The sequence below is a fragment of the Streptomyces sp. NPDC059696 genome, from assembly GCF_042733745.1.
GTDB lineage: Bacteria > Actinomycetota > Actinomycetes > Streptomycetales > Streptomycetaceae > Streptomyces.
Genome location: NZ_JBHWFG010000010.1, coordinates 112,893 through 169,745 on the forward strand (window position 1 = coordinate 112,893; position 56,853 = coordinate 169,745).

General features: G+C 70.5%; 51 protein-coding genes and 2 pseudogenes (2 of these 53 running past the window's edge). 27 read left to right on the plus strand and 26 right to left on the minus strand.

All coding sequences use genetic code 11. The features are described from left to right. From ACFV20_RS13705 to ACFV20_RS13750, 10 genes and pseudogenes are all read left to right on the plus strand, one after another. On the plus strand, positions 1–389 hold the final stretch of the coding sequence (locus tag ACFV20_RS13705) for a glycine betaine/L-proline ABC transporter ATP-binding protein (protein WP_385655893.1). The gene continues 700 nt to the left of window position 1, outside the view; the window shows 389 of its 1,089 coding nt (coding positions 701–1,089); its start codon lies beyond the left edge, outside the window; the stop codon is at positions 387–389. Further along, complete coding sequence (locus ACFV20_RS13710) at positions 389–2,398, plus strand: ABC transporter permease (protein ID WP_385655894.1); 2,010 nt, start codon at positions 389–391, stop codon at positions 2,396–2,398. Before ACFV20_RS13705 ends, ACFV20_RS13710 begins: the two co-directional genes overlap by 1 nt. A 13-nt stretch (positions 2,399–2,411) precedes the next feature. Further along, on the plus strand, positions 2,412–3,374 hold the full coding sequence (locus ACFV20_RS13715) for an ABC transporter substrate-binding protein (RefSeq protein ID WP_385655896.1): 963 nt from the start codon (positions 2,412–2,414) through the stop codon (positions 3,372–3,374). 227 nt (positions 3,375–3,601) lie between these two features. Then, positions 3,602–6,040 carry an FAD-dependent oxidoreductase gene (locus ACFV20_RS13720; RefSeq protein ID WP_385655898.1) on the plus strand — a complete coding sequence of 813 codons (2,439 nt, stop codon included), beginning with the start codon at positions 3,602–3,604 and terminating at the stop codon, positions 6,038–6,040. Between the two features lie 95 nt (positions 6,041–6,135). Next, a pseudogene (locus ACFV20_RS13725) lies at positions 6,136–6,318 on the plus strand (tetrahydrofolate dehydrogenase/cyclohydrolase catalytic domain-containing protein); the annotation flags it as partial. Positions 6,319–6,333: 15 nt separating this feature from the next. Then, a pseudogene (locus ACFV20_RS13730) lies at positions 6,334–6,444 on the plus strand (bifunctional methylenetetrahydrofolate dehydrogenase/methenyltetrahydrofolate cyclohydrolase); the annotation flags it as partial. Continuing rightward, complete coding sequence (gene glyA, locus ACFV20_RS13735) at positions 6,441–7,724, plus strand: serine hydroxymethyltransferase (protein WP_385655900.1); 1,284 nt, start codon at positions 6,441–6,443, stop codon at positions 7,722–7,724. The pseudogene ACFV20_RS13730 and the gene glyA, both read left to right, overlap by 4 nt. Continuing rightward, entirely contained in the window at positions 7,721–8,953 is a 1,233-nt protein-coding gene (locus ACFV20_RS13740) for a sarcosine oxidase subunit beta family protein (RefSeq protein WP_385655902.1), read from the plus strand. Before glyA ends, ACFV20_RS13740 begins: the two co-directional genes overlap by 4 nt. Positions 8,954–8,981: 28 nt before the next feature. Further along, positions 8,982–12,269, plus strand: a complete 3,288-nt coding sequence (locus tag ACFV20_RS13745) for a sarcosine oxidase subunit alpha family protein (protein WP_385655904.1) — start codon at positions 8,982–8,984, stop codon at positions 12,267–12,269. Continuing rightward, positions 12,262–12,867 carry a sarcosine oxidase subunit gamma gene (locus ACFV20_RS13750; RefSeq protein ID WP_385655906.1) on the plus strand — a complete coding sequence of 202 codons (606 nt, stop codon included), beginning with the start codon at positions 12,262–12,264 and terminating at the stop codon, positions 12,865–12,867. Before ACFV20_RS13745 ends, ACFV20_RS13750 begins: the two co-directional genes overlap by 8 nt. A gap of 103 nt (positions 12,868–12,970) precedes the next feature. On the opposite strand, the gene ACFV20_RS13755 is transcribed toward ACFV20_RS13750, so the two are convergent. Both ACFV20_RS13755 and purU read right to left on the minus strand, forming a co-directional pair. Further along, complete coding sequence (locus ACFV20_RS13755; RefSeq protein ID WP_385655908.1) at positions 12,971–13,762, minus strand: IclR family transcriptional regulator; 792 nt, start codon at positions 13,760–13,762, stop codon at positions 12,971–12,973. 69 nt (positions 13,763–13,831) lie between these two features. Beyond that, positions 13,832–14,701, minus strand: a complete 870-nt coding sequence (gene purU / locus ACFV20_RS13760; RefSeq protein WP_385655910.1) for a formyltetrahydrofolate deformylase — start codon at positions 14,699–14,701, stop codon at positions 13,832–13,834. 194 nt (positions 14,702–14,895) lie between these two features. On the opposite strand from purU, the gene ACFV20_RS13765 reads away from it, so the two are divergent. After that, positions 14,896–16,038 (plus strand): aromatic ring-hydroxylating dioxygenase subunit alpha, encoded by a 1,143-nt coding sequence (locus ACFV20_RS13765; protein WP_385655911.1) that lies wholly within the window; start codon positions 14,896–14,898, stop codon positions 16,036–16,038. 87 nt (positions 16,039–16,125) lie between these two features. On the opposite strand, the gene ACFV20_RS13770 is transcribed toward ACFV20_RS13765, so the two are convergent. Genes ACFV20_RS13770 through ACFV20_RS13780 form a run of 3 tightly spaced genes read right to left on the minus strand, consistent with a single transcriptional unit; the run spans position 16,126 to position 18,966 of the window. After that, positions 16,126–16,743 (minus strand): hypothetical protein, encoded by a 618-nt coding sequence (locus tag ACFV20_RS13770; RefSeq protein WP_385655913.1) that lies wholly within the window; start codon positions 16,741–16,743, stop codon positions 16,126–16,128. 46 nt (positions 16,744–16,789) lie between these two features. After that, a complete protein-coding gene (locus ACFV20_RS13775) occupies positions 16,790–18,544 on the minus strand; it encodes an ankyrin repeat domain-containing protein (protein WP_385655914.1) in 1,755 nt (584 codons plus the stop codon). A gap of 50 nt (positions 18,545–18,594) precedes the next feature. Further along, entirely contained in the window at positions 18,595–18,966 is a 372-nt protein-coding gene (locus ACFV20_RS13780; protein WP_385655916.1) for a hypothetical protein, read from the minus strand. 215 nt (positions 18,967–19,181) lie between these two features. Between ACFV20_RS13780 and ACFV20_RS13785 the strand changes: the two genes are divergently transcribed. Further along, entirely contained in the window at positions 19,182–20,180 is a 999-nt protein-coding gene (locus ACFV20_RS13785) for a YdcF family protein (protein ID WP_385655918.1), read from the plus strand. A gap of 68 nt (positions 20,181–20,248) precedes the next feature. Here ACFV20_RS13785 and ACFV20_RS13790 read toward each other — a convergent pair whose 3' ends face one another. Beyond that, positions 20,249–21,046, minus strand: a complete 798-nt coding sequence (locus tag ACFV20_RS13790) for a DUF427 domain-containing protein (protein WP_385655920.1) — start codon at positions 21,044–21,046, stop codon at positions 20,249–20,251. A 363-nt stretch (positions 21,047–21,409) separates the two neighbouring features. Here ACFV20_RS13790 and ACFV20_RS13795 point away from each other — a divergent pair, with 363 nt between their 5' ends. After that, complete coding sequence (locus ACFV20_RS13795) at positions 21,410–22,399, plus strand: aldo/keto reductase (protein WP_385655922.1); 990 nt, start codon at positions 21,410–21,412, stop codon at positions 22,397–22,399. Positions 22,400–22,429: 30 nt separating this feature from the next. Here the strand turns inward: ACFV20_RS13795 and ACFV20_RS13800 are convergent, their stop codons facing one another. Both ACFV20_RS13800 and ACFV20_RS13805 read right to left on the minus strand, forming a co-directional pair. Then, positions 22,430–23,695, minus strand: a complete 1,266-nt coding sequence (locus tag ACFV20_RS13800; protein ID WP_385656104.1) for an MFS transporter — start codon at positions 23,693–23,695, stop codon at positions 22,430–22,432. Between the two features lie 17 nt (positions 23,696–23,712). Continuing rightward, a complete protein-coding gene (locus tag ACFV20_RS13805; RefSeq protein ID WP_385655923.1) occupies positions 23,713–24,252 on the minus strand; it encodes an ArsR/SmtB family transcription factor in 540 nt (179 codons plus the stop codon). A 254-nt stretch (positions 24,253–24,506) separates the two neighbouring features. Here ACFV20_RS13805 and ACFV20_RS13810 point away from each other — a divergent pair, with 254 nt between their 5' ends. Next, the gene (locus ACFV20_RS13810; RefSeq protein WP_385655925.1) at positions 24,507–24,905 is read left to right on the plus strand and encodes a hypothetical protein; all 399 of its coding nucleotides are present in this window, start codon (positions 24,507–24,509) and stop codon (positions 24,903–24,905) included. Between the two features lie 179 nt (positions 24,906–25,084). After that, the gene (locus tag ACFV20_RS13815; RefSeq protein ID WP_385655927.1) at positions 25,085–25,486 is read left to right on the plus strand and encodes a DUF6193 family natural product biosynthesis protein; all 402 of its coding nucleotides are present in this window, start codon (positions 25,085–25,087) and stop codon (positions 25,484–25,486) included. Here ACFV20_RS13815 and ACFV20_RS13820 read toward each other — a convergent pair. Continuing rightward, positions 25,475–26,296: an IS5 family transposase gene (locus ACFV20_RS13820; protein WP_385656106.1), complete on the minus strand. Its 822-nt coding sequence runs from the start codon at positions 26,294–26,296 to the stop codon at positions 25,475–25,477. The genes ACFV20_RS13815 and ACFV20_RS13820 overlap by 12 nt on opposite strands. A 266-nt stretch (positions 26,297–26,562) precedes the next feature. Between ACFV20_RS13820 and ACFV20_RS13825 the strand changes: the two genes are divergently transcribed. Next, positions 26,563–27,441 carry a hypothetical protein gene (locus ACFV20_RS13825; protein WP_385655929.1) on the plus strand — a complete coding sequence of 293 codons (879 nt, stop codon included), beginning with the start codon at positions 26,563–26,565 and terminating at the stop codon, positions 27,439–27,441. 85 nt (positions 27,442–27,526) lie between these two features. Here ACFV20_RS13825 and ACFV20_RS13830 read toward each other — a convergent pair whose 3' ends face one another. From ACFV20_RS13830 to ACFV20_RS13840, 3 genes are all read right to left on the minus strand, one after another. After that, positions 27,527–27,724: a hypothetical protein gene (locus ACFV20_RS13830; RefSeq protein WP_385655930.1), complete on the minus strand. Its 198-nt coding sequence runs from the start codon at positions 27,722–27,724 to the stop codon at positions 27,527–27,529. A 417-nt stretch (positions 27,725–28,141) separates the two neighbouring features. Next, positions 28,142–29,197: a terpene cyclase gene (locus ACFV20_RS13835; protein WP_385655932.1), complete on the minus strand. Its 1,056-nt coding sequence runs from the start codon at positions 29,195–29,197 to the stop codon at positions 28,142–28,144. 36 nt (positions 29,198–29,233) lie between these two features. Further along, on the minus strand, positions 29,234–30,226 hold the full coding sequence (locus ACFV20_RS13840) for an SDR family NAD(P)-dependent oxidoreductase (protein WP_385655933.1): 993 nt from the start codon (positions 30,224–30,226) through the stop codon (positions 29,234–29,236). 558 nt (positions 30,227–30,784) lie between these two features. Here ACFV20_RS13840 and ACFV20_RS13845 point away from each other — a divergent pair. The 3 genes from ACFV20_RS13845 to ACFV20_RS13855 all read left to right on the plus strand — a co-directional run bounded on the left by ACFV20_RS13845 (position 30,785) and on the right by ACFV20_RS13855 (position 35,006). Beyond that, the gene (locus ACFV20_RS13845; RefSeq protein WP_385655935.1) at positions 30,785–31,444 is read left to right on the plus strand and encodes a hypothetical protein; all 660 of its coding nucleotides are present in this window, start codon (positions 30,785–30,787) and stop codon (positions 31,442–31,444) included. Between the two features lie 790 nt (positions 31,445–32,234). Beyond that, entirely contained in the window at positions 32,235–32,957 is a 723-nt protein-coding gene (locus tag ACFV20_RS13850; protein WP_385655937.1) for an N-acetylmuramoyl-L-alanine amidase, read from the plus strand. Between the two features lie 387 nt (positions 32,958–33,344). Further along, positions 33,345–35,006 (plus strand): serine/threonine-protein kinase, encoded by a 1,662-nt coding sequence (locus tag ACFV20_RS13855; protein WP_385655939.1) that lies wholly within the window; start codon positions 33,345–33,347, stop codon positions 35,004–35,006. A 184-nt stretch (positions 35,007–35,190) separates the two neighbouring features. Here ACFV20_RS13855 and ACFV20_RS13860 read toward each other — a convergent pair whose 3' ends face one another. The 3 genes from ACFV20_RS13860 to ACFV20_RS13870 all read right to left on the minus strand — a co-directional run bounded on the left by ACFV20_RS13860 (position 35,191) and on the right by ACFV20_RS13870 (position 37,490). After that, positions 35,191–35,754, minus strand: coding sequence for a TetR/AcrR family transcriptional regulator (locus ACFV20_RS13860; RefSeq protein WP_385655940.1), 564 nt, complete (start codon positions 35,752–35,754; stop codon positions 35,191–35,193). Between the two features lie 148 nt (positions 35,755–35,902). Continuing rightward, the gene (locus ACFV20_RS13865; RefSeq protein ID WP_385655942.1) at positions 35,903–37,294 is read right to left on the minus strand and encodes an amidase; all 1,392 of its coding nucleotides are present in this window, start codon (positions 37,292–37,294) and stop codon (positions 35,903–35,905) included. Then, positions 37,281–37,490, minus strand: coding sequence for a hypothetical protein (locus ACFV20_RS13870; RefSeq protein ID WP_385655944.1), 210 nt, complete (start codon positions 37,488–37,490; stop codon positions 37,281–37,283). The genes ACFV20_RS13865 and ACFV20_RS13870 overlap by 14 nt, the downstream gene beginning before the upstream one ends. A gap of 402 nt (positions 37,491–37,892) precedes the next feature. On the opposite strand from ACFV20_RS13870, the gene ACFV20_RS13875 reads away from it, so the two are divergent. The 4 genes from ACFV20_RS13875 (at position 37,893) to ACFV20_RS13890 (ending at position 42,598) form a co-directional block, all read left to right on the plus strand. Next, positions 37,893–38,807 (plus strand): MBL fold metallo-hydrolase, encoded by a 915-nt coding sequence (locus ACFV20_RS13875; RefSeq protein ID WP_385655946.1) that lies wholly within the window; start codon positions 37,893–37,895, stop codon positions 38,805–38,807. Positions 38,808–39,094: 287 nt separating this feature from the next. After that, the gene (locus tag ACFV20_RS13880; RefSeq protein WP_385655948.1) at positions 39,095–41,539 is read left to right on the plus strand and encodes a SpoIIE family protein phosphatase; all 2,445 of its coding nucleotides are present in this window, start codon (positions 39,095–39,097) and stop codon (positions 41,537–41,539) included. Positions 41,540–41,838: 299 nt separating this feature from the next. Further along, positions 41,839–42,018, plus strand: a complete 180-nt coding sequence (locus ACFV20_RS13885; RefSeq protein ID WP_385655950.1) for a DUF6480 family protein — start codon at positions 41,839–41,841, stop codon at positions 42,016–42,018. A 70-nt stretch (positions 42,019–42,088) separates the two neighbouring features. Then, positions 42,089–42,598: a TspO/MBR family protein gene (locus tag ACFV20_RS13890; RefSeq protein WP_385655952.1), complete on the plus strand. Its 510-nt coding sequence runs from the start codon at positions 42,089–42,091 to the stop codon at positions 42,596–42,598. Between the two features lie 235 nt (positions 42,599–42,833). On the opposite strand, the gene ACFV20_RS13895 is transcribed toward ACFV20_RS13890, so the two are convergent. The 4 genes from ACFV20_RS13895 to ACFV20_RS13910 form a co-directional block, all read right to left on the minus strand. Further along, on the minus strand, positions 42,834–44,702 hold the full coding sequence (locus ACFV20_RS13895; protein WP_385655954.1) for a GMC family oxidoreductase N-terminal domain-containing protein: 1,869 nt from the start codon (positions 44,700–44,702) through the stop codon (positions 42,834–42,836). Next, the gene (locus ACFV20_RS13900) at positions 44,699–46,156 is read right to left on the minus strand and encodes a hypothetical protein (protein WP_385655956.1); all 1,458 of its coding nucleotides are present in this window, start codon (positions 46,154–46,156) and stop codon (positions 44,699–44,701) included. The genes ACFV20_RS13895 and ACFV20_RS13900 overlap by 4 nt, the downstream gene beginning before the upstream one ends. 206 nt (positions 46,157–46,362) lie before the next feature. After that, positions 46,363–47,073, minus strand: a complete 711-nt coding sequence (locus ACFV20_RS13905; RefSeq protein WP_385655958.1) for a FadR/GntR family transcriptional regulator — start codon at positions 47,071–47,073, stop codon at positions 46,363–46,365. 209 nt (positions 47,074–47,282) lie between these two features. Further along, on the minus strand, positions 47,283–47,771 hold the full coding sequence (locus tag ACFV20_RS13910) for a PaaI family thioesterase (protein WP_385655960.1): 489 nt from the start codon (positions 47,769–47,771) through the stop codon (positions 47,283–47,285). 70 nt (positions 47,772–47,841) lie between these two features. Between ACFV20_RS13910 and ACFV20_RS13915 the strand changes: the two genes are divergently transcribed. Next, a complete protein-coding gene (locus ACFV20_RS13915) occupies positions 47,842–48,489 on the plus strand; it encodes a winged helix-turn-helix transcriptional regulator (RefSeq protein WP_385655961.1) in 648 nt (215 codons plus the stop codon). Between the two features lie 104 nt (positions 48,490–48,593). Here the strand turns inward: ACFV20_RS13915 and ACFV20_RS13920 are convergent, their stop codons facing one another. Both ACFV20_RS13920 and ACFV20_RS13925 read right to left on the minus strand, forming a co-directional pair. Next, on the minus strand, positions 48,594–48,980 hold the full coding sequence (locus ACFV20_RS13920) for a hypothetical protein (RefSeq protein ID WP_234847187.1): 387 nt from the start codon (positions 48,978–48,980) through the stop codon (positions 48,594–48,596). Positions 48,981–49,275: 295 nt separating this feature from the next. Then, positions 49,276–49,605: a hypothetical protein gene (locus ACFV20_RS13925; protein ID WP_385655964.1), complete on the minus strand. Its 330-nt coding sequence runs from the start codon at positions 49,603–49,605 to the stop codon at positions 49,276–49,278. 326 nt (positions 49,606–49,931) lie between these two features. On the opposite strand from ACFV20_RS13925, the gene ACFV20_RS13930 reads away from it, so the two are divergent. Next, a complete protein-coding gene (locus tag ACFV20_RS13930; RefSeq protein WP_385655966.1) occupies positions 49,932–50,975 on the plus strand; it encodes a hypothetical protein in 1,044 nt (347 codons plus the stop codon). Positions 50,976–51,169: 194 nt separating this feature from the next. Here ACFV20_RS13930 and ACFV20_RS13935 read toward each other — a convergent pair whose 3' ends face one another. The 5 genes from ACFV20_RS13935 to ACFV20_RS13955 form a co-directional block, all read right to left on the minus strand. Continuing rightward, entirely contained in the window at positions 51,170–51,388 is a 219-nt protein-coding gene (locus ACFV20_RS13935; protein WP_385655967.1) for a hypothetical protein, read from the minus strand. A 155-nt stretch (positions 51,389–51,543) separates the two neighbouring features. Further along, positions 51,544–52,506 (minus strand): zinc-binding alcohol dehydrogenase family protein, encoded by a 963-nt coding sequence (locus ACFV20_RS13940; RefSeq protein WP_385655969.1) that lies wholly within the window; start codon positions 52,504–52,506, stop codon positions 51,544–51,546. Positions 52,507–52,731: 225 nt separating this feature from the next. Continuing rightward, the gene (locus tag ACFV20_RS13945) at positions 52,732–53,025 is read right to left on the minus strand and encodes a DUF1330 domain-containing protein (RefSeq protein ID WP_385655971.1); all 294 of its coding nucleotides are present in this window, start codon (positions 53,023–53,025) and stop codon (positions 52,732–52,734) included. Between the two features lie 33 nt (positions 53,026–53,058). Beyond that, positions 53,059–54,492, minus strand: a complete 1,434-nt coding sequence (locus ACFV20_RS13950) for an MFS transporter (RefSeq protein WP_385655973.1) — start codon at positions 54,490–54,492, stop codon at positions 53,059–53,061. Continuing rightward, the gene (locus tag ACFV20_RS13955; RefSeq protein ID WP_381433536.1) at positions 54,489–54,851 is read right to left on the minus strand and encodes a MarR family winged helix-turn-helix transcriptional regulator; all 363 of its coding nucleotides are present in this window, start codon (positions 54,849–54,851) and stop codon (positions 54,489–54,491) included. Before ACFV20_RS13955 ends, ACFV20_RS13950 begins: the two co-directional genes overlap by 4 nt. Before the next feature lie 143 nt (positions 54,852–54,994). On the opposite strand from ACFV20_RS13955, the gene ACFV20_RS13960 reads away from it, so the two are divergent. After that, positions 54,995–55,450 (plus strand): transposase, encoded by a 456-nt coding sequence (locus ACFV20_RS13960; protein WP_385656108.1) that lies wholly within the window; start codon positions 54,995–54,997, stop codon positions 55,448–55,450. Positions 55,451–55,715: 265 nt separating this feature from the next. Then, a protein-coding gene (locus tag ACFV20_RS13965) for an RICIN domain-containing protein (protein WP_385655975.1) crosses the window boundary here: on the plus strand, positions 55,716–56,853 show its 5' portion. The gene runs 386 nt beyond the window's last position; only the first 1,138 of its 1,524 coding nucleotides appear in the window; its start codon is at positions 55,716–55,718; the stop codon falls past the right edge of the window.

Sequence of the window (56,853 nt, forward strand, 5' to 3'; positions counted from 1 at the left end):
TCGGCAAGACGATGGTGTTCATCACCCACGACCTGTCCGAGGCGCTGCGCCTGGGCGACCGCATCCTCATCATGCGCGACGGCAAGACGGTCCAGTGCGGCACCGGCGACGAACTCGTCGGCGCCCCCGCGGACGACTACGTACGCGACTTCGTCAGGGACGTGCCCCGCGGCGACGTGCTGACCCTGCGGTGGATCATGCGCCCCGCGGAGCCGGACGACCCCCTGGACGGCCCCGAACTGGGCCCGGACGTCGTCGTGAAGGAGGCCACCCGGGCGGTGCTCGCGGCCGACAAACCGGTCAAGGTCGTCGCGGACGGCAAGCTGCTCGGCATCGTCGGCGACGACGAGATCCTCGCCGTGGTCGCCGGGCAGGAAGGCGACGCGTGATGACCGTCGCCGTACAGCAGACGCAGCGACCACAGAGAACGGGGAACGAGGAGCCCCCCGCTCCCGCCCGGCGCGCGCCCGCGGTCGGCCGCTCGACGGTCATCGCCGCGATCCTGGTCGTCTGGCTCGTCCTCTTCGCCGTGCTGCGCGGCAGGCAGACCCTCTCCCTCGCCGCGGCCGATCTGACCGACCTGCACCGGTGGTTCAACGACGTCAACGACTCCATCGGCGCGAACCGCAACTCCAACCCGCTCTTCCTCTACTTCTTCAACGAGATCCGCCTGGTCATCGACACCCTGGTGACCTTCGTCCAGGAGCTGATATCGCAGCCCACCGCGGGCCGTCCGGTTCCGCAGATCGGCTGGCTGGGCGTCGTGGGCATCGCCGGCTACGTCTCCTGGGCCGTGGGCAACTGGCGGGTCGCGCTGCTGGCCGTCACCGGTTTCACCTTCCTGGGCATGCAAGGGCTCTGGCAGGAGAGCATGGACACGCTGGCCCTGACCCTCTCGGCGGTGTGCGTGGCGTTGCTGTTCGCCCTTCCCCTGGGGGTGTGGGCCGGACTGTCCGACCGGGTCAACCGGATCGTGACGCCGTTCCTGGACTTCATGCAGACCATGCCCACCTTCGTCTATCTGGCGCCCCTGACCCTGTTCTTCCTGATCGGCCCGGCCTCCGCCACCATCGCGACGGCCATCTACGCGGCACCACCCGCGATCCGCATCACCGCCCACGCCATCCGCTCGGTTCCCGAGACCACCGTCGAGGCGGCGGACTCGATGGGCGCGACACGGCGCCAGGCACTGCTGAAGGTGCTGCTGCCGATGTCCCGACGGACCGTGGTGATGGGCGTCAACCAGACCATCATGGCCGCCCTGGCCATGGTGACCATCGCGGCCCTGATCAACGCGCCCGGCCTCGGAGCGACCGTCGTCCAGGCCCTGCAGTCACTGGACGTCGGCACGGCCTTCAACGCCGGACTCGCCATCGTCGTCATGGCCATCGTGCTGGACCGGGTCACCACCGCCGCCGGCGGACGGGCGGACACGGTACGGAAGTCGGACAGTCCCTTCCTGAAGTGGCGCAGGCACCTGCTGGTGGCCGGGGGAGTGACGGCCCTCGCCCTGGTGTACCTGTCGCACACGTATCTGTGGGCGGCCGAGTTCCCCGGCGAGGGCAGCACCGGAAGCACCATCGCCAGGGCGGCGACCGATGTGACCACCTGGGCACAGGACCACCTGTCGGGCCTGACCAACGCCTTCCGGGACGCCCTCACCAACGGCCTGCTCAACCCCTTCCAGGCCCTGCTGACCGACTCCCCGTGGTGGCTCGTGGGTGCCGCCCTGGTCGCGCTCGGCACGGTGCTCGGCGGATGGCGCGCCGGGGTCACCACCGCGGTGTGCGCGGGCCTGCTGATCGGCACCGGTGTGTGGTCGGACGCCATGACGACCCTGGCGTCCACCGCGGTGGCGACCGTGCTCGTGATGCTGCTCGGCGTCGTCCTCGGGGTGTGGATGGGCCGTAGCGCGCTCGTCGACCGGCTGCTCAGGCCCTCCCTGGACGCGGCCCAGGTCATGCCGCCGTTCGTCTATCTCGTGCCGTTCCTCGCGCTGTTCGGCGCGACACGGTTCACGGCCATCGTCGCCGCGATCGTCTACGCGGCACCCGTCGCCATCAAGATCATCGCCGACGGCGTGCGGGCCGTGCCCGCGACCACCGTCGAAGCGGCCACGTCCACCGGATGCAACACCTGGCAGATCATCACCAAGGTCCAGCTGCCGCTGTCACGCCGAGCCCTGACCCTCGCCACCAACCAGGGCCTCATCTACGTGCTGTCGATGGTCGTGGTGGGCGGCCTGGTGGGAGCGGGCGCCCTCGGCTACGACGTCGTGGCCGGGTTCTCGCAGGGCCAGCTGTACGGCAAGGGACTGGCGGCCGGACTCGCCATCGTCCTGCTCGGAGTCATGTTCGACCGGATCACTCAGGCAGCGGCTCGCCGCGCCGGGGCATAAGGAGCACCTCACCATGGCACGACACTTCAGAGCCGGCGCGGCCGGACTGGCCGTCCTCGGCCTCACCCTCACGGCCTGCGGCGGCGCGAAGGTCGGCGACGACAGCGCGGCCGGCTCGGGCAGTTCGGGCACGTGCGGCACCTTCAACCTCGCGATCAACCCGTGGGTGGGCTACGAGGCGAACGCGGCGGTCCTCGCCTACGTCGCCGAACACGACCTGGGCTGCAAGGTCGAGCAGAAAGACCTCAAGGAGGAGATCGCCTGGCAGGGCTTCGGGACGGGCGAGGTCGACGCCGTCGTGGAGAACTGGGGCCACGACGATCTGAAGAAGAAGTACATCACCGACCAGAAGACCGCCGTCGAGGCCGGGCCGACCGGCAACAAGGGCCTCATCGGCTGGTACGTGCCGCCGTGGCTGGCGAAGGCGCACCCCGAGATCACCGACTGGAAGAACCTCGACAAGTACGCGTCGAAGTTCAAGACCTCGGAGTCGGGCGGCAAGGGCCAACTCCTCGACGGCGACCCCTCGTACGTCACCAACGACGAGGCGCTGGTGAAGAACCTCGAGCTGGACTTCAAGGTGGTGTACGCGGGCAGCGAGACCGCGCTCATCCAGGCGTACCGCAACGCCGAGAAGAACAAGCAATGGGTGATCGGCTACTTCTACGAGCCGCAGTGGTTCCTGTCCGAGGTGCCGCTGAAGAAGGTCAGCCTCCCCGCGTACAAGGAGGGCTGTGACGCCGACGCGGAGAAGGTCGCCTGTGACTACCCCGTGTACGAACTCGACAAGATCGTCAGCGCGAAGTTCGCCAAGTCGGGCAGTCCCGCCTATGACCTGGTGAAGAACTTCACCTGGACCAACGACGACCAGAACACCGTCGCCAAGTACATCGCGGTGGACAAGATGGCGCCCGAGGCCGCGGCGAAGAAGTGGGTCGAGGCCCATCGCGACAAGGTCGACGCCTGGATCAAGTAGGGCGTGGGAACGCCCGTGTGAGTCCGGCCGCAGAGGCCCGGCAGGCTGTGTCGTCAGCCTGCCGGGCCTCGTCGTTTTGTGCTGATACCTCCCCGTAGTCCCCAGGCGGGTTTCCGGCGTCGCGGACCCCTTGACACGCCGATGCACGACGGGCACATTGAGTTGCGCAACCTGAACCTTGTTGCGTAGACAGCAACTGGATCGCTTTCAGCGTCGGAGGTGCGGCGATGGCGGGACCCCGGGTGGTCATCATCGGAGCGGGCGTCGTGGGGGCAGCGCTCGCCGACGAGATCTCCGCGCGCGGCTGGACCGAAGTGACCGTGGTCGACCAGGGCCCGCTGCCCGCCACCGGGGGCTCGTCGTCGCACGCCCCCGGCCTGGTCTTCCAGACCAACTCCTCCAAGACCATGACCGAGATGGCCCGTTACACCGTCGAGAAGCTCTGCTCACTCGACGTCGACGGACAGCCCTGCTTCCTCCAGGTCGGCGGCCTGGAGGTGGCCACCAGCCCGGAGCGCGTCACCGAACTCCAGCGACGCCACGGCTGGCTGGCCTCCTGGGGCATCGAGTCCCGGCTGCTGACCACCGAGGAGTGCGTCGCACAGCACCCGCTCGTCAACCCGGACAAGGTCCTCGCCGGCCTCCACGTACCGACGGACGGCCTCGCCAAGGCGGTGCTCGCCGTCGAGGCGCAGATCCGCCGGGCCACCGAGCGCGGCGTCCGCTGCCTCGCCTGCCACGAAGTCCTCGACGTCCTGCAGGCCGAGGGCGAGGTGACCGGTGTCCGGACCGACCAGGGCGAGATCCCCGCGGACATCGTCGTGTGCTGCGCCGGCATCTGGGGCCCGAAGATCGCCCGTATGGCCGGCATGAACCTCCCGCTCACCCCGCTCGCCCACCAGCTCGCCTGGACGGGCCCGGTCCCCGCGCTGGCCGGCCAGACGCAGGAGGCGGTCCGCCCGATCCTGCGCCACCAGGACGCCGACCTCTACTACCGCGACCGCTTCGACGGCCTGGGCATCGGCTACTACGGCCACCGCCCCATGCCGATCTCCGCCGACGACATCCTCTCCGTGGACGAGTCCGACGAGATGCCCTCCGTCCTGAAGTTCACCGAGGAGGACTTCGAGGAGGCCTGGACCGAGACGCAGTCACTGCTCCCGGCGACGAAGGACGCCAAGGTCGAGGAAGGCATCAACGGCCTGTTCTCCTTCACCACCGACGGCCTGCCCCTGCTCGGCGAATCCCCTGACGTCAAGGGCTTCTGGGTCGCCGAGGCCGTCTGGGTCACCCACTCCGCGGGCGTCGGAAGGGCCATGGCCGAGTGGCTCGTCGACGGCTACTGCTCCTCCTTCGACCTGCACGAGTGCGACGTCAACCGCTTTGAACCGCACCAGCTCTCGCCCGAGTACGTGCTGGCCCGCGACTGCCGGAACTTCGTCGAGGTCTACGACATCCTGCACCCCCTCCAGCCGTCCGGGGACCCGCGCCCGATCCGCACCAGCCCGTTCCACACCCGACAGCAGGAGCTCGGCGCCTTCTTCCTGGAGGCGAACGGCTGGGAACGCCCACAGTGGTACGAGGCCAACGCGGGCCTGGTCGAGGGCCGTTCCGTCGTCACCCCCAACGACTGGGCCGCGCGGTACTGGTCGCCCATCGTCGCAGCCGAGGCCCAGACCACGCGGGAGACCGTCGCCCTGTACGACATGACGGCCCTCAAGCGACTGGAGGTCAGCGGGCGCGGTGCCGGCGCGTTCCTGGAGCGGCTGTGCACCGGCAAGGTCGCCAAGTCCGTCGGCTCGGTGACCTACACGCTGCTCCTCGACCACGACGGCGGTATCCGCAGCGACGTCACCGTCGCCCGGCTCGCCCCCGACCTCTTCCAGGTCGGCGCCAACGGCAACCTGGACCTCGACTGGTTCACCCGCCACCTTCCCGGCGACGGCACCGTCCAGGTCCGCGACATCACCCCAGGCACCTGCTGTGTCGGACTGTGGGGGCCGCTCGCCCGCGACGTCCTCCAGCCCCTCACCGACGACGACTTCTCCGCGACCGGCCTGAAGTACTTCCGCGCCAAACGTGCCCACATCGGCTCCGTGCCCGTCACCGCGATGCGCCTGTCCTACGTCGGCGAGCTCGGCTGGGAGCTCTACACCACCGCCGACCTGGGACAGAAGTTGTGGGACACGCTGTGGCGGGCGGCCGAGCCGCTGGGCGGCATCGCGGCCGGGCGCGGAGCCTTCAACAGTCTCCGCCTGGAGAAGGGCTACCGCTCCTTCGGCACGGACATGACGTACGAACACGATCCGTACGAGGCCGGTGTCGGCTTCGCCGTGAAGCCCGACAAGGACGACTTCGTCGGGAAGGCCGCGCTGGAGCGGCGCAGGGCCGATGTCCGGCGGAAGCTGACCTGCCTCACGATCGACGACGCGAAGGCCGTCGTCATGGGCAAGGAGCCGGTGTACGACGGGCAGCGTGCGGTGGGGTACGTCACGAGTGCCGCGTACGGCTACACGATCGGCAAGGGCATCGCCTATGCGTGGCTGCCGGTGGAGCTGACCGTTCCGGGGACCGTTCTGCACATCGGGTACTTCGACCAGTCCGTCGAGGCCGTGGTGGCTGAGGAGCCTCTGTTCGACCCGACGATGTCCCGATTGCGTGGCTGAGTCGTCGTCTGCGGGTGCGTCGTGGCTTGTCGCGCAGTTCCCCGCGCCCCTTGCAGGGGCGCAAAGCCGGACCCTTGTCGGAAGGAGCTCTTCAGGTGACCGCACAACTCCTCGACGGCGAGGCCACCGCCGCCGCGATCCGTCGTGAACTCGCCGAGCGTGTGGCCGAGCTGACCGCCCTCACCGGCCGTGCTCCCGGCCTCGGCACCGTCCTGGTCGGTGACGATCCGGGCAGCCACGCCTACGTCGGAGGCGAGCACCGGGACTGCGCCCAGGTCCATCCGGACGCCGCCCAGGCCGCCGGTTGGCTCGCGCCGGTGCCCGGGGGCGTGGGCCCCCTGACCCGCGCCATGTTGTCCGCCCATGTCGTCGAGGCCGCCGAGAGGAACGCGAACGCCGTATGAACGCGCTGAACACCCCCCTGGCGGAGCTGGATCCCGAGGTCCACGCCGCACTCCGCGCCGAACTGCACCGCCAGCAGTCCACCCTGGAGATGATCGCCTCCGAGAACTTCGCGCCCTCCGCCGTGATGGAGGCCCAGGGTTCGGTCGCGACCAACAAGTACGCCGAGGGCTACCCCGGCCGCCGCTACTACGGCGGCTGCGAACACGTCGACGTCACCGAGCGGCTGGCCATCGAGCGCGTCAAGTCCCTCTTCGGCGCGGGCTTCGCCAACGTGCAGCCGCACTCGGGCGCCCAGGCGAACACCGCCGTCTTCTTCGCCCTGCTCCAGCCCGGCGACACCGTCCTCGGCCTCGACCTCGCACACGGCGGGCACCTCACGCACGGCATGCGCATCAACTACAGCGGCAAGATGCTCGACGTCGTGCCGTACCACGTGTCCGAGGCGGACCACCTCGTCGACATGGACGAGGTCGAGCGGCTCGCCAAGGAACACCGCCCCAAGATGATCATCGCGGGCTGGTCGGCCTACCCCCGGCAGCTGGACTTCGCGGCCTTCCGCAGGATCGCCGACGAGGTGGACGCCCTGCTCATGGTCGACATGGCGCACTTCGCCGGACTGGTGGCGGCAGCCCTGCACCCGAGCCCCGTACCGCACGCCCACGTCACGACCACCACCACGCACAAGACCCTCGGCGGCCCGCGCGGCGGCGTCATCCTCACCCACGAGGCCGACCTCGCCAAGAAGATCAACTCTGCGGTCTTTCCCGGCATGCAGGGTGGCCCCCTGGAGCACGTCATCGCCGCCAAGGCGGTGTCGTTCAAGGTCGCCGCGACACCGGAGTTCGCCGAACGCCAGGCCCGCACACTCGCCGGCTCCCGCATCCTCGCCGCACGCCTCACCCGGGCGGACGCGGCAGCCGCCGGAGTGAAGGTCCTGACCGGCGGCACGGACGTCCACCTCGTCCTGGTCGACCTGCGCGACTCCGAGCTGGACGGCCGCCAGGCCGAGGACCTGCTCCACGGGATCGGCATCACCGTCAACCGCAACGCCGTGCCCTTCGACCCGCGCCCGCCCATGGTCACCTCGGGCCTGCGCATCGGCACCCCCGCCCTGGCCACCCGCGGCTTCACCGAGGAGGACTTCGCCGAGGTCGCGGACGTCATCGCCTTCGCCCTCCAGCCCCGACCGGACGTGACCGCCCTGCGCGCCCGCACCGAGGCCCTGGCCGCCAAACACCCGCTCTACCCGCACCTGTCCGGCAACGGAGACGCCCGATGAACCCCCGCACCCCCGGCGCCGAGCTACCGGAACACCCCGACTGGCTGTGGCGCAACCCCGAGCCCAAGCGTTCCTACGACGTCGTCGTCGTGGGCGGCGGCGGACACGGCCTGGCCACCGCCCACTACCTGGCGAAGAACCACGGCATCACCAACGTCGCCGTGCTGGAGAAGGGCTGGCTGGCGGGCGGCAACATGGCCCGCAACACCACGATCATCCGCTCCAACTACCTCTGGGACGAGAGCGCCGGCATCTACGAGCACGCCCTCAAGCTGTGGGAAGGCCTCGCGGACGAACTCGACTACCCGATCCTCTTCTCCCAGCGCGGCGTACTGAACCTCGCCCACAGCCTCCAGGACGTCCGCGACAGCGTCCGACGCGTCGAGGCCAACCGCCTCAACGGCGTGGACGCCGCATGGCTCGACGCGGACGGCGTCAAGGACGTCTGCCCGATCGTCAACATCTCCCCGGACGTGCGCTACCCCGTCCTCGGCGCCACCTACCAGCCCCGTGCGGGCATCGCCAAGCACGACCACGTCGCCTGGGGCCTGGCCCGCTCCGCCGACGCCGCCGGCATCGACATCATCCAGAACTGCGAGGTCACCGACCTCGACCTGGCCGGCAACCGGGTGGTCGGAGTCCGGACCACCCGGGGCCCGATCGCCGCCGGCAAGGTCGCGCTCTGCTCGGCTGGCCACACCTCGGTCCTGGCGGCCATGGCAGGCATCGAACTCCCCTTGCAGAGCCACCCCTTGCAGGCGCTCGTGTCGGAGCTGCTCGAACCGGTCCACCCGACCGTCGTCATGTCCAACGCGGTCCACGTCTACGTCAGCCAGGCACACAAGGGCGAGCTGGTCATGGGCGCGGGCATCGACGCCTACAACTCCTACACCCAGCGCGGCGCCTTCCACATCATCGAGGAGCAGATGGCCGCGGCCCTGGAACTCTTCCCGGTCTTCGCCCGCGCCCACGTCCTGCGCACCTGGGGCGGCATCGTCGACGTCAGCCCCGACGCCTCACCGATCGTCGGGCTCAGCCCGGTGGACGACCTCTACCTCAACTGCGGCTGGGGTACCGGCGGTTTCAAGGCCACACCCGGCGTCGGCTGGGTCTACGCCCACACCATCGCCCACGACACACCGCATCCGCTGAACGCCCCCTTCTCGCTCGACCGTTTCACCACCGGCGCGCTCGTCGACGAGCACGGCGCGGCCGCGGTGGCCCACTAGGACCACTGGAAGCTTTGGGAGCCGATCCATGCTGCTGATCCCGTGCCCGTGGTGCGGACCTCGCGACGAGGCCGAGTTCCACTACGGCGGCCAGGCCCATGTGCCGTACCCGGAGGACCCGGCGTCCCTCACCGACGCGGAGTGGGCCCGCTACCTCTTCTTCCGCGACAACCCCCGGGGCCCCTTCGCCGAACGTTGGAGCCACACCGCGGGCTGCCGCCGCTGGTTCAACGCCGTCCGGGACACATCGACGAACGAGATCCTGACGGTGTACAGGGTGGGGGAGGAGCGCCCGGCTGCTTCTGAGGCACGCTCGGCCACATCAGCAGCCGCCGGGCCTGGGCGAGTCGAGCCGTCGACCGGGCGGCGGTCAGCCCGTCCGGCGTTTGAGGACGAGGCCGTTCAGGCCGAAGGGGGGCCTGGGGGCGCAGCCCCCAGCGGGGTCGAAGGGGCGGAGCCCCTTCACGATGGGACGGGTAGGGGCGGCGGGGGCGAACCAACCCAGCCGTTCCGTCACCCCACCCGCGGCCGAATCACCCGCGACGAACCCCTGACCTTCACCTTCGACGGCACTGAGTACCAGGGCTACAGGGGCGACACCCTCGCCTCCGCCCTCCTTGCCAACGGCGTCATCCAGACCGGCACCAGCATCAAACGGGGCCGCCCGCGCGGCATCTTCTCGGCCGGCGTCGAGGAACCCAACGCGGTCGTCCAGATCGAGGAACCGTTCCCCGAGCCCATGCTCCCGGCCACCACCGTCGAGCTCTACGACGGCCTCGTCGCAACCAGCCTCCCCGGCCAGGGCCGCCTCGCCACCGAACCCGACCCGGCCCGCTACGACGCCGTGCACACCCACTGCGACCTCCTGGTCGTCGGCGCGGGCCCGGCCGGCCTCGCCGCGGCGGCGGCCGCCGCCCGCTCGGGCGCCCGCGTCATCCTCGCCGACGACCAGCCGGAGCTCGGCGGCAGCCTCCTCGGCACCGGCGAACTCCCCAACTGGGTGGCCGAGACGACCGCCCGGCTGGAAGCCGCCCCCGACGTACGCGTCCTGCGCCGCACCACGGTCTTCGGCTACTACGACGACAACCACCTGCTCGCCGTCGAGCGCCGCACCAACCACCTCGGCGCCGCGGCTCCCGAGAAGGTCTCCCGGGAACGCGTCCACCGCATCCGGGCCCGCCACGTCGTCCTCGCCACAGGCGCCCACGAACGCTCGCTGGCCTTCGCGGACAACGACCGGCCCGGCGTGATGCTGGCCGCTTCGGCCCGCACCTACGTCAACCGCCACGGCGTGCTGCCCGGCCGCCACGCGGTGGCCTTCACCACCAACGACAGCGCCTACGCGGTGGCGCTGGACCTCGCCGCGGCGGGCGTCGCCGTCGAAGCCGTGGTCGACACCCGTCCCGAGCCGGGGGAGTGGGCGAAGCGCGCCCGCCGGGCCGGCATCGAGGTGCTGACGGGCCACGCCGTCACCGCCACGGACGGCGCCCCCCGTCTCACCGCCGTGACCGTCGCGCCGTACGGGGAGACGGCGGGGCGACGGGAGTTCGCCGCCGACCTGCTTCTGGTGTCCGGCGGCTGGAACCCGGTCGCGCACCTGTTCAGCCAGGCGGGCGGCAAGCTCCGCTTCGACGAGGAGCTGGGCAGCTTCGTACCCGACACCTCCCGCCAGGCCGTGGAGGTCGCGGGCGCGGCGAGCGGCGTCCTCGACCTGGCCCGAGTCCTCGCGCAGGGAGCGGCTGCCGGAGCCCGCGCGATCGAGGCCGAGGGCTACACCTCCGAGGCGCCCCGCCTGCCGCAAGTGGCGGCGCAGCCCGAGACGCCCCCCATGCGGGTCTCCACCGTCCCGGGCCGGGAGGGCGCCCCGCGCTTCGTCGACCTCCAACGTGACGTCACCGTCGACGACCTCGCCCGTGCGACCGGCGCCGGAATGCGCTCGGTGGAGCACACCAAGCGCTACACCACGGCCGGCACCGCCAACGACCAGGGCAAGACGTCCGGCGTCCTGGCCAGTGGCGTCGTCGCCGAACTGCTCGGCGTGGACATCTCGGCACTCGGCACGACCACGTTTCGGCCCCCTTACACCCCCGTCTCCTTCGCCGCCCTCGCCGGCCGCGACCGCGGCGTGCTGAGCGATCCGGTCCGCACGACCGCCCTGCACGAGTGGCATGTCGCGCAGGGCGCTCTCTTCGAGAACGTCGGCCAGTGGAAGCGGCCCTGGTACTACCCGCGGGACGGCGAGGACATGGAGACGGCCGTGCTGCGCGAATGCGCCGCCGCCCGTGGGGGCGTCGCCTTCATGGACGCCTCGACTCTCGGCAAGATCGACGTGCAGGGCCCGGACGCCGCCGTCTTCCTCGACCTGCTCTACACCAACATGATGAGCACCCTGAAGGTCGGCATGATCCGCTACGGCGTGATGTGCCGCCCGGACGGGATGGTCTTCGACGACGGCACCGTCATCCGCCTCGACCAGGACCGCTACCTGGTCACCACCACCACCGGCAACGCCGCCGCCGTGCTGGACTGGATGGAGGAGTGGCTCCAGACGGAGTGGCCCGAGCTGAAGGTCCACTGCACCTCCGTGACCGAGCAGTGGGCCACCGTCGCCCTGGTGGGCCCGAAGTCCCGCGAGGTCCTCGGCACCCTCGCGCCGCGACTGGCCGTCGCCCAGGACGACTTCCCGTTCATGGCGTGGCGGGACACCGTCGTCGCGGGCATCGAGGCCCGGGTGTGCCGCATCAGCTTCTCCGGTGAACTCGCCTACGAGATCAACGTGTCGCCGTGGGAGGCGCTCGCCCTGTGGGAGGCGCTGGACGAGGCGGGCGCCCCGTACGGCATCACCCCGTACGGCACGGAGACCATGCACGTCCTGCGCGCGGAGAAGGGCTATCCGATCGTCGGCCAGGACACCGACGGCACCGTGACACCGCAGGACCTCGGCATGAGCTGGGCGGTGTCGAAGAAGAAGCCCGACTTCATCGGCAAGCGTTCCTTCGCCCGTGCCGACACCGTCCGCCCCGACCGCAAGCACCTGGTCGGTCTGCTCCCGGAGGACCCGGGCACGTTCCTGCCCGAGGGCACGCACCTCGTCGCCGACAGCGTGCTGCCCGCGCCTCCCGTCCCGATGCTCGGCCACGTCACGTCCAGCTACCGCAGCGCGGCCCTGGGCCGGACCTTCGCGCTCGCGCTGGTCAAGGGCGGACGCGAGCGCATCGGGGAGCGCCTCTACGCCCCCGTCGGTGACCGGCTGGTCCCGGTGACCGTCGCGAGCCCCGTCCTCTACGACCCCGAGGGAGCCCGCCGCGATGGCTGACACCGCCCTTACCGCCCCGCTCCGCAGCCCCCTGTCGCACGCCGCGGACCGGCTGGCCGCCGCGACCCGCACCTCCGGAGGTGCCGTCCGGCTGGCGGAACTCCCCTTCCTGACCCAGATCGACGTGCGCCTCGACCCCAAGGGAACGGCGGCGGACGCCGTGGGACTGGCGCTGGGCCTGCAACTGCCCCTCGAACCCGGCACCGTCGTCCGCGCCGGGGACCTGACCGCGCTGTGGCTCGGCCCCGACGAGTGGCTCGTCGTCGGACCGCCGGGCGGCCGGCGCGCACTGGAGCACCGGATCCGGGAGGCCGCCGGGGACGTGCCCGTGTCCGTCGTCGACGTCTCGGCGCAGCGCACCACGCTCCTCGTCGCCGGCCCCCGTGCCCGCGACCTGCTGGCCCACGGCTGCTCGCTCGACCTGCACCCGCGCGTCTTCGGGCCGGGCCGCTGCGCCCAGACGGCCCTGGGCCGCACCCAGGTCGTCCTGGTGGCCCGCGACGACCCGAAGGCCGGGTTCTGGGTGCTGGTCCGCTCCTCCTTCGCCGGCTACCTGACGGACTGGCTGCTGGACGCCGCCGTGGAGTGGACGGGCTGACCCGGACACCACGAGAGCGGCGGTCGGGAACCGGCACCCGATACCGGTTCCCGACCGCCGCGCGCCGTGCGGGTCCTGTCCTGACCGGCGACCCGGCCGGGCCTCAGCCTTGGTGGCCGAGACGGCGGCTCAGCTCGTCCGCTCCCGTCACGAGCAACCGCGCCAGTTCGTGCATCCGCTCCTCGGTCATCCGGAACGCCGGCCCTGACGCGCTGAGAGCGGCGACGACCTGGCCCTCCTGCGAACGTACGGGCGCGGACACCGCGTTGAGGCCCTCCTCGTATTCCTCCACGGTGATGGCGTAGCCCTGTTCGCGGGCCTCGGCGAGGTCCGCCTCCAGCTTCTTCCTGGACGTCACCGTGTGCGGTGTCATACGCGGCAGGCCTGTGTCGGCGAGGAGCTCGTCGCGGGCCCCGCGGTCGAGGTGGGCGAGGAGGATCTTGCCGCTGGACGTGCAGTGCAGCGGAGTCTGCCGTCCCACCCAGTTCTGCGCGGCGATGGCCGAGGTGCTGCGCACCTGGTAGAGGTTGATCGCGTGGTGGGACTCGAGGACGGCGATGTTCATCGTCTCGCCCACCTCGTCGATGAGACGCTCGCAGATGCCCCGCCCGTGCCGCGTGACGGCGATACGGCCCGTCACCGCGCCGGCGAGGCGCACGACGCCGAAGCCGAGACGGTACTTGCCGCGCTCGCTCTCCTGCTCGACCATGCCGTGCGCTTCCAGCGCGCCGAGCAGACGGAAGGCGGTGGACTTGTGGACGTCGATCGCCGCGGCCACCTCGCTCACGCCCGCCTCGCCGTGCTGGGCGAGGATCTCCAGCACGGCGACAGCGCGGTCGACGGACTGCACTCCGCCGCTCGGAGCGGCTGCGGACTCGACACCGTGGTTGCTCATGACGAAACCCTAGGTGAATCAGTCAACAGGTGTGAGGGGGGAGGCTGATTTCCTCGGTGGCAGCCTTCCTCAGCGGAAGACGACCGTACGGTTGTCGTTGACCATGACGCGGCTCTGGCTGTGCCACTCCACCGCCCGCGCCAGGACCTGCGCTTCGACGTCACGCCCCAGGGCGACCAGGCTGTCCGGCCCCTGTGAGTGGCTCACCCGGACGACGTCCTGCTCGATGATGGGCCCCTCGTCGAGGTCCGGGGTCACGTAGTGGGCCGTCGCTCCGACGAGCTTGACGCCGCGCTCGTGCGCCTGGACGTAGGGCCGGGCGCCCTTGAAGCTGGGCAGGAAGGAGTGGTGGATGTTGATCGCGCGGCCTTCGAGCTGCTTGCACAGGTCGTTGGACAGGATCTGCATGTAGCGGGCGAGGACCACCAGGTCGATGTCCAGCTCCTCGACGAGCTCCAGCAGCCGCGCCTCCGCCTCGGGCTTCGTCTCCTTGGTCACCGGCACGTGGTGGAACGGGATCCCGTAGCTCTCGGCGAGCGGCTCGAAGTCCCGGTGGTTGGAGACGATCGCCGGCACGTCGATGTTCAGTGCGCCGGTACGGCAGCGGAAGAGCAGGTCGTTCAGGCAGTGCCCGAACTTCGACACCATGATCAGCGTGCGCGTCGGGGTCGACGCCTCGTACAGCTGCCAGGAGATCCGGTACGCCTCGGCCACCGGGGCGAAGCCGGACCTGAGGTCCTCCAGCGACATGCCCGGGTCCGTGACGTCGAAGTGCACCCGCATGAAGAAGCGGTCCTTGAGCCGGTCGTCGAACTGCTGGCTCTCCTGGATGTTCCCGGAGTGCCGGACGAGGAAGCCGGTGACGGCGTGGACGAGGCCCGAGCGGTCGGGGCACGACAGGGTGAGGACGAACTCGCGGCCGGTGGGTCCAAGAGACACTGAGCCCTCCCTGAGGGGAAGTGCGTATTGCGCAACAGTGGGACTGATGCGCAACATCGTCCTGGCTGCGACGGTTCCCGGTCAAGGTCTTGACAGTGCTTCGGGCGGGCTGCACTGTGAGTTGCGTAGCAAGCATTTCGTTGCGCATGAGGCAACCACTCGCCCGATCGGGGCGCTTCACTCCGAGGGGAACCATGACCACGACCGGCCTGCCCGACAGCCTGATCGCGACCCTCCCCGGTGACCACTACACGGACCCGGAGATCTTCCGCCTGGAGCAGGAGCACATCTTCGAGTCCATGTGGTTCTGCGCGGCACGCTCCTCGGAACTGGCGAAGCCGGGTGCCTTCCGGACCGTGGACGTCGGGCGCGAGAGCATCCTGCTGACCCGCTCGCGGGACGGCTCCGTCAAGGCCTTCTTCAACGTGTGCCGGCACCGCGGCGCCAAGCTGTGCACGCAGGAGTCCGGTGAGGTGAAGCGGGCCTTCCAATGCCCGTACCACGCCTGGACGTACGACCTGAACGGCAAACTCGTCGCGGCCCCGAACCTGACGAAGATGCCCGACGTCGGCCGCACGGAGTTCGGCCTGGCGGGCGTGGCGGTGCACGAGTGGCTCGGCTACGTGTGGGTGTGCCTCGCCGAGAACCCACCGTCGTTCGAGGATTCCGTGATCGCCGACGTGGTCGCGCGCCTGGGCGACGCCGAGTCCATCGAGCGGTACGACGTCGAGAGTCTGGAGGTCGGCCGGCGGATCGTCTACGACGTCAAAGCCAACTGGAAGCTCATCATCGAGAACTTCATGGAGTGCTACCACTGCGCGACGATCCACCCCGAACTCACGGAGGTGCTGCCGGAATTCGCCGACGGCTACGCCGCGCAGTACTACGTGGGCCACGGCGCGGAGTTCGGCGCGGACGTCCAGGGCTTCACCGTCGACGGCTCGCAGGGCCTGGACCGCATTCCGGGCGTCACCGAGGACCAGGACCGCCGCTACTACGCGATCACCGTCCGGCCCCAGGTGTTCGTCAACCTCGTCCCGGACCACGTGATCCTCCACCGGATGTACCCGGTCGCGGTGGACCGGACGATCGTGGAATGCGACTGGCTGTACCTGAAGGACGTGGTGGACAGCGGCCGGGACGTCAGCCGGTCCGTGGAACTGTTCGACCGGGTCAACAGGCAGGACTTCGACGCCTGCGAGCGCTGCCAGCCGGCCATGAGCTCACGCCTGTACGCCAAGGGCGGCGTCCTGGTGCCCAGCGAGCACCACATAGGAGAGTTCCACGACTGGGTCCAGGCCCGCCTCGGCACCCGCGCAGACCTCGCGGAGCGCTAGCCGCTGACGCCCCCGCGAGCCACCCGGCGAGGACCGGGCGACTCCGCCCGCCCGCGCGCCACGGACCGGATTCCCCGGCCACCACAGCTACCCGGGCCGGTGACAGAGGAAGCAGCCTTCCCAGTAGGGGAGCCCGCTGAGGACGCGGTGACGCGCGCACGACGCCGTCGCCGCCTCGTCCGGCCCCGGGAAGTGCTGACAAGGACCGCTGCCGGCCGGCGGGGTGAAGTGCTGCACCATGACCCGGAATTGGTCCAGGTGATCACGCACGCGCGGCGGGTGACAGCCCAACTCGCTCCAGCGGTGCCCGCTCGCCGCAAGAGTCGTGGCGCGCAGTACGAAGCCCTTGGACCGCGCGCGCTCGGACTCGCCGGTGCCCCAGTCGACCTCCTCCAGAGTGAAGCCGACCGCACCGCGGCCCATCATGTTCTGGTCCTGCAAAGTCAGTAGCGCCGCGAAGCGAAAGTCCCAGGCTTCGCTTGCAAGAGCGGACACGGCGAGCATCAGCACCTCGACGAACACCTCGGTGCCGCCATTGGACAGATCCAGCTCTCGGCCCCCACCGGAGAAGACGTTCGCCACCTCATTACCGTACCGCCGGGCTGCGATCTCCCTGATCTGCGCTGCCACTTCAACGCGGGGGATGTTCTGCTCGGAGCGATTCGCGGTGCGTGAAGCACGCCGCGCAGAGTCGAGGAGGCGCACCTGCCTCCCTGGGCAGTGCGCCTCCCCGGGCCCACGGCGTCGGGCCTCAGCGCTGGAGGTGCGAGGGCAGTGGCACCCAGCGGCGCGGGGCGTGGCGGTCCGTGACGTCCCGGCCGTCGTGGATCCTCAGCCCGGCCGCGGCACAGGCGTAGGCGAGGGTGTCGGCGTCGTGCGGGAAGGCGGACCCGCGCTGCCAGAAGCGGAAGTGCCAGTGTGTGGCCGGGTCGTGGTTGTCCGGCGGGAGGCCTATCTCCTCGTGCTCGACGACTTCGCCATCGCGGGCCAGAGTGCCGAATGTCCCGCCCTTGGGGTTGAAGTAGATTCCGTAGGCGGCGGTGCCCGCCGATATCGCCCGCAGTACCGCGTCGTCGCTCGGCATATAGCCGTCCTGCGTGATCACGCAGCCACCAGGGGCCCCGGGCACCCCCGTCACGCCCACGTAACCGAGGGACTCGTCGTAGTCCATCGGATCACAGGGCGCGTGCCCGGAGTCTGCGTTCGGGCACTGCGCGGGGTCGGCGCCGAGCCGCCGGATCACCTCGTCCTCGCTCAGGCCCGGCACGAAGCAGATGCCGAGTCCTTCGGTCCACAGCTCCTGCTCGCCGAAGGCCGCGATGAGCGCGTCCGCTGCCTCGAACGCCGCGGCTTCGTCGGCCGGCAGCTCCACCGCCCCCGGCAGATCCGCGACGAGTGGCGCGAGCGAGGTCGTCAGCAGCAGCCGGCCCGGGGACCAGGCCCCGCTCTGCGGCGTCCACACATCGGCCCCGGCGTCGATCAGCGCCTGGACACTGCCCTCGTCCACGCAGCAGGCGGCGTACCACAGCGGTGTGTGTCCGTCCTCGTCACGTGCGTCGACCTCCGCGTGATGCGACAAGAGCGCGGCGACCGCTTCCGCCGCCCCTTGTTCCGCCGTGAGATGCAGGGGAGTGGTGCCACGCCATCCGACGAGGGCGTCGGGCGGTGCCCCTGCCTCCAGCCGAGCACGGATCAGGGCCGCGTCCCCCCAGTCCTCGTACCCCACGTGCTGCCAGTCGGCCCGCGGCGCTGCGCGCCTGCGGGCTTCCTCCTGGCGGCGCAGCATCTCGCGCTGGTGCCGACTCAGGGGCGGCGCCAGGAAAGCAGGCGGTCCGCCCATCTCCACGTATCCGAAGGAGCCCGGCTGCTCCGACTGATCCGGCGGCTCGAGCCCCGGCCACACCTCGAGCGCCCGCGCCGAGGCGGCATGGAGGGCCGCCACGTCGACCGCGGTGCGGGTCTCGGCAATCCCCTCGTCCGGCCACTCCACCACCAGTTGAGCCTCACCGGCGGGGGGCAGCTCTGCCAGATACAGATCGACGTCGGTCTTGAAGAGGGACCTGCGGGAATGGTGCAGGCCGGGATCCAGCGGGATCAGCCCGACCGCTTGCGGTGTGCAGGCCACGGTCACCTGTCCCTGCGCATCGGTGAACTCCACGCTCCGGTCCGTCGTGCCGTCCAACGAGGTCACCCGGCGGCCGTCGGAGAACAGCAGGCCCACCCGCAACCCGGACTGCCGCGCCGCAGCCGCGCTTAGTGGGCGGGTCCTGCGGAAGACCGCCAGATGCAGGGTGGCTGCCTGCGGCCATACGGACCATCCCGTCAGCAGCACCTTCGTGTCCGGACCGGTGCCGAGCACCTCAAGCTGCGACAGCAGCGCCGGAGCGAACCAGTCAACCGGCGGCGCGTACCGCCCGGCGTCCTCTTCCGGCGGGCCCAGCCTGACCAACACCGTCCGCTCGGCGGCCGGTTCCTCCGGTAACACCAGATCGTCGAAGAATCCCATGCACCGATCGTGGCAGAGGGGTCTGACAACCGGCCCGGACACACATCGCGTCAGGTTCCCGCAACGAGCTGTCCGTTCACGGCCCGGTGGTGGAGGCGCTGGTGCCACACGTCGGCGTCCGGTCCGGGATCGGTGGTCAGGACCGGGTTCGGACCCGTCTCGATGAGGTGGAGAAGCGTCCACGCGACGCCGTAGCAGTCGTCCGGACCGAAGCAGCCGTAGCAGTCGTCCGGACCGAAGCAGGAGACGAGTGCTCGGGCTTCTTCCCCCGTGACCGGCTTCGCCATCGCTTCGAGCGGCTGAACGCGCCTGTCGAGCTCTTCTTCGCCCGCGTCCCAGTCGGGAAGCGGGCCGGCGGCGACGAACACCTGCACTTCGGGTCTCGTGGGTGAATGATCGGCTGCTTGCGTTGCTTCAGGCATGACCTCTTGGCTCGTCGCCCTCGCCTCAGTGCGCGAATGTGCCGGATCCGGCCCTGTCGAACGCCCCGGCGCCTACCCGTGTTCGGCGTACCACGGCAGGTCTGGGAGGATGTCCGCCAACCGTCCGTACCCGGGTTCGGGAACCCGGGGGGCGGGAGAGGGCTGGCAGGTCCGGGCAGTGGCCCGGCGGGCGGGAGAGCGGAGCGGTGCGGCACATGCCGGAGTACCCGGAGTATCTCGCCGCGGTCGTGTTCGCCGCGGGCGGCGTCGTCAACGCCCTGGTGGCACCGCACCGGTTCTCCACCGCCGTCCTGTGCTGCCTCGCGGTGACCTCTGCCGGAATCGGCGTGGCCGCGCGCAGCGCGGAGGCCCACCCGGCCCTCGCCACCGTCCTCGCCGTCGTCGCCCTGTTCCTGGCGCTCGCACTCGGCCTGCTGCTGCTGGCCGACGGCGTCCTCCTGGTCCGGCGCTACGGACCGCAGGCAGCCCTGCTGGCGACCGGGGCGGCCGGTTGCGCGGTGCTGGCGGTGCTCGGCCTCGACGCGGCCTTCTATGCTGCCGACGGCCACGCGTTCGGTGCCCTCATGCTCGCGGTGAACGCGGCCGCGGGATACCTCACCCTGCTCTTCCTCGTCTTCGCCGGCTACGTGTTCGTCCGGGGGCGTAGCACCCCCCTGCCGGACACCACGCACGTCGTCGTCCTGGGCGCCGGTCTCGATGGCGACCGGCCCGGCCCGCTGCTGACCCGCAGGCTGGAGCGCGCCCTCGCCGTCGACGCCGCCCGCACACCCGACATGCCTCGTGTGGTGTTCGTCCTCTCCGGCGGCCAGGGCGACGACGAGGTCCGCTCCGAGGCGGACGCGATGGCCGACTATCTCCACGGACGCGGAGTGCCCGCCGACCGGATCGTGCGCGAAGACCGCTCCGTCAACACCGGTCAGAACCTCCGCTTCAGCGCAGCCCTCGTGGACGGCACCCCTGACGGCCACCGCGCCACGGTGGTCACCAGCGCCTTCCACGTCTACCGCACGACCCTGCTGGCCCGACGCGTCGGCGTGCCCGTGCACGTCGTGGGCGCGCCGACCTCCCCCGCCTACTGGCTGGCCGCGACACTGCGCGAATTCGCCGCCGTCCTGTGGCTGGACCGCCTCCCCCTGATCGGACTCAGCCTGCTGCTGGCGGTGCCGGTGGCGACGGCAGTCTTCGAGCACTGACGCGCCGGCTCCCACGCCTGACCTGTTCGCGGGGACCCGGGACACCAAGGGCTCGCACCAACGTCGCCTCACCACAGCCGGGTGCCCGGGGCACCCTTGAACGGCCCCCGCACCTCCGCGGTGATCCATCCGCCGTAGAAGTCCCCCTCCTGCGCCGTGACCTCCTCTCCGTCGACCGTGCAGCGGTCCACGCGGCTCGGGTAGAAGGCGAGGAACCCGGCGAGGGATGCGTAGTCGGGCTCCGGACGGGGGTAGCTCCAGGCGGCACGAGAACGCACGTCGTCACCCACGACGACGTCCCAGTACCGGGCCGCCCCCTTCCACTCGCACCAGGTCCGGCCCGCGACCGCCGGGAACACGAACTCCCCGCGGACGTCCTGCGCGGGGATGTAGAAAACGGGAGGATGGCTGGTCTCCAGTACCCGGACGGCGCTGCGGGTCTCCGCCACCACCTGGCCGGCGCACTCGACCCGCACGTGACGGTCGTCCTCCCGTATGACGGGCGGCCGCGGGTAGTCCCAGACCGACTCGGGCGTGCGCGAGGCGGAACGCGGCACGGGCCCTGCCAGCGGGTCCAGATACACCTCGTCCTCGTAGCACCACGCCCAGTGCCGGTCGCGTGCCAAGGCGCGTGCCACCGGGTGTGCGCTGGAGTCGAAGTGGGCCGTGGCGTGAGCGCCGGGAGAGCTTTCGCTGCAGCCCACATGGCCGCAGGTCAGGCACAGCAGCAGGTCGGCCGGTGCGCGTCCGCGCGCCGCGCAGGAGGCACACGTCTCACTCAGCGGGGGTGGGTCCGCGGTCCAGGTGTGGGAGCAGGGTCTACCCGAGGGCCGTCCGCCATCGGGACGGGGAGTCCATCTGGTCATCGGTGATCACCGGCCTGTTCCGTCGACGTCACACCCTGTTTCGTTCCGACATCGCGCATGAGATGCAGGCCGCCGGGCCCTCTGTCCCCAGCGGCGACCTCGGGGCAGGAGACACGCGCCACCCCTCCTGCCCCGGAGCGTCACACGGCCGAGGCACCCGTCCAGGAGCCCCGGGCCTTCGTCACATCCCACTTGCCATGGAGTGCGCTCGAAGTCATAGCGTCGAAGACACAACGGAGCCCGAGGCCGTCTCGGCGCCCGCTCCTTTCGGGATGCCGGGCCACAGCACCTGTGCCTGGATGGACAGGAGGCCTCGGGCCGCCCGAACGACGATCGAACGTGCAGGGAAGGCTGGGACACGACATGCAGAAGCGTAGTCTCCGGGAATTGCAGGTATCGGCCATCGGCCTGGGATGCATGGGCATGTCGGCCTTCTACGGGACCGCCGACGAGGAGGAGGGCGTCGCGACGATCCGGCACGCCCTCGACCTGGGGGTGAACTTCCTCGACACCGCGCAGATGTACGGCCCGCTCACCAACGAGTCCCTCGTCGGCGAGGCGATCCGGGGGCGCCGCGACGAGTACGTGATCGCGACGAAGTTCAATTACCGGATGGACGACGCTGTACCGGGCGACATCAGTACGGTCGGCCCGCAGGACGGTTCGGCCGCACACGTCCGGAGCTCCGTCCACGGCTCCCTGAAGCGCCTGGGAACCGACCACATCGACCTGTACTACCAGCACCGGGTCGACCCGAACGTGCCCATCGAGGAGACGGTCGGCGCGCTGGGCGAACTGGTCGCCGAGGGCAAGGTGCGCCACATCGGACTGAGCGAGGCGAGCGCCCAGACCATCCGGCGTGCCCACGCCGTACACCCGGTCACCGCCGTGCAGAGCGAGTACTCGCTGTGGTCGCGGGACGTGGAGGCCGAGGTGCTGCCGGCCTGCAGGGAGCTGGGCATCGGCTTCGTGGCGTACTCACCCCTCGGCCGTGGCTTCCTCGCCGGGCGGTTCACCAAGCCGGAGGACCTGGACGCCGACGACTGGCGCCGCCAGAACCCGCGCTTCCAGGACGCCAATCTGGAGGCGAACCTGCGGCTGGCGGCGAAGGTGAAGGAGATCGCCGCCGAGAAGGAGGTCACGCCCGCTCAGCTGGCCATCGCGTGGGTGCTGGCCCAGGGCGAGGACCTGGTGCCGATCCCGGGCACCAAGCGCCGCACCTACCTGGAGCAGAACGCCGCCGCCGTCGACATCGAGCTGACGAAGGACGACCTGGCCCGCATCGACGCGGAGCTGCCCGAGGCGGCCGGCGAGCGGTACGACGAGGCAGGGATGCGGTCCATCAACCGGTAGTCAGAGGAGCGCGGCAGGCGTTACACCACGTCAGGTGCGCTCTGACAGGGCAGATCCCCCGGGTGCCGGGTGCTCCGGTCCGCCGGCCGGGGCCGCGGCACGCAGCGCCGCCTCGACCCGGCGGTTGTTCGTCATGGTCGCCGTGACGGCCGTCATGGTCAGGAGGAGCCCGGCGGCGGCGTAGAGCGGGGTGCGGATGCCGTAGGCGGTCGCCAGCCAGCCACCGAGGAACGCCCCGACGGGGGCTGCGCACATGGCCAGCATGCGGGAGGTCGAGGCGACCCGCCCCATGAGGTGTCCGGGGACGATCGCCTGCCGGAGGGAGGGCGCGAGCACCATCGTGGCGCCCATGCCGGCCCCGCAGACGGCGAGCGCCAGCCCGGCCACATACGGGTTGCGGACCGCCGCCAGGCCCAGGATGGCGAGTCCTTCGACGGCGGCCGTGCAGGTCAGGGCCGTGCCGGTGCCCAGTCTCCGGCCAAGGGACGAGGCGATACCCGCACCCAGCAGCCCGCCGGTGGCCTCCGCGGTGAGGAGCAGACCGAAGCCGTAGGTGTCGATGCCGAGGCGGTCGTGCGCGAACAGGGCGAGGACCGTCTCCACGGCGAGGAACGCGATGTTCCCGACTGCCGGGCGAAGCGCGAGCCCCAGAAGCAGCCGGTCCCGGAAGACGTACGAGGCGCCGGCCCGCGCCTGGACGAGCAGCGGCTCCCGGGTCTCCGGGACGGGCCGGCCCACGGCGGGAAGGGACCGCACCAGCAGCGCGGACATCGTGAACGACAGCGCGTCGGCGAGCAACGGCACCGCCCGCCCGAGCGCGAGCAGCGCGCTGCCCGCGGGCGGTCCCGCGAAGCCGGACATGGCGGTCTGGGCGCCCCGCAGACGCGAGTTGGCGCGCTGGAGGAGCGCGGGGTCGCGGCCGAGCAGGTCCGGCAGGTAGGCCGTGGCGGCGGTGTCGAAGAAGAGTCCGCCGAGGCCGAGCAGGAACGCGACGGCCGCCAGCAGCGCGATGCTCAGCACGTCGAGCACGGCCGCCGCCGCGGGGATCGCGAGCAGCACCGCACGCGCCGCGTCCGTGACCCACATCGTGCGCCGACGGTCCCAGCGGTCCACCAGCGCACCGCCGAGCACCCCGAAGAGCAGCCACGGCAGCGTCCCGGCGGCCGTGACGACGGCGAGAGCCATCGGATCACGCGTCAACGTCAACGCCAGCAACGGCAGTGCGGCATGCGACACCCCGTCACCGAACGAGGACACCGTCTGGGCGGTCCACAACCGTCCGAACCCGAGCGGCAACTTCCGCACGTCCGCCCTCACTTGGCGCCCCCTGCGGCCTGCTCGCGCGGTGCCGGACGGAACAGCGCGAACACGAGGGACGCGTCCGGCAGTGACGGATCGGACAGCTCCCGGTACTCGTCCGCCAGTGCCTCCAGGCGCGCCCCCAGCTGCGCGAACTGTTCCTCCGTGAGCCGCAGATGCGCCATCCGCACGTGCCGTTCGGCCTCCTTCGGCGACGCCTCCAGGTCCGCCACGGCATGCCGCATCAGCACATCCGGCCCGCCCTCACCGGGGTCCGGCAGCACGATCGACCGCGCGGCCATCGCGTAGTACCGCTCGGTGACCCCCCGCACCTTCCGTGTCCGCACCACCTTCACCAGACCGGCCCGCTCCAACAGCCGCACGTGATAGCTGGAGCTGCCCTTCGCGAGGCCCACACGCTCGGCGATCTGGGTGATCGTCGCCGGCTCGAAACGGAGGACGGCCATGATCCGGTGGCGGGTGAGATTGGAGACGGCGCGCAGCTGCTCGTCCGTGGTCACGTGGAACGTCTCGGGGACGTCGTCGTCAGGCATGCGAGCAATGGTCAACGATTCTTGACCATTGGGCAAGCGAATTGACGACAGCACTGGCCGGCCGCTGGAACCGGCCGGAAGTTCCGCGCACACCGAGGGCGTTGAGGGCTACGCGTCCGGTCCCATGGGAAAGCCCGCGTTGCCCATGGCGGCCCCCCTGACAGTTGTCAGGGACCTACGGGACCCCTGCGTACCTAGCATGACGAACCAGCTGGACACACCTGGTGCCGGTCACCCGAGAGGACGTAGAACCGATGACATTTCGACCCCGCCGTCCGGGCGTGCTCATCACCGCACTGGCCACCGCCGCCACCGTGCTGGGCCTGGCGACGCCGGCGGACGCCGCCATCCACCGGTGCAGCATCTCCGGGGACATGACGAACTGCACGACGGTGACCGGGATCGACCCGGGTTCCTGGCTGCAGATGCGCACCGGTCCCGGGTACGGGTACTCCAACGTTCCCCACGGCACGCTCCTCAACGGTGACGAGGTCGGCCTCACCTGCTGGACGACCGGCGACGGCGCGGCGGACAACCCCAACTACCGGTACTGGATGCTCATCGACCTCGGAGTGCGGTCGGGCTACGTCAACGACTGGTACCTCAACACCGGCGACCCCAGCGTGTGGCAGCAGCAGATCCGCCATTGCTGAGACCGTGTTTCAGATCCGCTCTGTCTTGCGGCTGAGGTGCCGCCGGAGTGTCCGGTGCTGTTGAAGGAAGTGCCTGACGGAAGTGGCAGATGTGGTTCCGGTGAGGCAGTGCCTCATCAGCGAGGAAGGTGAACGGCGGTCTACGAAACATCCGTTGCAGAGTCAGCTAGCGTCGGGGCATGGCAGAGAAGGACATACTCGGGACAGCGCCAGATGACCCTGTGGCAGCCAAGTGGCAGGTCGTGCGGGACATGGACGCGGACCTCATTGACACAGCCCTGGTAGAGGCGGCATACGCCAACCCTGCCCTCCGGGTTCTGTTTCCGCTGGTCAGCCATGGATCGCTGCAGTTCAGCCGGTGCACCCGCTTCCCTTGGTCGCACGACCTGCCCTCGATCTTCCCCCACGGCGAACGGCACTTCCGTGTTCGTCGGCTGTATGAGCCGAACGGTTCGGGGCGGGAGCACATCGGTGGCGCAGTTACTGCCGATGAGGCCGTGGAACTCGTGGCCTCGCACCTCCCCCTAGGCTGTGGTCCTGCCCTTGACGGCACGCCCGACGACCTCGAGTCACTCAGCTGAGTCACCTAGCTTGTCCGGCTGCGGTGCGTACGAGCGGGTGCGGGCCCGACCGCGTCGCCGGTCGGCCGCGGTGAGTCGGCGGACCATGATGCCGATCATCGCCCAGCGGATCACGGTCTCGGATCGGGCCGGAATGGCCTCGTAGACCCGGGCGAGGCGACGGTGGGCGGTGAGCCAAGAGAAGGTGCGCTCGATCGCCCACCGCTTGGGTTGGGCCTGGAAGCCGCGCTGGCCAGGGTCTTTGCGGACGATGTCCAGCTCGCGGCCGAGGACCTGGGCGGTCCGATCGACCAGGCGGCCGGCGAAGCCCTGATCCGCCCAGTACTTCTGGATCTGCGGATGGTCGAGCCGGGCCCACAAGAGCGCTCGGGCGCCGTCGCGGTCCTGGACGCTCGCGGCGACCACGTGGACCGCAATGAGCTGGCCGAGGGTATCGGTGACCAGGAACCGCTTGCGACCCTTGACCTTCTTGCCGGCGTCGAAGCCCCTTGTTGCGGCGGGGACGGTGTCAGCGGTGCGGATGGACTGCGAGTCGATCAGGCCGGTGCTCGGTTCGGCATTGCGGCCGTCCGTCTCTCGCACCCTGTCCCGCAGTGCGTCGTGGACGCGCTCGCCGGTGCCGTCGTCGTGCCACCAGGTGAAGTACCAGTACACCGTCGGCCATGGTGGGAAGTCCTTCGGCAGCTGCCGCCAGGCGCACCCGGTCCGCACCACGTGGAAGATCGCGTCCACGATCCGACGCCGCGGGTGTTTCTCCCGCCGCCCGCCCTTCGGTCCCACCCGCGTCGGCGGCAGCAACGGCTCCACCAGCGTCTACTGCTCGTCAGTCAGGTCCTACGGATATCAGCCCCCAGAACCACTCACGAGAGTTCAACGAGCACGTCAGCCCACGGCTACGACAGATCTCGAACACGGTCTGAGGTCGTCCTGGCGGGGTGGTGGACGGCCCTCCCCGCCGCGGCCGTACCGCAACCGAACGGTGTCCGAGCCGAGGGGTTGTTATGACCGTCGTCATGATGGTTGCTGCCTCCCGGTGGTCGCCGTAGCCGAGCAGGACGAGCCGGGAGGGCCTGGGAGTGAGCGAAAACGTCGCACGGGCGATGTGGGAGAGGTTCGAACCGGTCCACCAGCTGGTCTACTTCACCCCCGAGGTGCGCGAAGCCGCGGAGGAACTCGGACTGCGCGGCTACTGGATGGGCTACTTCGCCCTGCGCGCGGCGCCACTCGGCCCTGTTCCTGCCTCCGTCGTCACCAGCTGCTTCTACGTCTTCCACCCCGACCGGGCGGCGAGCGCGCTGCCCGACGCCTGGGCTGCCGCGTCTCCGCAGCAGGTGATCGAGGCGCGCGAGCGGGCCGTCGGCGCCGCGATGACGCACCTCTACGGTCCCGACGTCGTTGCCTCCGCCGAGCTGTCCGAGGCCGCTGACCTCGCCTGGGAGGCCGCCCTGGCGGCGGACACGGCGGGCCGGGTGCTCGGCGCGGCCAACCAGGCTCTGCCCCGCCCGGCCCAGGCCCATGTCAGGCTCTGGCAGGCGGTGACCACCCTGCGCGAACACCGCGGCGACGGCCATGTCGCCGCGCTGGTCGGCCGTCGTCTGGGGCCGGTCGAGGCGCTGGTGCTGAAGAGCGCGACCGGGGAGACCGACGCCGAGTTCCAGCGACGCGTCCGTCGATGGAGCGCGGAAGAATGGCGTTCGGCGCAGGCCACGCTGCGCGAGCGGGACTGGATCGACGAGGAGGGACGCCTCACCAAGGCTGGAGCGGCCGCTCACGAACAGATGGAAGCGGACACGGACGCGGCGGCGGTCACACCATGGCAGACGCTCGGCGCCGACGGCACCAACCGCCTCGCCCACCTTCTTGAACCGCTCGCACGACGGGTCCTGGACTCCGGAATGGTGCCGACAGGTAACCCCGTGGGGTTGACGGAGAGTACATGGGGCTCGCGGGGGTGACGCCTGTGACCGCACCGCACCGCACCGCACCGCACCCGGAAGACGAGCGGGTGGGGCCGGTGGTGCGAGTGGCCGTCGCGGCACCCTAGAGCTTGGGACCGGGATTCTTGGGTTGCCCTCCCATGCGGTGGTCGCTCCAGTCGATGCCGTCGTCGTGCTCCTTGCTCGCTGCGAGTCCGAGGAAGCCGAGGAGCGGGGCCGCGATGAGGACGGCTCCGCACAGGCTGCCGATCGCGACGTAGGCCGCGGCGGCGGCGACGGCCCAGAACAGGACGTCGCACACGATCCGGGCCCACAGGGGGAACGGGGCACGCCACGTGTGATAGCGGCGGTAGACACGTACGAGCTTGCCGGAAGCGCGCTTGGATCGGCCGGCCCCTCTGGGACCCGTCCTTGCTGAGCGGCCGCTGCCGCGCGAACGTCCCCGCCTGTCGTCCATGGCCTCTGTGTCCCTTCCAGTGCGCTGTCGACCACAGCACCGCGTCGCCCCCGGTGAAGGTGCGTGGGCATGCCGAGGGTGAGCAGCTGCTGTCAGGTGTGCAGGACACGCGCCCCCCGTCCGGTGGTTGCGGCGAGCGAGGGCCTACATGCGTTCGAGGCGTCCGGACCGCCCATCGCCGCCGATTCCGCCTCTCCCGAGGGCCCGGCCGAGATGCGCTGACACCGCCGGCGGCGGCGAAGGCGGGAAGGAACCGGTCGGTCACTGAGCCGGGAATGATCTCGGTCCGGGACGCGGTGACCGGCGGAAGCCGGTGCGCAGGATCTGGCCGAAGTGGCCGGGGCCGGAGGGCGGCACGACCCGGGGTGCGTTCCGGTAGCGCTGGGTTCCGGTCTGCCAGGCGTGGTATCCGCTCATCCACGCGGTCATGACACGGACGTAGGCGGCGACGTCGGACCGCTCCCGCTCGGAGAGCGCGAGCTGTGCGCAGACGGCGGGCACCTGTCCGGCTTGCTCCTCGAAGCGCTGGACGCGCCGGTCCACCTCGTTCCGGGCCGCGGCGAGGGCTTCGCCGCGGGTGAGGTGCCGGGCCCGCTCGAGGACGAGGACGAGGTTGTCCATGTCGCCGCGGGACTCCTCCTTCTCCAGGGAGTACACGTCGTTGCACATCAGAGTGACGTCGATGGCGGCGCGGCGCATGATGCGCAGCTCGGGACTGTGGAAGGCGGACGCGGGGACGGTGAGGCCGGCCGTGAGTTCCCCGAGGGAGAGGGGCAGGTCGGTGGCCGCGATGCCGCGTCTGACCTGCAGGTAGGCGTCGAGGTCCGCCGGGGTGCCGCGCAGGCGACCCCGCGCTTCGTGGGCATGCGCGGCGAAGTAGTACTCCCATTCGTGTGCGGTACGGGCCGTCCAGCCCGGGTGGGCCCCTCGGGTGCTGCGGGCCCGGATGTCGGCGAACGCCATGGTGCAGGGGTCCGCGCCGGGCGGCGGCGGTGCGCCGTGCGCGATGTCGATCAGCGCCTGGCAGACGCGGGCGGTCTCGGCGGGGTCCCGGCCGAGTGGACCGTCGAACTGGTCGTCGAAGACGAAGAAGAACCCCATCGCGTCCGCCAACAGGTCCAGGGCCGGGCCCCGGGCGTGCGGAAAGCCGAGCGCGGCCAGGCGCGGCATGTCCCAGGACAGGTACCAGTCCAGGGACCGGTCGTCATCGGCCAGACCGGTGCGGCGCACCCAGGCCAGGTTGTGCCGGCGGGCGCCCTCGAGACAGGGGCTGATCTCCGTGGCGGCGGGAAGGCCGAAGTCCATGTCCTGTGGCACGGGTCCTCCGGGAGCCGTGGCGGCGGTGTGAGCACGTCATGGGCGGGAGGCCGGGGTCGTGAGGTCGAGTGCTGTGGGTTCGGCTGCCCCGGCGCCCAGCCGGGCGAAGGAGAAGCCCATGGACTCGCTGACGCTCCCCGGTGTGCGGAACGCTCCGGTGTCGCGGATCCGCGCGAAGCCGTCCCGGACCATCTCCGGGGTGGGATCCTCCGGCCACACGACGCCTTCAGTGGCGCCCAGGAAGATGCTGGCGGTGCGGCGGCCCGCCGCATGGAGGAGTTGCCCGGTGCAGGGGGCGCTCTCGTGGGCCAGCAACGCCACCACCGGGGCGACGTGCCGGGCGGGGAACAGGTCGGTGAGCAGCGCGGTCGTCCGTTCGTCGTTCCGGACCGCCTCCAGGGACATACGGGTCGCCGCGACGGGCACGACTGCGTTGACCTTGATGCCGTGAGCGGCGCCTTCCGCGGCCGCGGAGGTGGTCAGCCCCAGCACCGCGCCCTTGCCCGCGGCGTACGCGCTGAGACCGGTGTCGCCGAACAGGGCGTCGGAACACGTGTTGACGATCCGCCCGTACCCGGCGGCCGCCATGTGCGGCCACACGGCCCGCAGCATGTTCAGCGTCCCGCCCGCATGCGTGTCCAGCACCCGCCGGCAGTCGTCGTCGGTGAGCTCGTCCAGCGGGCGCAGGATCGAGATACCCGCATTGTTGACCAGGGCGTCCAGCCGTCCCCACCGCTCCAGTGCGGCCGCGGCGAGGGCGCGCGCGCCGACCGCGGTGGCCACATCGTGGTCGTCCGCCAGCGCTTGCCCGCCCGCCGCCCGGATCTCCCCGACCACGGCCCGCGCGGGCGCGGGCGACGCCCCGTGTCCGTCGGTCGCGGTCCCCACGTCGTTGACCAGGACCCGCGCGCCGCGCGCAGCAAGGAGTCCCGCGTACTCCCTGCCCAGTCCCCGGCCCCCACCGGTCACCACGACCACACGGCCATCGAAACGGACCTCGTCACACCCCTCGTCCACCGGGCCACCCACCCCTCCTCTACGGCGCACCGGGACGGCGGTTCCCCTCCCGGGCAACCGCCCACCCTGCTCCGGCAGCCCACGTCGGGGTAGGGGGCGCGCAGATCGAGTGGACGCAACCCTGCACACCCCACCTGCCGTCGCACGCTGCGTGGACCCACCCACGCCCCGGTTCGCGCCCTCGCGTGCCTGGGGCCGGTCCGGATCTCCACAGCCACCGGACGCCGGTCGCACGTCGTGCCTCGGCCTCCAACGAGGTCATGCGCCATTTGCTGCCTCCCCCACTCGAACCAGCCTGGAACGACCCGCCCGCTCGGGTGATGAGACGGCGGGAACGAAGCCGATGCGGACGTCAGCCTGTGGATGTCACCTCGCCTTGCCTCGGCGAGGCGCAGCGCATCGGAGACCCGTATCGCCCGTCCGCGCCGCCGGGCGCGCACGGGGCGGGGCCCGGCGTCAGGATGGTGCTGCGTCTCCCGGGAGGTGTCGGCCCGCGTCTCCCGGCCGGCGGGTGGCCGACCGACGGCCCGCCCGGCCATCACGGCCCGACTGGCGTTCTGGAGGTACCCCATGCATGACATGCCGCTCACCAGGAGCGTCGGTGAACTGCTGCACCGGCGGCACCGTGCCTCCCGGGACGCCCGCCCCGCGTCACGGCCTGACGGCTACGGCCTGGACGTCTGGAGAGCGGGCCAATTCACCTCCGGAACGCTCGCACCGCAGGACGAGGCGAGGCTCGCCGACGAGGTCGCGGAACTCCTCCCGCACAGCTGGGACATCCCCACCAAGTCACGGGAAGCCCTGATGACGATCATCGATCATCTGGGCGGCCAGCGGGAGTTGATGGCCTGGCTCGACCGCCACCCGGGCCGTCCGCGCATGATCGCACGGCTGTACGTCCTCATGGGGCACCTCGACCGCTACAGCGACGACGCCACGGTGGTGGGCGCCCTGCGATCCGCCCGGGAACAGGACCCTTTCCCGGCGGGGCTGCGCGGCTACCTGCTGCCGCAGACCACCGACGAGACCCTGGGGACGCTGGCCAGCCGCATGGAGAAGCTCCTCGCGGAGCAGCGGGAGGAGGAAGCGACTGCCCTGGCCCTGGCGACCACCGCATGGCTCGAGGGCGTCCCCGAGAACGCGGACAGCCCGGGTCCGGCGGTGCTGGAAATGGGCAGCGTGATGGGGCATCTGCATCAGGACATCGAAGAGTCCGCCGGACACCGGTGAGCCTCTGACGTCGCCGGCGCCGCACCCCAGAACGGGTTCGCGGGGCGGGTTGCGACCCTCGGGGCGCCGAAGTCGAGCGGCGCCACGCCCTCCCGGTGCAGAAACCCGGCGTGGCGCAGCACATCGCCGGAACCCAGCGACGACCTGGGCGGCGGTGGCGAATCGATCGCGCGGTTCCGCGCGGCTGTCGGGACCGTCAACGCCTGTTCCGGCCGCGTCAGTTGTCGTTCAGGTCCTCTGGACTGTCGGGCTTCTGCACCGACCAAGCCCACGCCTGGCTACGCGGCTTGGCGCGCGCCGCGCTGGGCCAGGCGCGGAGTGTCGTCACAGTCGACCACACCTGACGGCCTCACCCGCGGCATGCCGTGGGGCCGTGCGCAGGAGAGCGCGGGGGAGGGGCATGACCACGCGGAGATGGTCAGGGTGGCTCTGGCTGCTGTCGGATCTGCCGAGGTGGGTGGCGGGCGGCCGGGGGTGTCGCCGAGCAGCACGGACGCACGTCCCGACCGGAATTGACAGGGTTTGCGCATGGCGCGAACCTGGAAATAGACGCCCTGGACGGCCCCTCAGAAGTCTGCCTCTCCACCGGACTCGCGTTCGCCGACTCCGGCCGCGCCGAGGGGAGCGAGACGGTCCGCGTTCGGTTCGGCACCCCTCACTCGGCACCCCTCACTCGGTCATCAACGCGGCAGGCGTCAGCCGTCGCCGGTCACCAAGGCGGTGCCGCAACTCCTCGTCCGGCCATCGGATCTCCTGTCGCGGAAAGTTGCGCAACTGAAAGGACGGCATCATGCAAAAGTCGAATGTTGACGACACTGACGTGAGGGCGGCCATCAGCAGGCCTGGCACCGGTGACGGACCCGGCACCGACAACCTTGACGACCTTCCGGAGAGCGACTTCGTCGGCTTCGCCGAGGACGACGCACGGCCCGGCTCACAAGCGAGCGCCACCATCCCTTACGACTGCCCTGTGGCGGATTTCATCGACGAGCTCAGCGCTACGGGTCACGTCACTCACACGTCGTACAAGAAGACGTCGGTCACGCTGCACCACAACGCCGGCCGGCTTTCGCACCAGGGTGTGCTCGACGTCTGGAGAGTACGTCCGGCCTCGGCCCACTTCGACGTGGACGCCGCCGGCGCGGTCGCTCAGTACGTGAAGGTGTACGAGTACGCCTGGGCCGTCGGCAACACCGTCGGCAACCAGAGCTCGATCAGCATCGAAATGGCGAACGCAACGCTCGCGCCCGACTGGACGGTCGGCGAGGCCACTTGGAGGAACGCCGCCCGCCTGGCCGGCTGGCTCTTCGCCGAGGTGATCGGCGAACGCCCCAGCGGGAGCAACCTCTTCTACCACCACCACTGGTCCTCGACCGTCTGCGCCGGTCCGTACATGGACCAGATCTACGACGAGGTCCTCGCCGCGGCGCAAGTGGCGTACGACTACTTCAAGGACGCACACCCCACCCACCGCCCCGAAACCGAGCCGGTACCAGCGGAGCACCAACGCTGACCCCAATCTCACGAGCCGACCCGCTCACGTCCGCCTTGGGGCTCCTGCGGGCCAGAGGTCTCAAGGCCAGAACCAGGTCTTGGCCGGCTCGCCACTGCCGACCGTCGTGCACCCCGCGTGGCCCGCGCCTGGCCCGCGTCGGAATTTCCCGCAGGGAACGGTTTGATTTGGCTGGTGAGAGACCAAAGCGAGACAATGAAGGTGAGCTCGATTCTGAGCCGCATGAGGAGTGGAATCCCCTGATGTGCTGAATTCAACAACTCTGGGATCTGTGTATGGGTGGTTCTGCGCAGCGGCTGAGTCAGCCGGGACCTGGAGCCCCTGGCTACCGGAGATGCACCTGTTCCTCGATGAGTGGTGTATTGCAGGGCGCGGACGAGGACAGCTATGAATCAATCACCTGCTGATCAGGGCGGTCCGCGGGTGCTCGCCGGGCGGTATCGATTGGTCGAACAGCTCGGTCACGGCGGCATGGGTACGGTCTGGCGAGCTCACGATGCATTGCTCGAGCGTGAAGTCGCGGTCAAGGAAGTAAGCGTTAGCGGTCTGCCGCCGGGGGAACAGTCCGTATTGCATACCCGGCTGCAACAGGAGGCCAGAGCCGCAGCTCGAATCAAGCATCCAGGCGTCATCATGGTGTTCGACGTGCTGGAGGAGAGTGGCAAGCCCTGGATCGTCATGGAATTGATCGATGGGCGGTCTCTAGCGGACATCATCGACACCGAGGGAACCCTGTTGCCTCGGGACGCCGCCCGCATCGGGATGGCGGTGGTGGCCGCCTTGGACAAGTCCCACCAGCTCGGCATTCTGCATCGTGACGTCAAACCCGCCAACGTGCTGCTGGAGCGCAGCGGCAGGGTCGTGCTGACCGACTTCGGCATCGCGCTCTTCGAAGGGGCTTCTGGGCTCACCCGCACCGGCGACATCGTAGGCTCACCTGACTACCTAGCCCCTGAGCGCGCCACGGGTCACCGGCCAGGTCCACCCTCAGATCTGTGGTCCCTGGGCGCGACTCTGTACGCCGCAGTCGAGGGCCAGTCACCGTTCCGGCGAACATCAACCCTGGGAACGCTGCAAGCCGTGATCACGGACCCGCTACCGGAACCACGCCACGCCGGTCGTCTTGCCCCAGTCATAGAGATGCTGCTGAACAAGGACCCGGACGCGCGTCCTGGCGCGCCGCAGACCCATCGCATGCTCAAGGAAGTGGCTGCCGGAGCGACAGCCACAGACGAAACACACCCTGCCACCCGGGTGGTGCCACAGGCGACAGAAGCGGTTGTGGAGCCGGCTGCCGGCCAATCCACACAGCTGACGCCTCCAACGGACGTGCAGCCACGTGCTAGGACTTCAGACCTCCGGCATGAAGCCGGACGGGTCACCCCTCCGACGGCCACCACACCCTCGACCAGGTACGCACACTCGGAGGAAACGCGAGGCGCACGCGGCGGTCGGCACACCAGGCTGGTCGTGATCGCCGCTGCACTCGCGACGGTGGTAATCGCCGTGCTGGTGTGGACACTCACTTCAAAGAGCGGCATGGAGCCTCCAGCCTCATCGCAGACCGCCACATCCTCAAGCCCTGCCTCAGCAGCGGATCAAGCCGGGTCCCTGGACCAACTGCTCGCCCGCAGTGCAAAGTCTCGGAGCAGCGTTGTCAGCGCAGTCAAAGCCGTGGAGACCTGCAGCTCACCCGAATCGGTCTCAGCAGCCAGCACTGCCTTGAGGAGAGCAGAGCAAGAGCGCTCCACGCTCATCGCTCGGCTTGATGAACTCGACCTGTCACGAGTTTCCGGTAGTGCCGACGCGACAACGCATCTGCGTGCGGCGTGGCGACACAGCCAGAACGCGGATGCCGCGTACGCCGCTTGGGCCGACGCGATGGCCGACGGCGGATGCGCGCCCGGAAGTGCACCCCACGACGACAACTACACGGCTGCTGCCGCCGCCAGTTCCCGAGCAACCGCCGCCAAGAACGCCTTCATCCAACGATGGCACCCGATCGCTGACCAATACGGACTGCCCAACAGAACGTCAGACCAGATCTGAACCGGCAGGCCACCTCAGACTTGCGCACCCGTTCTTTCACTTGGCCGTTCCGCAAGCGCTCCGGCAACATGTCAAGATCCGGGAGGTCGGCGTCCATCTGCTGGGACCCGGCGAGGCCCCGCCGGCCTCCGTGGCCCGGGCGTCGCAGGCGTTTCCAGCCGGACACGCCGGTGCGATCATCCGGTCACGAGTCGGTCCGGCCGAGGACATCTGCGACGAGTCGGCGCGCGTACGCGGCGTCGAGTCCGTCCGGACGGAAGAGGATGCGGTACATCATGGGCGCGACGACGCGGTCGATCACCGCCTCGACGCCGGGCGTCCTCTCACCACGTGCAGCCGCTCGGGTGAGGATGAGATCGATCTGCTCGGCGGCGTAGGCCGAGCACTGGCCCGCGTTGCTGCCGTCCGGGTCGCCGAGCAGTGCGTCGCGGACATAGGCCCGGCCGGTGGGGGAGGCCATCTCGTCGAGGAACTGCTCGGCCCAGGCCGCCAGGTCGGACGACAGGGCACCGTGGTCGTCGGGTGCGGTCTCGGGCCGCAGACGCTCGACCGCCACGTCCGACAACAGCTCCTGCAGGTCCCCCCAGCGGCGGTAGATGGTCGACGGCGTCACGCCCGCGCGCTGGGCGACCAGCGGCACGGTCAGTGCCTCCCGGCCCACTTCCGCGGCGAGTTCGCGCACGGCGGTGTGGACCGAGGCCTGAACCCGGGCGCTGCGCCCCCCGGGGCGCACCATCTGCCTGCTCATGGACCTCACCTTAAAGCAAAATCGTTGCGTCTGGCGGACCGCCCACCTCACCTCCGTGCGACCGTCTTCACCTTGCGGCACCTGGCCGACCGCGGCCGAACGGCGCTTCCGGCCCGGCCGGGGTGACCAGGCCGGGCCCCGCATTCGTTCATGCCGCGCTCGCGAGCTCGCGTGCGGGCTGCGTCTGCTCGTACGCATGGCCGATCCGCAGGAGCACCCGCTCTCCGAGCGGTCGCCCGAGGAGCTGCATGCCGATCGGCATGCCTGCCGCATCGTGGCCGACGGGGACGGACAGGGACGGTACGCCGGTGATGTTGGCCGGGGCCGAGAGGCGTACGTACGCGTCGGAGACGCCCTCGATGGTGCCGTCGGCCCAGCTGATGGTCTCCTGGCCGGCTTTGACCGCGGTCGCCGGAACGCTGGGGGCGACGATCAGGTCGACCTCCTGCAACATGCCCGCCCATTCCTGCCGCATGAGGGTGCGGGCGCGCTGGGCACGCAGGTAGTCCCCGGCGGGCATCAGTGTGCCGGCCTCGAGGAGGATGCGGACGTCTGTCTGGTAGAGCTCGGGGACCGTGCGCAGGGTGCTCTCGTGGTAGGCGGTCGCCTCGGGCACCATCAGGCCCCACTGGGTGGCCTGGATGTAGCGGGTCATGGGGATCTCGACCTCGACGAGGCGCGCGCCGAGGGACTGAAGCTGCTCGATGGCGCGCCGTACGGCGGCTTCCACCTCCGCATCAACGTGGTCGAAGTAGTAGGTGCGCGGAACGCCCACGCGCAGCCCCGTCAGGTCCGTGCCCGGGCTCGGGCGGTAGTCCACGGCGGGAGTGTGAAGGGACGCCGGGTCGCGCGGGTCGTGTCCGGCCAGGGCGGTCAGGGCCAGGGCCGCGTCCTCGACGGTGCGGGTGATCGGGCCGACGTGGTCCAGGGACCAGGACAGGGACGTGACACCGTGGCGGGGGACGAGACCGTAGGTCGGCTTCAGGCCGACCACCCCGTTCAACGCAGCAGGCACCCGGATCGATCCGCCGGTGTCGGTGCCCAGGGCGAAGGTAGCGGTGCCCGCTGCGACGGCGACGGCGGATCCGCCGCTGGAGCCGCCGGCGATCCGGCCCGTGTCCCAGGCGTTGTGGGTCTGCGGCGTGGTCAGCCCGTAGGCGAACTCGTGCGTGTGGGTCTTCCCGACCAGGATGGCTCCGGCCGCCGACAGGCGGGCGGCGACGGTGCTGCTCGTCCGCGCTCGGTGGTCGGCCCGGACGCGTGAGCCGGCCGACGTGGCCACGCCGGCGACGTCGATCAGGTCCTTGAGGCCCATCGGGATGCCGTGCAAGGGGCCGCGGTAGCGGCCGGCCGCGATGTCGTTCTCGGCTTCGCGTGCGGCCCGGCGGGTGCGCTCGGCGGCGACGGTGACGTAGGCCCGAAGGCGAGACTCAACCCGTTCGATGCGCTCCAGGACGGAGTCCGCCAGCTCGACGGGAGACAGCTGACGGGCCCGGATCGCGTCGGCGGCTGCGCGCAGGGAGAGTTCATACGGCTGCATCGTGCATCTCCTGTTCCGCGCGGTAGGCGGGGGCGGGCGGGGTGTCCCCGAAGTCCAGCTCCCGCAGGAGCGCGACGACGGAGTGGATGTGGGTCGCCGTGGCCGCGACCGCGGCGTGGCGGTCGGCAGGCAGCGGAAGCCCGGCACGGGCGGCCCAGCGGGCCGCTTCCGGCGGGGTGACATCAGCGCAGGACATGGCTTCTTCTCTCCTCGGGCGGGAGGGGCCGGAGGCCGGAGAGGCCGAGGCCCTTGTGAGTCAAAAGCTAAGTATTTGCGTTAGTCGACCGTAGAGCCTACGGTCGGCTAACGCAAATGAATTGCTTTAAGCCTCGAGGAGTCCATGCCCACCGTCACACCCGGCGCACCTGCGCAACCCGGCCCCACCGGAGCCCGTACCCAGCGCGCCCACCGCTCTGCGCCCTCGTCCTGGACGCCTCGATCCTGGCCCCGCGCCTCGCCGCAGCCCGTGCGTCGACGCCCCTCCCTCTCGACTACCAGGACGTAGGGGCCCTGTCAGCACTCGCCGCGTCGAGACGCGGGGCAGCCCACCATGCGCACAACGGCCTCGCCCAGCGAGACAAGAAGGAAACGACCGATCATGAGCACTCCTGCGGCCACCCACCCGACCGCCATCCCCGCCTGGACCGTCGGCGACGTCACCGTCCACCGCATCGACGAGGTCCTCCTGCCGCCCGCCACCGGTCCGTGGCTGCTGCCCGGCGCCACGCCGGACGTCGTCGGCCACCAGGACTGGCTGCGTCCCCACTTCGCCGACGACGAGGGCATCCTGCACATCGACAGCCACAGCTTCGCGTTCACCGTCGGCGGGCTGCGCATTCTGGTGGACACCGGCATCGGCAACGGCAAGGAGCGAGCCAACCCCGCCTGGCACCACCTGAACACCGACTACCTGCAGCGCCTCACCGCCGCCGGATTTCCCCCGGACTCCGTCGGCCTGGTGATCCTCACCCACCTGCACGCCGACCACGTCGGCTGGAACACCCGCGAGGTGAACGGCGAGTGGATCCCCACCTTCCCCGACGCCCGCTACATCACCTCACGAGCAGAGCGGGAGTTCTGGGCCGGGTACGAGATGGAGGAGGCGCGCCGGCAGATGTTCCGCGACTCTGTCGTCCCGGTGGAGGAGGCGGGGCTGCTCGACCTCGTCGACGTCCCCGCCGACGGCGTCGAGGTCGCCCCGGGCCTGCGCCTGATCCCGACCCCCGGGCACACCCCCGGCCACGTCGCCGTCGAGCTGACCAGCCGTGGCGAGACGGCTCTGATCACCGGCGACTGCGTCCACCACCCCGTCCAGCTCGCCCATCCCGCCATCGGGGCCTGCGTCGACATCGAGCCCGAGCGGTCCGAGGCCTCGCGCCGCACGCTGCTCGCATCGCTCGCCGGCACGGACACCCTCCTCCTGGGCACCCACTTCGCGCCGCCCACGGCCGGCCGTGTCGTCGCCCACGAGGGCGCCTACCGGCTCTCGCCCGTCCCCGCCGACCCGCACTGATCCGGTGGCGGCCCCGCCCTGGTCCGGTCCGCCCTCCGCACGGCTCCTCACGGCCCGACACGGCGACAAGCGACCGGCGACACGGCCCGGCACGGCCCCCACAGCGCTCACGCGGCGAGCCGATCTTCTCGATCTGCCGGCGGCTGGAGGATGCGGCCCCTGGCCGGTCATCCGTGGCACAGCTAGGCCCGGCCCGGGAGGTTTGTCTCGCACTCGCTGTGGGTCGATGCTTGAGGGGGGAGACCGGGCATGTGCCGTGCGAGCGGGGCCGGCGAAACGGACGTGAGATGAAGGCACCACCGAACGGGGCCGAGGCAGTCGGCCTCGGTGACCCGTCGAGGGTGATCCGGGCGGCCACTGTCCTGCTGGATCGCAGCGGAGTGGTGACCGGATGGAGTCCGGAGGCCGTCCGGCTGCTCGGCTACCAGGCCCAGGAGGTGCTCGGCCGCTCGGTCGACGCCATGTCCGCGGAAGGCGGAGAGGAAGGGCTCAGTCCCCGCTGCACCTCGCGCAGCGTTCGCGCGGTCACCTTGCGTCACCATTCTGGCCGTCTCGTGCGCGTGGCCGTCGAGTGCCACAGCCTCCCCGACACAGTCGCCGGCCCCACCACTGTGCTGATGCTGACGGACGCCGAGCGACTCGCGGAGTGGCAGATGCAGCAGGCGATGCTGCACGGTATGGCGACGCAGTCTCCGGTCGCTCTCACGATCTACGGCCCGGACCTCCGGGTGGCCTGGGCGAACCAGGCGGCGCAGCGGGAACTGCCCGGGCCCTTCACGCAGTATCTGGGGCGCAGCGAGGACGAGCTGCACCCGGGAAGCAAGGCGCTCTCCGCGCAGCACCCGTCCTCGGTCACGCAGATCATGCGAGGGGTGCTCGACACGGGGCAGACCGTCGTAGGCCTGCATCACAGAGGCCGCTCCCCGGCGGATCCCGGTCGTGAGCATGTCTGGTCGCTCTCCTACTACCGGCTGCAGGACGCGGAGGGACGGCCGCTGGGCGTGTGCGAGGAGGCCGCGGACGTCACCGATCTTCACCGGGCTCAGCGGCGGCTCGTCCTGCTGAACGAGGCCAGTGCCATGATCGGCAGCACGCTGGGCCTCGAACGTACTGTCCAGGAGCTGGCCGGCGTCCTGGTGCCACAGGTGGCGGACTTCATCGCCGTGGACCTGATCGGCGATGCGCTGGCCGGAAGCGAACTTCCCGCCGATGCCGCGGCCGGGGCGGGTGACCTGTGCCGGGTCGCCCACCGCTCGGTCCGGGAAGACCTGCCCGAGGCCGTCGTGGCGCCGGGACACGAGGTCGGTTACCCGCGAGGCTCACCGCAGTGGCAGTGTCTGTCGTCCGGGGCACCAGTGCTGAACGCCGTGCTGGACCCGGCCAGCCCCTGGCTGCTCGACGACCCTGTGCGCAGGGCGCGTCTGAACAAGCTGGGGATCCACTCCCATATGGTGGTTCCGCTCCGGGCGCGAGGAGTCACGATGGGCGTGGCCACCCTGATGCGCTGGCGCGATCCCCTTGCCTTCGCCTCCGAAGACCTGTTGCTCGTGGAAGAGTTGGCCGGCCGTGCCGCCGTGTGTATCGACAACGCGCGCCGGTTCCACCGCGAGCACACGTCCGCACTCACACTGCAGCGAAGCCTTCTGCCCCAGAAGCTCCCCGCCCACGCGGCAGTGGAAGCCGCCTACCGTTACCTGCCCGCGGACACCGAGGCGGGCGTGGGTGGCGACTGGTTCGATGTGCTGCCCCTCGCCTGCGGCCGCGTGGGGCTGGTCGTCGGCGACGTCATCGGCCACGGCATCCGGGCCGCAGCCACCATGGGACGTCTGCGCACCGCGGTGCACACCCTGGCCGACCTGGACCTGCCCCCCGAAGAACTGCTCTCCCACCTCGACGACCTGGTCAACCGACTGGCCGAGGAAGCGGAGGAAGCACACCCCACGGGGGTCGAGGGCGTCGTCGGAGCCACCTGCCTGTACGGCGTCTACGACCCCGTCATACGCCGTGCCACCTTCGCCCGCGCAGGCCACCCGCCCCCTGCCCTCGCCCACTTGAAGAAGCCGGTGGAGTTCGTCGACATACCGGCCGGACCGCCCCTGGGCATCGGCGGGCTGCCCTTCGAGTCCGCGGAAGTGGACATCCCGCAGGACTCCGTCCTGGCCTTCTACACCGATGGGCTGCTCACAGCCTCCGACGCCGACACGGACACCGGGCTGGAACGGCTCAGCTTCGCCCTCGCCCATCCCGATCGTCCCCTGGAAGACATCTGCCGCACGGTGGAGCGCGCTCTGCTGCCCGACCGTCCCCGCGACGACGTCGCCTTCCTCGTCGCCCGGCCCCGGCCGCTCCCCGCCGAGAACGTCGCCACGTGGGCCCTGGACCTCCAAGCGGAGTCTGCGCACCGGGCCCGTGCGCTGACCGGTGAGCGCCTTGCCCACTGGCAGTTGCACGAACTGGCCTTCTCAGCGGAACTGATCGTCAGCGAGCTGGTCACCAATGCCATCCGGCACGCCCAGGGGCCCGTCCGCCTGCGCCTCATCCGCACCGACAACCGAATCGTCTGCTCAGTGTCCGACGGCAGCAACACGTCCCCGCACATGCGACGGGCCGGTGCCGTGGAGGAAGGAGGCCGTGGGTTGTTTCTGGTGGCCCAGTTCGCGCTTCGCTGGGGGACCCGCTACACCCACGACGGCAAAATCATCTGGGCGGAACTTCCCGTCCCGGGCCCATGAGCAGCCAACCCTCCTCCGCGACCGCAGGGTGCGGCGCTTGAGCGGAGCCAGAACGCAGGCTCACCATGCCGGCCAGGAGCCGAGCGACGACCATTCAGGAGAGCGGCTCGCAGCGCCTGCAGTCCACCGGGGGTGAGAGCGCCCCCGGACACACCGACGCTGTACGCGCCCCAGCCGGGTGCCGGTTCGCGAGCCGATTGGCCGTGACGCGCCAGATGCATCCGATCGCATGCGCGGGACGGAAGTACCAGGTGCACGGCAGCTTCCCCACGGACCGACCGGCACGCGGAGGTGCGACCATGACCGAACGGCTGACCCCTCCGGGGGAGACACCGCCCGTCGAAGGATCGACCGCCACGGCCCACCAGGAACCGCCCGACGGTGGTCTCTGGGAACATCCGCGCCTGTGGCTGTCCCTGATCGTGATCGGCTGCCTGCTCGTCGCCGCGTTCTTCATCGCCCGCGTCACAGGCCTGTGAGAACCCCATGGCACAGCGGATCCCGGGCACCGGGCGACTTGCCCAGCCCCACACCCGAGGAGACCCACACGTGACGCACACCCTGCCCGGGGCCGCCCCGCAGCCCCGCCGCGCCCGGCGCCGGCCGCTCCTGCTCCTGCTGCTCGCGGTCTGCTACGCCGTCGCGGCCCTGGGCGGACTCGCGGCGTCCGACGCCGCGAGCACCTACCGCTCGCTCGACCTTCCTCCCTGGGCCCCGCCATCCTGGCTGTTCGGCCCGGTGTGGACGGTGCTGTATGCCACCATCGCCGTGTCCGCCTGGCTCGTACTGCGCCGAAGCCCACTCGCCGAGGCCAGGGCGGGGATCGTTGTCTGGAGCGCCCAACTCGCCCTCAATCTGGCTTGGACGCCGCTCTTCTTCGCGGCCGGGCAGTACGGCCTCGCCTTTCTCGACATCTGCCTGCTGCTTGCCGCGCTGGGCGTCACGATGCTGCTCTTCCGCCGCAGCAGTCCGGCAGCCTCGCTGCTGCTCGTCCCCTACGCACTGTGGGTGCTGTACGCGGCGTCCCTCAACCTCGCCATCTGGCAACTCAACGGCTGACCGCCCGGAACCACTGGGACTGGGGGTCGGAACTCGAGGAGAGTGAACTCGCGTCCTCGTCATGCCGTCGACCGTTGCAGCCGCCCGCGACAACGTCTGGTCACTCTTTCCTTGTGAACCGCGTCATGCTCTTGCCGCGCCCCCGGTGCGATCGGGATCGAACAGCGGGTGTCTGCGGTGTTCGCGGAGGGTCTCCGTAGGCTGACGCCGTTCGTGACGATCGGCAGGCGCCCTGTCATCCCCCGTCGCGGCGGACCGCCTGCTCGGTCACGGCGTGGACCAGCGCCATGATGGTGATCTGCGGGTTCACACCGGGCGACGACGGCAGCAGGCACGCGTCGGCGACGAGCACCCCTTCCGTTCCGCGCAGTCGCCCGTCGGGGCGCACGGGGGAGTGCCGGTCGTCCGCCCCGAGCGCGGCGGTTCCCGTGGGGTGGAACGCCGACAGGTGGAGGCGGCGGCGACCGGTGCGGCGGACGACGTCGTCGAGATCGGCGGGCGAGGTGACCGACGGGTGTGCCGGGATGCCCGTGAGGACCTCGCGCGCGCCCGCCGCGAAGAGGATGCGCCCCATGTGGGAGAGGGACCGCAGGAGGCGGCGTCCGTCCTCGGCGTGGAGGGTGTAGGACGCCACCGGGCGGTGCGTGCCGCGCACGCGTCCTGAGGAGCGGTCCGAGACCATCGCGCCGAGGACGGCGAGCCTTCCCGCGTCGTCCAGCTCGCGCTTCAATCGGCTGCCGAGATGCGGGAGGACGAAGGACGTCATGCCGGGAGGTGCGGCGGTCGCCTCGATGAGGATGCCCTCGTCGTGCCACTCGTCGACCCCGACGCTCTGCAGGATGTTGGGTCCCGCCCCCGGACCCGTGACAGCTTCAGCGAAACGCCCAGCGACGCTGACGGCCGGGTGGATCGCCAGATTGCGGCCCACCCCTGGATGCCCCGCCAGCCCGGAGCGCCGCAGCAGGGCCGGGGTGTGCAGGGCTCCGGCCGCCGCGACGACGAGGCCGGTGCTGACGGTGAAGCTCGTGCCGTCCGGACGCACCGCCTCCACCGCGACGGCGCGTCGAGCGCCCGCATGGTGCTCGGTGACGACGCGGGTGGCCCGGGCACGGGTGACGATACGGGTGCCGGCCGCGCACGCCGCGGGCAGCACGGACAGGTGCACCGCCTGCTTGGCGCCGCTCGGGCAGCCGGCGACGCATTCGCAGCATCCCCCGCACCCGATGGCGTTACGGCGCAGAGGAGCGGCGGACCAGCCCAGGCGGCCGGCACCGAGAAGCGCCAGCCCGCCGTTGCGGCCGAGGTCGGACGGATCGGGCACCCCCACGCCGAGCAGCCTCTCCACATGGTCCAGGTGACGGGCGAAGGAGACGGGGTCCGCCAGCTCGATGCCGTGGGAGCGCTGCCATCGGCCCAGTACATGAGAGGGCGTGCGGAAGCAGGTGCCCGAGTTGACCAGGGTCGTGCCGCCGACGGCCCGGCCGAGCGGCAGCAGGACGGGCGGCAGACCCCAGGCGAGGGTGGCGCCACCGTCCCGGTAGGCGTCGGCGAACCGGTCCAGGGGCGGCCGCGAGGCGAGTTCCCGTGTCGAGAAGTGACGTCCCTCCTCCAGGACCACGACCGAACGTCCGGAGGACGCGAGAGTCAGCGCCGCCACGGCACCTCCCGCACCGGAACCGATCACCACGGCGTCCACGCGGTACTCGTCGGGCCAGTCCGAAGACGGGGAGAGGTCCAGCGGAGGATCGGCCCGGACGAAGGGTCTGTCCGGCCGGGGGCCGTGCCGGCTCGCCCCCGCGGCCAGCAACAGCGGGATCTTCGCGTGGTCCATCAGGGGCCCGAATCCGGGCAGCCGGATCAGCCGCCGCAGGAGCCGCGCCCTGGCGTCCGGCGGCAGACGGTGCGCACGCCGGCCCGTGGTGAGGACGGAGAACCCGTCGAGAGCCATGTCCGCGGCGTGCAGACCCGTGCGGAGGTAAGGAGGCAGGGACGACATGAAACGGTGCAGTCGTTCCGGCACCTGTCCTTCCCACTCGGGACGGTGCGCGTCCGCGCCGACGTCCAGCAGCACCGCCGACAGCGCCCGGCCGTGAAGCGTGCTCATCGCAGCCCCACCTCCGCGTGCGCGGTGCCCCGCACGTCCCAGACCTGTTCGGGCCGCCACCCGCCGTCGCGCCACTGCTCCAGGCGGACCCGCACGTCGGCCCGCTCACTGTTGTGACAGGTGGACCTGCTGCCGTCCGGGTCCGTGTAGCCGACCGCGGTCCGGCTCCCCTCGGGCAGCTGCACCCGGACCTCGATCCGGCGCCCTCCGGCCTGGCCCCGCACGGTCCAGGTCGGCAGCCGGGGCGTGCCCCGGAACCGTCCGATCCCCACGACGCCCAGTGAGCTGCGCCAGTCGCCGCGCGGCCAGTCGTGTCCGGCTCTGCGCAGTCGCAGGAACACCAGCGGCGGAAGATGTCGCAGCAGCGGCAGGCCGGAGACGGCCGCCACCACCTCCAGAACGGTGTCCTCGTCCAGATCGGCGTGCAGCCAGGCCCAGCGGTGGGCGTTGCCCCGGCCGGCGATACGGGCGCCGGCACCCAGGGCGTCGGCCACGAGCAGCGTCTGTCCGTCGAGGCACACGGACCCGCGGTAGCGCGCCTGTGCTTGCGGGACGACGTGCACGGCGGGCAGCACTCGGCGCTTCCAGGCCAGCCGGGGGAAGGTACGCAGGGGCGCCGAATCCGCGGCCACCCGGAGGTCCCAGACCAACCGCTCGGTCCTTCCGCGCAGTTCGTGCGCGGTGGCGACGGCGGACGGGGAGTGAAAGCCCGGCGGCAGGGGAGGAGCGCCGTCCTCAGCCGAAGAGGCCGAGCCCTCCGGCAGCGCATGGGGGCCGAAGCGGTCGAGGACGGGGGGCGTGTCCGGCCTGTACACCGCGGCCCAACCATGGGTGTAGGGCGTGCCGTTCACCGGGCGCACCAGCTCGTGGTGGAACCAGAATCCGCTACCGGTCCTCGGGTCGGTGAAGGTGCTGTACCAGACGTTCAGGCGGTCCCCGCGAGCCGCGGTGAGGCCCTCGGTGGAGTCGGCCGCAGCCGGAAAGCGCCAACTCGCCGCGAACGACGGCAGAGTACGCAGGCGAAACCGCAACCGGCCCTCACCGACGGAGCGGTGGGAGCCCGAGCCCTCCTCCCGGCCGCCCGTCTCCCCGGCCGGGCGCAGGCGGATCGGCAGGACCGTCATGGAACGCAGCGGACTGCGCCAGGTCGGGGACTTGTGACCCTCCAGGGCGTACTCCCGGCCGTCCAGGGCCGTGAAACGCACGTGGTAGTCGATCCGGCCCCGGGACAGCGGGGCGATGAGCATGGTGCCGGAGGCATGCAAGTCGTCGGCCCACCCGCCGATCCGAACGCGGCCCGTGACGAAGGCAGTTGTCACCCCGTGGGGGCGGAGCGGGCCGGGTGCGTCCACCCGCAGGTCGAGTGTCACGGGCCGGTTCCCGCCCCCGCCGGTGTCGAGCCGCAGACCGCCCGTCATGGTCTCCGCGAAGTGCGCTCCCCGGCCTGCCGCCATGTACGCCACCCTTCCTCTCCGAATCGTCCGGGCCGTCCGACGCGTGAGGCAGCCGTAGGGAGACCACGGAAGTTCATGACGAGCCCCGCGAGCCGGTGACCGAGTGGCTCAGTGGCTCATCCACTGACGGCAGAGAACCAGCCCACTCCTCGTAGGTCAAGTCCCCGGCCTCGTCCGTGACTTTGTGGTGCCCGGTGGCGCCGGGGTCACTTCCGCGGCTTGTGCCTGACCAGATCCGCGGTCATCTCCTGCGCGGTCAGCTGGAGATAGGCCTCCGCGGCCCGTCCGGCCTCCTCCGTCTCGCCGTTCACCACGGCCTCCACCACCTGCCGGATGCGGTACGCGGCGACCGCCGGGTCCGCGAAGGGGGTGCTCATGACGTGACGAACCGGCAGATATGCGTTGAGCAGGGTGTTGGTGAGCAGCAGGTACACACGGTTGCCCGTGGTGCGGGCCAGTTCCCGGTGCACCTCGGCCTCAGCGAGCTGGGCGTCCGCCGGGTCCGGTGTCTCACCCACCGCGTCCACCGCGGCACGAAGCCGAGTGCCCTGCGCGGTGCTGCACTGCGACGCCGCCTTGCGCGCGATCAGTCCGCCGATCGCCCGGCGGGCCTCGAACACGTCCGACAGCCACCGGCCGTCCTGGCCCACCAGCAGCGGAAGGAGGTCGATGCCGCCGGACCTGAGGAAGTCCAGCACCTTCGTGCCCACACCGTGCCGGGTGCGGAGCAGGCCCGCCTGCTCCAGCCGGGACAGGGCGTGCTTCAGGGTGGTGCGGGTGACGCCGTAGGACGCGGCGAGTTCACGCTCCGGCGGGAGCAGGGAGCCGGGCTGGTGGGTGCCGTCCAGGATGTTCGTGCGCAGGCGTTCTTCCAGGAGGTCGACGACGGACTGGCGAACGATCGCTTCGGCTGGCATGGCCGCACTCCTTCGGTTCGGTCCGTGCTCCCGCCCGGCGAAATCGGGGACCGGATGTCGAATCTTCGCAGGCAGTGGATCAGCGCGGGCTTCTCACCGTCAAGCGGCGGCCGGACGAGCCGACCGCCGCTCGAGTCTTCGGACGCCGAACGCCGAGACGTGCCGGACGCGGACCGACGGCGAGTGCGGGGTGGTAACCGTGTCCGAGATCAGGTGCGTCGCATCGGAAAAACCGCACACGTGGCGGTCGCGTGGGCGTACATCTTTCCGTCGTCGATTCCAGTGAGCCGCGCCTCGGCGGTCGCCAGGGTACGGCCGAGGTGAATCACCTGCGCGGTCGCGCGCAGCGTTCCCGTCGCCGGCATGACCGGCCTGATCATATTCACGTTGAGTTGTGCCGTGCTGTAGGCCAGTCCGGCCGGAAGCCGGGTGAGCACCGCGGATCCGAGCGCCGAGTCCAGGAGAGTGGCGGCGAATCCGCCATGCACCGATCCCATCGGGTTGCAGAGATGCTCTCCGGTCTTCCCCTCGAAAACTGCCGTTCCGGGCTCCACCGCGACGAGATCGAAACCGAGAGTCGCCGACATGGGGGCCCTCGGGCTGCGCCCGTCGATGATGGAGAGAAGGTGATCGAGTCCGCTCACGCCCCTGTCGTCGAACTCGCCGTCGGAACCGCGCATGCTGTTGTCGTCGCTCATGCCTTCACCCTAGGCCGACCGCGCACACAGACCAGTCCAGATTCCGTACCGCCCGCGGTACCCTCGTTCCATGGCCGGTTACCAGCAGTTCTGCCCGATCGCCCGCGCTCTCGACGTCCTCGGGGAACGGTGGACCCTGCTGGTGGTGCGGGAGCTGATGATGGGGGAGCGGCACTTCAACGGTATTCAGCGCGGCATCCCCCGCATTTCCAGAACAATGCTCTCCGCACGGCTGAAGAGGCTCGAATCGGCGGGTCTCGTGCAGCGGGACAAAGGTGAATACCAGTTGACCGAGGCGGGAGAGAACCTGGCTCCCGTACTGAGAGAACTCGGACTCTGGGCCCTGGAATCGGACCCCCGTGGACTGCGCAAAGAGGACCTCAGTCCGGAGGTGCTGGCGTGGGACATGCACCGTCGTGTCGTTCCCGATCGTCTCCCTGAGCACCCCACCATGGTCGAGCTGCGATTCCGGGGCGCCGGTGCCCCCCATTTCCTGCTGGCGAAGCGACCCGGGGTGCAGTTGTGCGCGGAGGACGGCGGTTTCGACATCGCTCTCCACGTCGACGCCGACCTGGAGGCGCTCACCAGATTCTGGCTCGGCGAAAGCACCTGGGACAGTCTCTTGCGCTCCGAACTGGTCACAGTCACCGGCCCGGCCGGACTCAGGCGGGAATTCCCGACCTGGTTCACCGGCTACCTGCTCCAGCCGCGAGTGTGAGCACCAGTGCCGTTCCGCGACGGTGACCGCCCAGAACGGGCCTCGGCCGCTCCGAGTGTCGGTGGGACTCTCGGAGCGGGCCGGGGCCGGTCGAGGTGCCGGCGTCAGCAGGGCTGGGGGATGCCGTTGCCGATGTGGGTGGGCACCGGGTCGGTCTCGCTGTAGATGTCAGTGTCCTTCATCCAGCCCCACTTGCCGTTGTCGGCCTGTGTCCAGAGCCACCGGTTCGGGTGGGGGCCGCCGATGTAGGCTCCCGTGTCCCTGCGGCACTCGAACCAGCTCGGGTTCGAGTACATCGTGCCGACCGGACGGCTGGTGTCGGGAGTGGCGTAGACCGTGGCACCCGAGACGTTGTTGCAGTACATGCGCATGCCGCCATCACCCCACCAGCACGGATTGGCTGCCTCGGCCGTGCCGGAGAAGACGGTGCCCAGTGCGGTGAGTGCCAGGCCGGTGACGACGGCCGAGAGCTTGCGCGCGGAAGTTTTCATGGTGATCCCCCTGTGGTGGAGTCGGCGGTGCGTGCCCAACAAGGACGCACCGAGGTGGTCTCGCCGGTATCCGAGGTGTCCTTCACAGACCCCCACTCCTCGCCGCCCGCCCTGTTGAACAGCCGACGGTTCGGGGCGGGTCGCCCACGCGGGGCCCGTCGTGGAACTTCGAGCTCGTGAGGCGGTCATCAGGAGATGCGTCTGCCGTCCGGCAGTTGCTTCCAGTGGGGTGTGCACTGAGGCTGCGGGCGGTCACCCTGGGGCGTGGGATAAGGCGCAGTCGACCGGACGGCTGTTACCAGATTCCACTCTGGACGTACGGGTTGACGGCCCGGAAATTGCTGTCGTAGCTGGCCCTGAACACGTAGTTCGGGTCGGACTGGGTGAGCCACCCTGACGTGTGCGCGTAGCCGGTGCCGTCCGACAGATAGGTGCCGTCGGCGAAGGACCAGGTTCTGCCGCCGTCCCTGCTGATGTCCAGCCAGATCCAGCCACGCGGGTCCCAGCCGGAGCCGACCAGCCGCCCCCAGCCGTACTGGTAGCCGTTGTAGTAGCCGGAGCGGAGCTCGATGCCGATCGTTCCGCGCTGGTTGGGGGCGTGGGTCAAGCGATCAGTGGTGGCCATCACCTGGTCGGTGTTGATCGTCGCGGGTGCTGCTTGGGCGGGTGGTAAGCGCCGCGACTCCCAGCGCGCCCAGCGATCCCGCCACCGCCGCGGACCCGGCCGACCTCAGCAGCGTCCTGCGATCCATCGAGCGACTCATGCGTTTCCCCCGTCTCGAAAGTGAAGGCTTTGACCTACGGACAGCGCTGTGGACAGACCCTAGCGAGGCAGCGGGTGCTCAACTCCTGACAGATGTCAGGGCAACTCCTGTCCTGGGATCGCCGCGAGTCACCCGGAACACATTGGAACGTTTCGTGGGGCGGCCACGAGGGTCGTTGTCAGAGGGGATGGGCAAGATTGCCGCCATGAATGTCACTCCTGTCACTCCACCACGGCCGATCGATGTTGCCGCGGTCTTTCCCCAACTGGCTCCGCTGGCCCGCACGGCGACCCGCCTGCACCCCCGCCCCGGGGAGCCGACGCGGCGCGACAGCTCGATCGGCGGGCCGCTGCTGTGGCCCGCGGAGGAGCCGTGGCCGCACTGCTTGGAACCGCATGTGGTGGATGGCATCAACCCAGCCCGGTCCCCGGCGGATCTGCGGCTGGAACGACGGATCTTCGCCGCCTCGCACGGCCGGGATATGACTCCGGAGGAACAGGAGACTCTCGAGCGGATCCGACCCCCTCGGGCGTATCCGGTCAGGCTGTCGGTCCAGGCGTACGACGGCCCCATAGCGATGCTGCCCGTCGCGCAGCTGTACGCAAGGGATGTGCCCGATCTGCGCCCGCCGGAGGGCAAGGACCTCCTGCAGGTTCTGTGGTGCCCCTTCGATCATCCGATCATGCCCAAGACCCGGCTCTTCTGGCATTCGGCAGCCGCCGTCACCGACATCCTCGACACGCCGCCCGAGCCGCCCGCAGTGCAGTTCGACGGCTACCTACCGGAACCGTGCGTGCTCGAACCGGAGCAGATCACCGAATACCCCGATCAACTCGAGCTGAGCGAAGAACTGCGGGAGCAGCTCAAGCAGTGGAATGTGCCGCAGGCAGCAGAGGAAGACATGGACCCGGACACGTACTACGACTGTGTGCTGTCCAACGCACCCGGCTGGAAGGTCGGCGGCTGGCCCGCTTGGGACTCCGCCGACCCCAGCTCGCAGGCCTGCTCCGAGTGCGGCACCGGCATGGAGGTCCTGATGACCATCGCCACGTTCGAGGAAGGGGACGATGCCGGGAACAGCTGGTCTCCGCACCCCCACCCAGGTGCCGGACCATACCCGGGCCACCGCGGCTACAACGCGACCGGTGTCCAGATAGGCAGCGGCTACCGGCAGCACCTGTTCGTCTGCCCGGCGGAGCCCGAGCATCCGCACATCGAGTTGATGACGTAGCCCCTCCGCAGTGTGCAGCCGGGGTCATCCCCGCCCACCCCGAGCGCGACCGGGACCAGCTGCGCGCGGTGGAGAAAGGCCGGCGCTCCCCGCTCGCGGCGCCGCGCCCGGCACCGGAACCCGACTGAGCGCCCCCGCGCCGGTACAGCACGCGAGGGCCCCTCGTAGGCGCACATCGTCCCCGGCCACGGCCGTCATCCGACCTCTGCGACGCCTGCGGCCGCGAGTATTCCGATGACGATGAGGAAGACACCGACGATCAACGGGCCCAGCCGCACCGTGGATTCGCCCGCGGCGGCGTTGGCCCGCCCGACGGCTCCTCGCCGACCAGTGGCGGCGCGGGCGAACTTTCCGCTGCAGAGCACGAGGGTGATGCCGGCGAGGATGCCGAATACGGCGACGAAGATTCTCATCGAGGCCTCCGAGGACTCGCGGGAAAAGCGTGTGTCCGCCCCTGGGGGCCGGACACGCCACCCAGTGCTGCAAGGCGTCGTGGCGGGTGAGACGCCGGCGGGTGACGGCGCGGGCCGACCGTAGGGCCGTACGGTGGCAAGACGGGCGTTGGTCGTCAAGGGCGGAGGATCAGTTTCCCCTTCGTACGGCGGCCGAGCAGGTCCTCGTGCGCGTCGCGGGCCCGCGCCAGGTCGTACTCCGCGCCGACCAGGGGCCGCAGGCGACGCCGCGCCGTGAGGTCGAGCAGTTCCGCGAGCTCCGCACCGCCGGCACCGTTCCTGGCGATGAGCGGGATGACCCAGAAGCCGGCGACGGTGATGCTGTCCACCGCCAGTCGGCTCGGCGCGATCGCGGAGGCCGCCTGCCGGGACAAGGCGCCGTAGGTCACCAGTCGGCCGAGGGGCGCGAGTGTGTCCAGGGCGGCGTCGAGGACGGGGCCGCCGATGGCGTCCAGGACGATGTCGACCGGGTGTCCGTGGTTGGCGTCGAGGACCCGCTCTCGATAGCCGGCCGCGTCACCGTCGATCGCCGCGTCCGCGCCGAGTTCGAGAGCCAAGGCGCGCTTCTCGTCGGACGATGCCGTGGCGATGATCCGTCCTGCCCCGAACTCCCGGGCCAGTTGGACGACGAGACCGCCGGTCCCGCCCGCGGCGGCATGGACCACCACGCTCTCACCGGGCCTGATACGCGCGACCGACCGCAGCAGATGCCACGCCGTCAGCCCCTGTACGAGAACTGCCAGCGCTTCTCCCGCGCCCACCCCCGGCGGCAACGCGACCAGGTGGCGGTCGGCGACAACCGTCTTGGCGGCATAACCGCCCTGCGGAACATAGCCGAGGACTCGTCGGCCGGCTGCGGTCCTGCCGACGACCTCCATGCCGGGAACACGGGGCAGCGGGCCTTGGGGGGCGTACGGACCGTGGGTGTGTTCGCCCGCGATCTGCTTGATGTCGCCGAAATTGACACCCGCGGCCTCCACCTGGACCAGAGTCTCACCCGGCCCCGCCGACGGATCCGGCACATCGGCCTCCTCCAGGACCTCCGGGCCACCGAACCTCCCGTACTGCAGGGCACGCATGACATCCCTTCCGTCAGATCACTGTTTCCAGCCCGTCCGACAAGCTGTCCCGCAATGCCGGCCAACACCCGGACTTGGGCGGAGTGCGGTCACCGGCCCGGGAAGCGGACGCCCCAGAGGTCCTCTTCCAGGAGGAGTCCATTGGCCAGGTGGCTGATGGTGCGTTACCAGCCGGCCGGCACGAGGAGCTTGAGGCACTTCAGTGAAGATCCGACCGGACCTCGGTCAGTCGATGCCTTCGACGATGCGGAAGTCGCGCTCGACACCGTCGGAGAGGGCGACCAGCGCCTCCTGGTAAGCCGCACTCTCACGTGCCGCGACGGCCTGCTCGAAACTGTCGAACTCGACCAGGACGGTGCGCTCGGCGACTCCGGCGTCATACGCCGCGACCCGACCACCACGGACGACGGTCCGACCGCCCCCGGCCTGGACGGCCAGAGCGGCCAGCCTGTTGTAGGCGGCCAGCTTCTCAGGGTCTGAAATGGTGCGGTAGACGCTGACCCAGTAGCCCTTGGGCATGGAACCTCCAGTGTTGGGATGAATGCATCTGACTTACGGGTTGGTCTCGGACGAGCGTCGGCGGGCGAGAGCGAGGCTTGTCAGCGTCGTGATCGCCATGGCGCCGATGCCGACCAGCGACGCGGTGGTGTAGGCGCTGTCGCCGGGGAAGAGGTGGCCGGGGCCGGTGCCCGCGGCGAGGACGAGGCCGCCGATGGCGCTGCCCAGGGAGTACCCGACGCTGCGGACCACGTAGTTGAAGCTCATGGCGCTCGACGTCTCGCTCTCGGGAGTGACGGCCAGGATGACGCCGGGCATGACGGCTGAGAAGCCGCCGACGCCGAAGCCGAGCACGCCCATCGCCGCGAACAGTTCGGCCAGGTCCGACCGGGCCGCCGCGAACAGGGCGAACCCGCCGCCGACCACGACGGCGCTGCCGGCCAGGAGCAGGGGGTCGGCGATCCGCGTCCGGACCCGCGGCGCGAGCTTGCCGGCGACGAACCCCAGCACCGAGAACGGGATGAGGACCAGCCCGGCGACGAAGGTCGTCAGCCCGAAGCCGTAGCCGGCGCCGTGCGGCGTCTGCGCGTACCTGGTGATGAGCGTGAGCAGGAGGTACATGCCGATCCCGCCGACGAACATGGCGAGGTTCGCCCCGGCGACCGCGGGGTGCCGCACCGCCCGCACATCGACCAGGGGCGTCGTGCTGCGCAGTTCGATGACGGCCCAGACGCAGAGCAGCACCACCGCGACGACGGTGAGGCCCGCCGCCACGGCGAGGTGCCGGCTCCACAGATTCCGTTCGCCGGCGAGGAACAGCACCAGGAGCAGCGCAGCGGCCAGGACGACCGCGCCTTTCACGTCCACGTGGGCGGAGCGGCCTGCGGGGGCTTCCGGCATGGAGTGCCACGCGGTCAGGAGGGCGGCGGCGGTGACGACCAGGCCGAGACCGTAGGCGGCCCGTACCCCGCCGAGCTCCGCGAGCAGGGCGGCCAGCGGGTAGCCGACGCCGGCCCCGATGATCGAGACCACCGAGATCAGGGCGATCACGGCCGCGCCGCGCTCCTCGGGGAGGTGGTCCCGGGCCACGCCCATCATCGGCGCCGTCAGCCCGAGCCCGACGCCCTGGGCCGCCCGGCCGGCCAGCAGCCACGCGAACGGCAGCGGCAGCACGGTGAGCGCGCTGCCGACAACGACGACCGCCAGCGTGGCGAGGATCGCGGCCCGCCGGTGCGGGCCGGCTCCGAGCCGGCCCAGGACCGGCGTGGCGACGGCGCCGCTGAGCAGCGCGACGGTCAGCGTCCACTGCGCGCTGCCGAGCGAGACGTGGAACGAGGTCGCCACGCTGGTGATGAGCGGCGTCCCGAGGCTGGCGACCGCCGCCACGACCAGGGCGATGAACATCAGGGCGGGGACCAGCAGCCGCGCCTCGCACCGCGCCACCGGTAACGCCTTCGCCGCGACCTCGCCGACCGGCTGCCCGGTCACTGCTTCGGCCCTTCGCGGTCCTCGCTTTCGAGCTCTGCCAGATGCTTCAGCGCCGGAAGGGCCGCCACCAGCGCCTCGACCTCGTCGCCGGTGAGCTCGCCGATCAACCGCTCGAACGCGTGCACGCCCGCCTGGCGACGCGTCCGGACATACGAGGCGCCGGCCTCGGTCAGGCACACCAGCGTGACCCGCTTGTCGGACGCGTCGCCCCGCCGCTCGACCAGGCCGGACTCCTCCATCACCCGGACCAGGGCGGTCATCGCGGGCTGGGTGACGCCCTCGACCGCGGCCAGATCGGTGATGCGCCGCGGGCCGGTCCGGTCCAGGGTGGCCAGGGTGGCGGCGGACGTCAGGCTCATGTCCCGGGGCAGGCGTCTCGCGGCCCTGGTGGCCAGGCCGTAGAGGGCTGCCCCGATGGCGGCGGACGCGCCAGGAGCGGTGTCTTCACGACTCATGCTCGAAGCATAGCAGTTTTATATTCATAGTTTATGGAAATGGTCGACTGGCGCCGACTCCCCGGGCTCCGCTCGGAGCCGAGGGCAGCATCGAGGAGTTCGTGGACGGCCACCACGTACGCCGATGCCGCTACCGCGGCCTCGCGAAGACGCACGTCCGGCACGTCCTGACCGCACTCGCGAGCAACGTCGGCGCACTCTCTGGACCGCCGTCCCGTAGCCGCTTGAAGTCCCCCCCAGCCGCCCGCATCGGATCAGCAGCGCACTCGTGTCGAATTCGCCGCCCGCAGGCACGCCCGTGTGTCGACGGTCTCCCTGAACGGATGCCGAGGCCGGTGCTGTCCCGGTGGATGTCGGAGGGAAGCGCCAGACCGCCACAGGTCAAGTCGGCCTCGACCACTACCAGGACAAGCGCTGGGCCTCATGGCACCGGCACATCACGGTCACGCTCGCCATGCTCGCTTGGCCTTGTGACCGCCGTCGGCGACGTCCCGTGTGGGTGACCTGCTCTCAGCCTGCTTTCTCCGCTGGGGCGGGAGAAGAGTGGGCTTGCGTGACTACTGGAGAAACGATCCTGTGCCCTGGGTGCGCACTGTCCGGAAACCCGTTTTGCACATGCATTCCCCTTTCTGAGGCCTCCGCGTGCCGGGAGGATTTGTCCGCAGTTCGCCTCGGGCGGATGCAAGACGACCGGATCTCGAGACAGGGGCGAGGTATGACGGTAGGCCAGGACCGTCGGGAGCGGGCGCGAGGAACGGGGGGAGGTCGATGAGCACTGCCCAGCCCACCACAGGTGACGAGAACGCCGTTCCGCCGATCAGCACGGTCTCGGGGACCGGGGCTGCGGGATTCAAGGGCGACAACGAGCCGGCCGTCTCGGCTCAGTTGAACCGCCCGTACGGCATCGCAGTGGACAGCACCGGAACCCTCTACTTCTCCGACTCCAACAACCACCGCGTCCGGAAGATCACGACCGACGGGAAGATCAGCACGGTTGCGGGAACCGGGTCCGCGGGCTTCAGCGGGGACAACGGCCCTGCCGTCGCGGCCCAGTTGAACTGGCCGCGCGAAGTTGCGGTCGACAGTGCCGGCGCCGTCTACATCGCCGATGGCAACAACCACCGGGTGCGGAAGGTCACCCCGGACGGACGGATCAGTACCGTCGTCGGCACAGGCGCCGCGGGCTTTAGCGGGGACGACGGTCCCGCCACCGCCGCCCGGTTGAACCTCCCCACGGGGGTGGCGGTAGACAGCGGCGGCACCCTCTATGTCTCCGAGTACCACAACAACCGCGTGCGGAAGATCACGACCGACGGCCGCATCAGCACGTTCGTCGGCACGGGGGCTGTCGGCGCCGGTGGAGATGGCGGCCCGGCGGTTTCAGCGCAGCTGAACCGCCCGCACGCACTGGCGGTCGACGGCACGGGCGCCCTCTACATCGCGGACTACGCCAACCACCGGGTCCGCAAGGTGACGGCCGACGGGAAGATCAGCACCGTCGCCGGGGCGGGCGCATCGGGCTTCAGCGGGGACGACGGTCCCGCCACCGCCGCCCGGCTGAACGGCCCGGTCGGAGTGGCGGTGGACAGCGCAGGCGACCTCTACATCGCCGACTACGGCAACCATCGAGTCCGCAGGGTCGCTGCGGACGAGAAGATCAGCACGGTGGCCGGCACGGGCACCGCAGGCTTCGGTGGTGACGGCGGCCCGGCCGCCAAGGCCCAGCTGTACCACCCGTACGGGCTGGCCTTGGACTGCGTCGACACCCTCTACATCGCCGACCACGTCAACAACCGCCTACGGAAGATCGCGTCGACGAGGCTGGCCGGGTTGCCCGACTCGGGCACTGTGGTCTCCTGGGCCAACGTGCGCAGCAGGCTACGGATGGGGATCGTGCGCGAGTCCG

Coding starts and splice junctions, on each gene's coding strand:
- ACFV20_RS13710 (WP_385655894.1), top strand. CDS start 389: ATGACCGTCGCCGTACAGCAGACGCAGCGACCACAGAGAACGGGGAAC.
- ACFV20_RS13715 (WP_385655896.1), top strand. CDS start 2,412: ATGGCACGACACTTCAGAGCCGGCGCGGCCGGACTGGCCGTCCTCGGC.
- ACFV20_RS13720 (WP_385655898.1), top strand. CDS start 3,602: ATGGCGGGACCCCGGGTGGTCATCATCGGAGCGGGCGTCGTGGGGGCA.
- glyA (WP_385655900.1), top strand. CDS start 6,441: ATGAACGCGCTGAACACCCCCCTGGCGGAGCTGGATCCCGAGGTCCAC.
- ACFV20_RS13740 (WP_385655902.1), top strand. CDS start 7,721: ATGAACCCCCGCACCCCCGGCGCCGAGCTACCGGAACACCCCGACTGG.
- ACFV20_RS13745 (WP_385655904.1), top strand. CDS start 8,982: ATGCTGCTGATCCCGTGCCCGTGGTGCGGACCTCGCGACGAGGCCGAG.
- ACFV20_RS13750 (WP_385655906.1), top strand. CDS start 12,262: ATGGCTGACACCGCCCTTACCGCCCCGCTCCGCAGCCCCCTGTCGCAC.
- ACFV20_RS13755 (WP_385655908.1), bottom strand. CDS start 13,762: ATGAGCAACCACGGTGTCGAGTCCGCAGCCGCTCCGAGCGGCGGAGTG.
- ACFV20_RS13765 (WP_385655911.1), top strand. CDS start 14,896: ATGACCACGACCGGCCTGCCCGACAGCCTGATCGCGACCCTCCCCGGT.
- ACFV20_RS13775 (WP_385655914.1), bottom strand. CDS start 18,544: ATGGGATTCTTCGACGATCTGGTGTTACCGGAGGAACCGGCCGCCGAG.
- ACFV20_RS13780 (WP_385655916.1), bottom strand. CDS start 18,966: ATGCCTGAAGCAACGCAAGCAGCCGATCATTCACCCACGAGACCCGAA.
- ACFV20_RS13785 (WP_385655918.1), top strand. CDS start 19,182: ATGCCGGAGTACCCGGAGTATCTCGCCGCGGTCGTGTTCGCCGCGGGC.
- ACFV20_RS13790 (WP_385655920.1), bottom strand. CDS start 21,046: ATGACCAGATGGACTCCCCGTCCCGATGGCGGACGGCCCTCGGGTAGA.
- ACFV20_RS13795 (WP_385655922.1), top strand. CDS start 21,410: ATGCAGAAGCGTAGTCTCCGGGAATTGCAGGTATCGGCCATCGGCCTG.
- ACFV20_RS13805 (WP_385655923.1), bottom strand. CDS start 24,252: ATGCCTGACGACGACGTCCCCGAGACGTTCCACGTGACCACGGACGAG.
- ACFV20_RS13810 (WP_385655925.1), top strand. CDS start 24,507: ATGACATTTCGACCCCGCCGTCCGGGCGTGCTCATCACCGCACTGGCC.
- ACFV20_RS13815 (WP_385655927.1), top strand. CDS start 25,085: ATGGCAGAGAAGGACATACTCGGGACAGCGCCAGATGACCCTGTGGCA.
- ACFV20_RS13845 (WP_385655935.1), top strand. CDS start 30,785: ATGCATGACATGCCGCTCACCAGGAGCGTCGGTGAACTGCTGCACCGG.
- ACFV20_RS13850 (WP_385655937.1), top strand. CDS start 32,235: ATGCAAAAGTCGAATGTTGACGACACTGACGTGAGGGCGGCCATCAGC.
- ACFV20_RS13855 (WP_385655939.1), top strand. CDS start 33,345: ATGAATCAATCACCTGCTGATCAGGGCGGTCCGCGGGTGCTCGCCGGG.
- ACFV20_RS13860 (WP_385655940.1), bottom strand. CDS start 35,754: ATGAGCAGGCAGATGGTGCGCCCCGGGGGGCGCAGCGCCCGGGTTCAG.
- ACFV20_RS13865 (WP_385655942.1), bottom strand. CDS start 37,294: ATGCAGCCGTATGAACTCTCCCTGCGCGCAGCCGCCGACGCGATCCGG.
- ACFV20_RS13870 (WP_385655944.1), bottom strand. CDS start 37,490: ATGTCCTGCGCTGATGTCACCCCGCCGGAAGCGGCCCGCTGGGCCGCC.
- ACFV20_RS13875 (WP_385655946.1), top strand. CDS start 37,893: ATGAGCACTCCTGCGGCCACCCACCCGACCGCCATCCCCGCCTGGACC.
- ACFV20_RS13880 (WP_385655948.1), top strand. CDS start 39,095: ATGAAGGCACCACCGAACGGGGCCGAGGCAGTCGGCCTCGGTGACCCG.
- ACFV20_RS13885 (WP_385655950.1), top strand. CDS start 41,839: ATGACCGAACGGCTGACCCCTCCGGGGGAGACACCGCCCGTCGAAGGA.
- ACFV20_RS13895 (WP_385655954.1), bottom strand. CDS start 44,702: ATGAGCACGCTTCACGGCCGGGCGCTGTCGGCGGTGCTGCTGGACGTC.
- ACFV20_RS13900 (WP_385655956.1), bottom strand. CDS start 46,156: ATGGCGGCAGGCCGGGGAGCGCACTTCGCGGAGACCATGACGGGCGGT.
- ACFV20_RS13905 (WP_385655958.1), bottom strand. CDS start 47,073: ATGCCAGCCGAAGCGATCGTTCGCCAGTCCGTCGTCGACCTCCTGGAA.
- ACFV20_RS13910 (WP_385655960.1), bottom strand. CDS start 47,771: ATGAGCGACGACAACAGCATGCGCGGTTCCGACGGCGAGTTCGACGAC.
- ACFV20_RS13915 (WP_385655961.1), top strand. CDS start 47,842: ATGGCCGGTTACCAGCAGTTCTGCCCGATCGCCCGCGCTCTCGACGTC.
- ACFV20_RS13920 (WP_234847187.1), bottom strand. CDS start 48,980: ATGAAAACTTCCGCGCGCAAGCTCTCGGCCGTCGTCACCGGCCTGGCA.
- ACFV20_RS13925 (WP_385655964.1), bottom strand. CDS start 49,605: ATGGCCACCACTGATCGCTTGACCCACGCCCCCAACCAGCGCGGAACG.
- ACFV20_RS13930 (WP_385655966.1), top strand. CDS start 49,932: ATGGGCAAGATTGCCGCCATGAATGTCACTCCTGTCACTCCACCACGG.
- ACFV20_RS13935 (WP_385655967.1), bottom strand. CDS start 51,388: ATGAGAATCTTCGTCGCCGTATTCGGCATCCTCGCCGGCATCACCCTC.
- ACFV20_RS13940 (WP_385655969.1), bottom strand. CDS start 52,506: ATGCGTGCCCTGCAGTACGGGAGGTTCGGTGGCCCGGAGGTCCTGGAG.
- ACFV20_RS13945 (WP_385655971.1), bottom strand. CDS start 53,025: ATGCCCAAGGGCTACTGGGTCAGCGTCTACCGCACCATTTCAGACCCT.
- ACFV20_RS13955 (WP_381433536.1), bottom strand. CDS start 54,851: ATGAGCCTGACGTCCGCCGCCACCCTGGCCACCCTGGACCGGACCGGC.